This window comes from Bradyrhizobium sp. SZCCHNRI3043, assembly GCF_032377735.1.
Lineage (GTDB): Bacteria > Pseudomonadota > Alphaproteobacteria > Rhizobiales > Xanthobacteraceae > Bradyrhizobium.
Window position 1 is genome coordinate 1 of sequence record NZ_JAUHID010000027.1, and the last position, 55,636, is coordinate 55,636.

Consider the following 55,636-nt stretch of genomic DNA (forward strand, 5'->3'; position numbering starts at 1 on the left):
GGCGAGAAGCAGCGCGTCGCGATCGCGCGTGCTTTTGCGGCGCGACCGCGCCTGGTGATCTGCGACGAGATCACGGCGCCTCTCGATGTCTCCGTCCAGGCCCAGATCATCGAGCTGCTGCTGGCTTTGCGCGCCGAGACCGGCGCGGCCTATCTCTTCATCACCCACGATCTCAACCTCATCAGGCAGATCGCGCACCGCATCGTCGTGATGCGCCATGGCCGGCTTGTCGACAGCCGCGCGGTGGACGCGTTCGAGGCGGACGACGTTCACCCCTACACAAGCGAACTGATGGCGGCGTCACCTGCGCCTGTCGGATGACCGCAAGGACTGCAACTCATGAATCGCAACGAATTGCTCGCCCGTATCGACGTCCCGGAGTCGCTCGCGCTGCTGTCGCGCATGGTACAGCATAAGAGCTATTCGAAGACCGAAGGCGAGAGGCAGCTCGCGACGTTCATGGCCGAGCAGATGAGCGAGATCGGCCTGGATGCGGCCGTCGCGCCGTTCGGTGCCGAAGGCCGCGTCAACGCCGTCGGCCGCTGGAACGGCACCGGCGGCGGCAAGAGTCTGCTGTTCAACGGCCATGTCGATACCAATCCGGTGACGGAAGGCTGGACCGTCGACCCCTGGGCAGGGAAGGTGGACGACGACTTCGTCTACGGAATCGGCGTGTCAAACATGAAGGCCGGCGACGCCGCCTATTTCTGTGCGGTCAAGACGCTGATCGAGGCCGGCGTCAAGCTGAGGGGCGACGTCATCCTGACCTATGTGGTCGGCGAGCTGCAGGGTGGGGTCGGCACCTACTCGTTGCTGAAGCAGGGGCTGCGCGCGGACTATTTCATCAATTCTGAGCCAACCGACCTCAAGGCGATGACGATGCATGCCGCGGCATTCATGTTCATCATCGAGCTCGTCGGCAACACGCGGCATCTGTCGAAGCGGGAGGAGGCGGTTGACGCCATCACTGCCGCCTGCGATCTCATTCCGCGTCTCAATGCGATGCGATTCTCCGGCGCGCGTTCGCCGGCACATGAGGCTATCAACCGCGTTCATGTCGGCGTCGTGCACGGCGCGCTCGGTCGCGAGCTGCACGAGTGGCGGACGCCGCAGGTCGCGGATTTCGTCCGCATCAAGGGTTCCGGCCGTTATGCACCAGGGCAGACCGAGCAAGGCGCGCTGGCGGACATGCGGCGCGAGCTCGATGCGCTGGAGGCGCGTTTTCCCGGCCTGAAGGCTCATCTGATGTCGGAGGATCGCGCCGGCGTACCGACCATGCCGCCGTTCGAGGTCGCGCCCGAGAGCGCGATCGTCCGTGCCGTCAACAATGCGTATCGCGTCGTGCGCGGCGCCGCCCAGCCGACGGGCCCGGTGGCGCCCAGCTGCTTCTATGGCACCGATGCTGGCCATCTTTATACCTATGGCGGCATGGAGGGCATCGTCTGCGGGCCGGGCGGCCGCTACAACACGATGCCTGACGAGCGCGTCGACATTCCCGACTATCTCGACATGATCCGCATCTACATGCTGGCGATTCTCGACATCTGCGGCTGATGCCGCGTCAGGCGGCGGCTGTCGCTTGTTCCTGGAACTGTTCGAAGGCCGCGATCGCATCGGCGGCATACATGAGCGACGGTCCGCCGCCCATGTAGATGGCCATGCCGAGCGTTTCCTCGACCTCCTGGCGGGTCGCGCCGAGACGCACAAGCGCGTCGGCATGGAAGCCGATGCAGCCGTCGCAGCGGACGGCAACGCCGATCGCCAGCGCGATCAGCTCCTTGGTCTTCTTGTCGAGGGCGCCGTCGCGACTCGCGGCCTGAGCCAGTGCAGAGAAGCCCTGCATGACCTCAGGGATGTCCTTGCGCAGCGTTCGCAGATTGCCGGAAATGTCCTTGCAGAGCTCGGGGTAGTTCTTGTCCATCATCATCTCCTAGGACATCTTCGTGGTGGGTTTGCCGGGCTCGCGCAGCGCGATGTAGATCGCGGGGATCACGAGCACGGTGAGCAGGGTGGATGAGGCCAGGCCGAACAGCAGCGAGATCGCCAGCCCCTGGAAGATCGGGTCGAGCAGGATCGTCGCCGCACCGATCATCGCCGCGAGCGCCGTCAGCAGGATCGGCTTGAAGCGCACGGCGCCGGCCTCCAGCACGACGTCGCGCAACGTCTTGCCCTCGCCGCCGCTGTGGCGGATGAAGTCGACCAGCAGGATCGAGTTGCGGACGATGATGCCGGCCAGCGCGATGAAGCCGATCATCGACGTCGCCGTGAACGGCGCGCCCAGCAACCAGTGGCCGAGCAGGATGCCGATCAGGGTCAGCGGGATCGGCGTGAGGATCACGAGCGGCAGCCGGAAGCTCTTGAACTGCGCCACGACCAGAACGTAGATGCCGAGGATGGCGGCGCCGAATGCGGCGCCCATGTCGCGGAAGGTCACGTAGGTGATCTCCCATTCGCCATCCCACAGCAGCGTCGGACGGGACTCGTCCTTGGGCTGGCCGTGGAAGCCGATCACGGGCTTCGGCAGCTTGCCCCAGTCATGGGCGTCGATCCGGTCGGCGACCGCGAGCATGCCGTAGAGCGGAGCCTCGAAGCGGCCGGCGAGTTCGGCCATCACCATGTCGGCAAAGCGGCCGTCACGGCGGAAGATCGTCGGCGACCCCTCTTCCATGGTGGCCTTCACGACCTGGCCGAGTTCGACGACGGTCTTGCTGCCAGGCACCGTGTTGGCGGGCACCGGCGTCGATGCCAGGGCCTGGCTCCAGCTCTTGTCGTGCTTCGGCAGACGCACGGCGATCTCGATCGGATTGCGGTCTTCGCCGCGATGCGAGTAGCCGACCGAGGCGCCGCCGAACAGCGTCTGGATCGTGTCGTAGACGTCTCGCTGCTCGACACCGAAGAACTCGAGACTGTCCTGGTCGATCGACAGTCGCAGCCGCGGTCGTCGCTGACCGATGGAATCGTCGATGTCGACGATGAAGGGAACGTCGGCGAAGACCTTCTTGAGTTCGGTGGTGACGGCGCGCCGAGTCGCCGCGTCCGGACCGTAGATTTCCGCCAGCAGGGTGGCGAGCACCGGAGGCCCGGGCGGCACTTCGACCACCTTGATGCTGGTGCCGGCCGGCACAGGGATGCTCTTCAGCCGCTGGCGCAGCTCGAGCGCGATGTCGTGGCTCGCGCGCTTGCGGTCGCCGCGCGCGGCGAGATTGACCTGGAGCTCGCCGAGCTCGGGCCGCTCCCGCAGATAGTAGTGCCTCACGAGACCGTTGAAGTTGAACGGCGCCGCCGTGCCGGCATAGCTCTGCACGGTCGTGATCTCCGGCAGCCCATGCGCGATGTCGGCGGCCGCGAACAGCGTGCGCTCGGTATCCTCCAGGCTCGCGCCTTCGGGCAGATCGACCATCACGGCGATCTCCGACTTGTTGTCGAACGGCAGCAGCTTGACGGTGACGGACTTGGTGGCGAACAGCGTCATCGACAGCAAGGTGGCGATACCGACGCCGAGCAGGAAGATCCAGGCGGAGCGCTTGCTGGCGACGATCGGGCGCGCGACGCTTCGGTAGATGCGTCCGAGACGGCCTTCGCCATGCGCGTCATGAGAGCCTGCCGAGGCGCTGGTCGACTTCGGCGCCAGCCGCAGCATCAGCCACGGCGCCACCACCATGGCGACGAAGAACGAGAACAGCATCGCCGCCGAGGCGTTGGCCGGGATCGGCGCCATGTAGGGGCCCATCAGTCCCGACACGAACAGCATCGGCAACAGGGCGGCGACCACGGTCAAGGTCGCGACAACGGTGGGGTTGCCGACTTCGGCGACGGCCTCGATGGTGGCCTGCAGGCGCGGCCGGCCGTCATGCATGCCCCAGTGGCGGGCGATGTTCTCGACCACGACGATGGCGTCGTCGACCAGGATGCCGATCGAGAAGATCAGGGCAAACAGGCTGACACGGTTGATCGTGTAGCCCATCAGATTGGCGGCGAACATCGTCAGCAGGATCGTGGTCGGAATCACCACGAAGGTCACGAGGGCCTCGCGCCAGCCGATGGCGACCGCAATCAGCACGACGATCGAGATCGTGGCGAGGCCGAGATGGAACAGTAGCTCGTTGGCCTTCTCGTTGGCGGTCTCGCCGTAGTCGCGCGTCACCGTGACTGCGACGTCGCTCGGAATGAGACTGGCCTTCAGCCCTTCGAGGCGCTGCGCGATGTCGTGAGACACCACCACGGCATTGGCGCCGGCGCGCTTGGCGAGCGCGAGGCTCACCGCCGGCACCCGGTGCCAATCGCCCTTGTCGTTGCGGGCGTCATCCCAGACGCGATGCTCTGCGAGGTTGGGGCCGATGACGACGGTGGCGACGTCGCGCACATAGACGGGACGACCGTCGCGCGTCGAGATCAGCAGCAGGCCGATGTCCGGGATGCCCGTGAGCGTCTGGCCCGCGGCGACATTGCGCACGATGCCGCCGTCGCGAACGTCTCCGGCCAGGAACGATCGGTTCGCGTCCTTCACCTTGGCGACGAGCTGCTGCAGGGTCACGCCGAACAGCGACAGTTTTTCCGGATCGGGCTCGACCCGGATCTGCTGGGCACCGCCGCCGGAGATATAGGTCAGGCCGATATTGTCGACCTTGGTCAGCTCCGCCCGCAGCTTGTCGGCGAGCTCGTAGAGGTCCTTGTCGGACCAGCGCCCGGCGGCTTCAGGCTTCGGCGACAGTGTCAGCACAGTGACGGCGACGTCGTTGATGCCGCGGCCGACGATCAGCGGCTCGGGAATGCCGACGGGGATGCGGTCGAGGTTGGCGCGTAGCTTCTCGTGGACGCGCAGGATTGCGTCCTCGAACTTGGTCCCCACCAGGAACCGCGCGGTGACCATGACACGGTCGTCCTCGGTCTGGCTGTAGACGTGCTCGACGCCATCGATCGCTTTGACAATGGTCTCCAGCGGCTTGGTCACGAGCTCGACGCCGTCAGGCGCACGCAGGCCGTCGGCGTTGACACGGATGTCGACCATCGGCACGCTGATCTGCGGCTCTTCCTCGCGCGGGATCACGACGACGGCGATGAGGCCGACCACGAGCGCCGCGAGCAGAAACAGCGGCGTCAGCGGCGAGGCGATGGTCGCCTGGGTAAGCTTGCCTGAGAGTCCGAGTTTCACGGCTGCACCAACTGGTCGCCAGCGCGCAGGCCGGACAGGATTTCAAGTCCATCGGGGAGATCGGCGCTCGGCAGAGCGCGGCCGCGCTGCACCGGAACGCTCACCTTCTGCGTCCCTTGCTGCAACTGGACATAATCGATGCCGAACCGTGTTGTGACGTAGCGCTGCGGGATCACGTAGGCATCGCGTTGGCCGCCGGAGATCCAGACCCGGAGCCGGTCGCCGACGAAATACTGGCCGAGACCGGAGACGATCGCGTCGGCCACGACACGGCCTTCCTCGATCTGCGGATAGACCAGGTCGATCACACCCCATTTGTCGGCGCTGTCACCGAACTCGGCGCCGTCGACCCGCACCCTGTCGCCCGCCTTGAGAAAGAGAGCGTGCCGCTCGGGCACGCGCAGTCGCAGCTTGAAGTTCTGCTGCGCCACGGTCACCACGGGATCGCCCGGCAGAACGACCGATCCGACGGCAACGAGCTTTTTCAGCACGCGGCCGTCGTCGGGCGCCAGCACTTGGCCTTCGCTCATCTGCTGGTTGACCACGGCACGCTCGGCGGTCTTGGCCCGCAGCCCGTTCTCGGCGACGTTGAGCGCCGTGCGCGTCTCGTCGAGCTTGATGCGGGGCAGGGTGCCGCGCTCGACGAGGCCCTCGGTGCGTGTGAAGTCGATCTGCGCCTGGTTGGCTTGCGCCTGCAGCGCTTCGATCTGGGCGTCGAGCGATTTGATCTGCAGGGCCAGCTTTTCATCGCCGATCAAGGCGATGGGCTGGCCGCGCTTGACCGGGTCGCCTTCGCGCACCGAAAGCTGCACGATGGTGCCGCCGATGCGGCCGCGGGCAGGGACCACGCTGATGCTCTCCACCGTCGCGAACACCGCCTTCTCGTCGGCGACCTGCCGTGGCGCCACCGTCAGCGTCTCCGCAAGGGCCGGCACCGCCTGCCACGCCATCGCGGCGACCAAGCTCAGGACCGATAATCTGCGCATCAGCCTATTCCTGTCTCTTCTATTGACCTAAATTGGGTAAGGCGAAACATCCGTGGGTGGTACATAAATCCCACCGGGATGCGGGTTCCCACTTGATGCTAGTCAAGTCGGCGGGATCGCGCCGTCATAGTCTCGGCGCAGGTTTCGGCGGCCGCGTTGCGCAATAGACCTGATAGAGGGTCTTCAGGACCTCGCGAGCCGGCTCGCTGGTGATCGAATAGTAGATCGTCTGCCCCTCGCGCCGCGCGGTGACCAGGCCGTCCTTGCGCAGCAGTGCGAGGTGCTGCGAGACGGTCGAGTCACGCAGGCCGAGGAATGCAGCAAGCTCGCCGACAGACCGTTCGTTGTCGACCAGCTGGCAGATGATCAGGAGCCGGTGCCGGTTCGACAGCGCCTTCAAGAGGTCACTGGCCTGGTCGGCCGCCGCTTCCATGATGTCAGCATTAAATTTCATAGTTGCGTATATACAGATATTCGAATATATAGTCAAGGCCAGCTCGTGAGGTCGCGGCTGGGCGAAACAATAACGAAGCAAGGCGATGGAGGACCCAATGGCGGATGTTGTCGTGATCGGAGCGGGGCTGAGCGGCTCCCTGATGGCTTATGAATTGTTGCCCCAGCTGAGAAAGGAGGATCGCGTGACCGTCATCTCGCAGGGGTCCTCCTATCATTTCGTGCCGTCCAACCCATGGGTCGCCGTCGGTTGGCGTAAGCGCGACGAGATCGAGATCGATCTGGTCGACGTCATGCAGCGCAAGGGCATCCGGCTGTTGACGCAGGGCGCCAAGAGGGTGCACGCCGCCGAGAACCAGGTCGAGCTCACGGACGGCGCCATGGTGGCTTACGACTATCTCGTCGTCGCGACCGGTCCCGAGCTCGCCTTCGATGAGATTCCAGGGCTCGGACCGGATGGACATACGCAGTCCGTGTGCCATGTCGACCACGCCGCCCATGCCAAGGCGGCATTCGACAGGCTGGCCGAGAAGCCTGGCCCGGTGATCGTCGGCGCGGTGCAGGGCGCATCCTGCTTCGGACCGGCCTACGAATTCCTGTTCATCCTGGAGACAGAGCTGCGCCGCCGCAAGCTGCGCGACCAGGTGCCGATGACCTTCGTGACATCCGAACCCTATATCGGTCATCTCGGCCTCGACGGTGTTGGTGACACCAAAGGCTTGCTGGAGAGCGAGATGCGCGAGAAGCACATCAAGTGGATCACCAGCGCGCGCGTCACCAAGGTCGAGGACGGCCGCATGTTCGTGGAGGAGATCGCCGACGACGGCTCCGTCCGCAAGACGCATGAGCTGCCGTTCGCCTATTCGATGATGCTGCCGGCATTCCGCGGCGTCGGCGCCGTCAGAGGCATCGACAAGCTGACCAATCCGCGCGGCTTTGTCGTCGTCGACAAGCATCAGCGCAATCCGACCTTCCCCAACGTGTTTGCCATCGGCGTCTGCGTTGCGATCCCGCCGATCGGGCCGACGCCGGTGCCGGTCGGGGTGCCCAAGACGGGTTTCATGATCGAATCGATGGTGACGGCGACGGCCTTGAACATCGGGGCGCTGCTGCGCGGCGAGGAGCCAAAAGCCGAGCCGACCTGGAACGCGATCTGTCTTGCCGATTTCGGCGATTCCGGCGTCGCCTTCCTGGCTCAGCCGCAGATCCCGCCGCGCAACGTCAACTGGTCGTCGAAGGGGGAGTGGGTGCACTACGCCAAGGTCGCCTTCGAGAAGTACTTCCTGCGCAAGATGAGGCGCGGGACGCCCGAGCCGTTCTACGAGAAGTTCCTGCTCGACCGGCTCAACATCGCCAAGATCAAGGAAGTCAGGACCGGGACATGAGCAACGGCTTGCAGATCGTGTGCGGCCATTGCGGGCAGATCAACCGTCTGCCCGCGGACCGGGCGCCGGCGCAGGGGAAATGCGGCAAGTGTCATACGCCGCTGTTCAGCGGCCATCCGATCGAGGTCGACCAGCCCGCGTTCGAGCGACATGTCGCGCATAGCAGTTTGCCGCTGCTCGTCGACGTCTGGGCGCCGTGGTGCGGCCCATGCCGTGCGATGGCGCCAATGTTCGCGCGTGCGGCCCAGGAGCTGGAGCCGCGTGTGCAACTCCTTAAGCTGAACTCGGACGAGGCGCCGGAAGTTTCGGCACGGCTCGGCATCTCCGGAATTCCGACCATGCTGCTGCTGCAGCAGGGTCGGGAGCTGGCGCGGATTTCGGGTGCGATGGACTCGCAACGAATCGTCGCCTGGACACTGTCCGGCCTGCGGCAATAGCCATACGGCCGGACCGGCACTTGCTTGATTACGCTCAAATGCAACCATGAGGGAGTATGTCATGAACGTCGACAAAGCAGTTCTCACCTTCGCAGGGATCGTCGTCCTGCTCAGTCTGGCCCTGGGCTGGTACGTCAGTCCCTATTGGTTCTTGCTGGCGGCCTTTGCTGGCGTGAACATGATCCAGGCCTCGTTCACGGGCTTCTGTCCGGCAGCGATCGTCTTCAAGAAGCTGGGGCTCAAGAGCGGCAACGCGTTCTCCTGAATCGGTCGGAAGGACGGCAAGATGAAGCGAGGATATCATGGCTGACTCGGACGAAACCTACATCGTCGGGCCGCTCTACAAGGCGCGCGAAAAGGTCTATCCGGCGGCCGTGCACGGCCGCTTCCGGCGCATCAAGTGGACGATCCTGTGCATCACGCTCGGCATCTACTACCTGCTGCCCTTCGTCCGCTGGGATCGCGGTCCCGGCATGCCGAACCAGGCGGTGCTGGTCGACTTCCCGCATCGCCGGTTCTACTTCTTCTTCATCGAGTTGTGGCCGCAGGAGGTCTACTACTTCACGGGGCTGTTGATCATCGCGGCGGTCGCCCTGTTCCTGATGAATGCAGTGGCCGGCCGGCTGTGGTGCGGCTACCTCTGTCCGCAGACGGTATGGACCGACCTGTTCTACGCCGTCGAACGCTGGGTGGAGGGCGATCGCCGTGAGCGCATCCTCAGCGACAAGCGCGGCTGGACCTTCACCCATATTCGCCAGGCCGCGCTCAAGCACTTCCTCTGGATCATGATCGGCTGGTGGACCGGCGGCGCCTGGGTGCTGTATTTCGACGATGCGCCTACGCTGGTGAAGGATCTGGCCACCTTCCAGGCGCCGTTCATCGCCTATCTCTGGATCGGCATCCTGACGGCGACGACCTACGTGTTCGCCGGCCACGCCCGCGAGCAGGTCTGCATCTACATGTGCCCGTGGCCGCGCATCCAGGCCGCGCTGACCGACGAATGGGCGCTCAACGTCACCTACAAGGGCGACCGCGGCGAGCCGCGCATGTCGGTCAAGAAGGCGGAAGCCGCACGGCTGCAGGGCGCTCCCGCCGGCGACTGCATCGACTGCCACCAATGCGTCAACGTCTGCCCGACCGGCGTCGACATCCGCCACGGCATCCAGCTCGGCTGCATCCAGTGCAGCCTTTGCATCGACGCCTGCGACAGCGTGATGACCCAGATCGGCCGTCCGACCGGCCTGATCGGTTACGACACCGACATCAACGTGCAGCGCCGCAAGGAAGGTAAGCCCGAGATCTACCGGATCATCCGGCCGCGCACGGTCATCTATGCGAGCTTCATCGCGATCGTCGGCGGGATCATGCTGTACTCGCTGGCGACGCGCGGCACGATGGGCATCAACGTGCTGCATGAACGTAACCCGCTGTTCGTGCAGTTGTCGGATGGCGGCGTCCGTAACGACTACACAGTCCGTCTGCTCAACAAGCGCGGCGCGCGCGACTTCGTGCTGGACGTCGTGGGGCTTCCGAACGCCAAGGTGACGGTGGCCGGCGAGACGCGCGAGCAGGACGGTCGCATGGTGATCGATGTCGGCCAGGACCAGACCCGCGAGATCCGCATGTCGATCGAGGCCAAGGGAGCCGACCTTCCCTCCGCGCCGGTGGACATCGAGATCAAGATCACGGATCCGGCGACTGGTACTTCGGTCAGCAAGCGAGATCACTTCGTTCCAGCGACACGATAGAGCAGTGTCGTTCGATCGCCGATCATGAGGCGTCCGCGGCATTCCGTGGGCTTATCGGGACTGATCGAGGGAGGAGCAGTCGCTCCTCCCTCGATTGCTGAGTCCGGTTGTTCCAAATCAATGCCGGCTCGAAGTCGCAAGCAGAGCATTCTCGCGTCAAGGGATCGAAAGCTTTCCTACTGGCGGAGAAAGACAGATGTTCAAGGTCGCAATTCTCATCTGGGTCATGCTGGGCACCGTGCTTGCAGGCAGTGCGGTTACGGCATTGTTGACGGTGCAGGGGCTGGTTGCGAGCCCGATGAAGGACCTCCCGTTGGCGGCGTTGGTCGGATTCGTCGTCGCCATGCCGCTATCCTATCTCGTCGCTGCGAAGATCAGCCGCAATGGTGGGCGTAGCCGAACGGCGTGAGGGCCGCAGCCGGCAGGCATGTGCAGTATCCTCGGAGAGCCTGCTCAAGATCGCCGCCGACGACGGGCCGGATCATCGTGCTGTTCCGGCCTGATCGTCGTGCACGAGCCGCGGGAGCGCCAGTCTGGCGCCGTCCATGAAGAGGTCGATCGCATCACGCACGGTTTGCTCGAGGTCGGATGGAACGGGTGTCTCGTAGATGAACTTTCGGATCGCGAGATAGAAGATGCGTCCGTGCAGTCCCCAGAACATCTCCGTCTCGCGGCTGCCGAGAGGGCAGGTGGCGGCGTCTGGGAGCTGCAATTCATGCCGCAGCTCGATCGCGGCAGGCTCGATGATCTCGCGTCGGACGAGGTCGAGATAGCGACCGGTGATGCCGAACGACTTCATGCCCGAGAACACGAAGATCCGCACCCAATTATATTCGAACACGCGCGCCACATAGTCGAGATAGAAGCCGGTTAGCCGTGCCTTCAGCGGATGGCTGCGATCGCGGATCAGCGGGCCCCAATCCTGCGACCAGCGGCTCAGATAGACCTCCTGATAGACGCGCTCGATGAGGGCTTCCTTGCTGGGGAAGTGCCGGTAGATCACCGAATGCGCGATACCCATGCGCTTCGCGAGCTCCCGCGTCTGGCCTTCGAAGCCGCGCTCGGCGAAAAAGCGGATGGCTTCATCCACGATCACGCGCTCGCGGTCGGCGGCGCGCATATTGCGGCGCCTCGCGCGAGGACGGCCGTCGGTTCTCCGCTGGCCTCCACCAACGCGGCCGTTTGTCTCAGCGTTCGCTGTCTTCGAGGTCTTAGCCATGGTCTCATCGATTGCGGCGACAGCCTGCTTGATACCCGAAAGCTGATTTGTGACCAATCGTTCGTTTCTGGTTGACCGCGCTGCCGCCGCGTGCAACTCTTTTAAGACCAGATGGTCACAAATCTGGGACTCCGGGCTGGCGAGCCCTGGCGGCGAGGAACGGATGAAAGCGAGGGCTTTCAGCTATTTTCGTGCACACACGATCGGCGAGGCGCTCGAAGCTCATGCGGGCGCCGGCGACGATGCACGCTTCATTGCCGGTGGCCAGAGTCTGGTTCCGGCGCTGGCGTTGCGTCTTCAGGCGCCGCGTATTCTGATCGATATCAATCACATTGCAGAGCTGCGCGGCGTCACGCGGGACGGCGAGTGGTTGCGGATCGGCGCCTTGACCCGGCACTGCGAGATGCTGACCGATCCGCTGATCGCCGAGTTTGCGCCGCTGTTGCGCGCCGCAGCGCCGTTCGTTGCGCACCCTGCCATCCGCAATCGCGGGACCTTGGGCGGCAGTGTCGCGCTGGCGGACCCGGCCTCCGAATTTCCGGCGATGGTGCTGGCGCTCGACGCCGAGATCGAGATTGCCGGCACGTCCGGCCGGCGCCGCGTCGAAGCCGATGACTTCTTCACCGACCTTTTTGAGACGGCGATCGCGTCTGGCGAGATCCTCGTCGCAGTTCATGTTCCTCTCTTCAAAGCCGGCCAGCGCATTGCGTTCGATGAACTGGCCCGCCGGCGCGGCGACTATGCATTGGTCGGTTGCGGCCTGCTCGCGACCTGTCAGAGCGATCTGATCGAGCGCATCCGCATTGCGTTCTTCTCGGTCGGCAATGTCCCGACCCGTGCGAGACATGCGGAGGAAGCGCTGACGGGCGGCCGGATCGATGCCGGACGGATTGCGGCTGCCCAGGCTGCGCTTGATGACGATCTCGCGCCTGCTGACAGCGACGATGTTCCGGCGGCGATGCGCCTGCATCTCGCACGCGTTCTGCTCGGCCGGCTGCTGGGACGGATCGGAGATGCCGCATGAGCGCGCTGGTCGACATCGAGGACGACGAGCAGGTCCGCATTCGCCTCATCGTCAACGGCCGCAAGGTGGCTTGTGACGTCGCGCCTCGCGACACGCTGGTGGATTGTCTTCGCCAGCAGCTCGAATTGACCGGCACGCATGCCGGTTGCGAAATGGGCGCCTGCGGCGCCTGCCTGGTTCAGCTCGACGGCGCAGCTGTGCATGGCTGCCTGATGTTTGCCGTGCAGGCCGATGGCGCGCGGATCGATACGATCGAGGGGCTCTCGGAGAGCGGCGTGATCGCCGACCTGCAGGCCGAGTTTCATCGGCGCAATGCGCTGCAATGCGGGTTCTGCACGCCGGGCATGCTGATCACCGCTCATGAGCTGCTGACCCGTGCTGCACGGCCGAGTCGCGAGACCATCCGCGACGCGCTTTCGGGGAATTTCTGCCGCTGCACCGGATATGAAGCGATCGTCGACGCCATCGCCGCGGTGGCTGCGGCGCGGTCGGCAACGGCATCGCAGGACGCGGAGGGCTCGTCGCGATGAGCGCGCCGCTGACCTCGCTGGACCGTCCGAATTCCTATATCGGCCGCTCCGTGCCGCGACCGAATGCGAAGCGGCTGCTCGCCGGACGCGGGCGCTACGTGACCGACCTTCGCCTGCCGCGCATGCTGTACGCAGCCTTCCTGCGCAGCCCGTATGCTCATGCACGGATCACCCGCATCGAGGTCGATGCAGCGCGGGCGCTTTCGGGCGTGCATCTGGTCGCGACCGGCGCTGATCTTGCGAAGATCTGCACGCCGTGGACCGGGACGCTCGATCATTTCAAGGGCATGACGTCCGAGCCGCAGCTGCCGTTGCCGGTGGATCGCGTCGTCTGGGCCGGGCAGGCCGTGATTGCCGTCGTCGCCGAGAGCAGGGCGATTGCGGAGGATGCGCTGGAGCTGATCTCGGTCGACTACGAGGAGCTGCCGGCGGTGGTCGATCTCGACGCCGCGCGCCGGCCGGGGATGCCGCTGGTCAATCCGGTTGCGGCGTCCAACATCTGTTTCCGCACGCAGCTCGACAGCGGCAGCGTCGATGAGGCCTTCGCGTCGGCCGCGCATGTGATCGAGGAAGAATTCAGCTTCGGCCGTCATACCCCGGTCACGCTGGAGCCGCGGGCCATCGTCGCGGACTATGATCCCGAGAGCGGCGCGCTGACGGTGCACCACGCCACGCAGACGCCCTACCAGTTCCAGGATCTGTACGCTCGCCACTACGGCATCCCGGAAGCCGGCGTGCGCGTGATCGCGCCCGATATCGGCGGCTCGTTCGGCATGAAGCTGCATGTCTACCACGAGGACATGGCGGTTGTCGGGCTGTCGATCCTGCTCGGGCGCCCGGTCAAATACGTCGCCGACCGCATCGAGTCCTTCGTGTCGGATATTCATGCCCGCGATCACCATGTCCGCGCGCGCATGGCCGTCGACGCCGAGGGCAAGATCCTTGCCATGGACGTCCACGATGCCACGGCGATCGGCGCGTTCTCGACCTATCCGCGCACCAGCGTCGTCGAAGGCAATCAGGTCATCCGCCTGATCGGTGCGCCGTATGACTTCAAGTCCTATCGTGCCGCGCTCGAGGTCGTGTTCCAGAACAAGGTGCAGACCAGCCAGTATCGCGCGGTCGGACATCCCATCGCCTGCGCGGTCACCGAGCGCATGGTGGATCTCGCCGCAAGCCGCGTCGGGATCGACCCGTTTTGCATGCGCGCCAGGAACGTGATCGCCGACAATGCCTATCCGACGGCCTCGCCGAGCGGCTACAGGTTCGAGGCGCTGTCGCACGAGGTCTGCCTGCGGCGGCTGCGCGAGATCATGGACTACGACGCGCTGCGCGCCGAGCAGACCGAGCTGCATCGGCGCGGCATCTATCGCGGCATCGGCATTGCGACCTTCGTCGAGATCACCAACCCGAGCCCGGCGTTCTACGGCGTCGGCGGCGCGCGCATCTCCTCGCAGGATGGCGCGACCGTCAGCCTGACGCCGTCGGGCGAGGTGCGCTGTGCGATCTCCGTGACCGAGCAGGGACAGGGCACCGAGGCGATCATCAGCCAGATCGTCGCCGACCAGCTCGGCCTCGCCCAGGAGCACGTCAAGATCATCACCGGCGATACCGAGGTCACGCCGCATGGTGGTGCGACCTGGGCCTGCCGCGGCGCGGGCATCGGTGGCGAGACGGCACTGCAGGCCGCGCGAAAGCTCAAGGCGAACATTCTGGAGATTGCCGCGCTGGTGCTGCAGGAGCAGCCCGCCGCGCTCGACGTCGTCGACGGCCAGATCGTCAGTGTCGCGACGGGGCAGACGCGTCTGCCGGTCGCCGAGATCGCGCGCATCGCCTATTTCCGGTCCGACACCTTGCCACCGGGCACTCAGGCGCAACTGACCGTCAGTCATCATTTCGCGCCCCAGGGCTATCCCTTTGCCTTCACCAATGGCATTCAAGGCTGCTACCTCGAAGTCGACGTCGAGACCGGCTTCATCAGGCTGCTGAAGCACTACGTCGTCGAGGATTGCGGCCGGATCATCAACCCGATGCTGGTCGACGAGCAGTTGCGCGGTGGTGTCGTGCAGGGTCTTGGCGCTGCGCTGTTCGAGGAGTGCCGTTACGGTGAGACCGGCCAGTTGCTCAACGGGTCGATGGCCGACTATCTGGTGCCGATGGCGTTGGAGATGCCAGACATTACCATCGATCACGTCGAGACGCCGACGGCGGACACCATTCTCGGCGCAAAGGGCTGCGGCGAGGCCGGCACCGCGGCCGCGTCGGCCTGTGTGCTAAATGCGGTCAACGATGCGCTGATGCCCTTCGGCGCCTCCATCAACACCATTCCCATCACGCCTGCGCGCGTGCTCAAGGCGCTCAACCGGTTCTAAGAAATACGAATGAGGGAGGAGATCATGCCAAACTACGAGACGAGGCTGCGACGCACAGGAATATCCCGCCGTACGGCGCTGATGGGGATGTCGGCAGGTGTCGCCACGCTCGCGATGCCGCGCCTGGGACGCGCCGCCGATGACACCATCCGCATCGGCTTTCCGACGCCGCTGACCGGCCCGTTCGCAGCCGAGGCCCGCGACCAGGTCAAATGCGCCGAGCTTGCGGTCAAGCTGGTCAACGACAAGGGCGGGATCGCCGGCCGCAAGGTCGAGCTCCTGGTGCGTGACGACAAGCTCAATGCCGGCGAAGCGGCGACGCGGACGCTCGAGCTGATCGAGAAGGACAAGGTCCACGCCATCGTCGGGGCGCTCTCCAGCGCCGTCCAGCTCGCCGTCAACGAGGTGACGCGGGCGCGCGGCGTGATCTACGTCTCGATCAGCCAGTCCGACACCATCAACGAAGCCAAGGATTTCAGCAAATACACCTTCCACGAGGCGCTGAACCCGCACATGACCACAGCGGCCGTGGCCCGCCAGACCATCAAGAAGGGCATGAAGGTCGCCCATCTCGTGGCCGACTATGCCTATGGCCATGAGATGCTGCGCGGCTTCAAGCGGGCGCAGACCGCGATTGGTGCCGAGAGCGTCGGCGAGATCCTGCATCCGTTCGGTGCGGCCGACTATTCGACCTTCATGCCGCGCCTGATGTCGCTGCGGCCGGACGTGCTGTGCATCAGCAATTTCGGTCGCGACCAGGCCAATGCGATCAAGCAGGCGGTCGATTTCGGCATCAAGCAGCAGATGAAGATCGTGGTGCCGGTGATCCTGCACAATCAGCGCCTCGCCGTCGGTCCCGACGTGTTCGAGGGCGTCGTCGGCGGCGCCAACTATTATTGGGGTCTCGAGACACAGAACAAGACCGCGGCCGAGTTCAACAAGGCGTTCCGGGCCGCCAACGGCGGTGCGATCCCGACCGACTACGGCGCCTATGGCTACTCCGGCGTCGGCTCGCTGTTGCAGGCGATGCAGGCAGCCGGCGGCACCGAGACCGATAAGGTCGTCGCGGCGCTGGAGGGACTGCAATACGATCTGACCAAGGGCCCTCAGCATTACCGCAAATGCGACCACCAGTCGGTGCAGTCGGTGCTGGTGCTGGAATCCAAGAAGAAGTCGGCGATGGCGAACGAGAACGACCTGTTCGCGATCGTGGCCAGCGATCCAGGGGCGGACGAGATGCTGCGAAGCTGCAGCGAACTTGGCCACCCGACCTGATCCTGATCGCATGGACCTCTCGCTGATCATCATGCAGCTGTTTTCCGGCATCGCCCTTGGGGCGGTGCTGGTGATCACTGCGCTCGGCCTCACCATCGTGTTCGGCATGCTCGGCGTGGTCAATTTCGCCCATGGGGCGCTGTTCATGATCGGGGCCTATGCCGGTCTGTATCTGGCATCGCTGACCGGCAGCTTCTGGTGGGGCTTGCTACTCGCGCCAATTCTGGTCGGCGCGTTCGGCATGCTGATCGAATTCGTCCTGGTCCGACGTCTGTATGGCCGCTCGATCGATGATCCATTGCTGCTCACCTTCGGCCTCAGCTACATCCTGGTCGAGGGCGTGCGCATCGTGTTCGGCAGCGACGGCATTCCGTTTCCAACGCCGTCCCAATTGATTGGCGTCGTCGATCTCGGCGTCGGCTTCTTTCCCAAATATCGTCTGTTCGTGATCGCGCTGGTCGCCATCGTGCTGCTGGTGCTCTGGCTGATGCTGGAGAAGACCCGGGTCGGCCTGATTGTCCGTGCCGGTGCCCGTGATCCCCTGATCATGCGCGTGCTCGGGGTCGACATCGGCAAGGTATGGCTCGCGGTCTTCGGCCTCGGCGTCGGCCTTGCCGCGCTCGGCGGGGTGCTGGCGGGACCCATGCGCAGCGTCAATCCCGAGATGGGAACGCTGGTGCTGGCGGAAGCCTTCGTCGTCACCGTGATCGGCGGCCTCGGCTCGATCGTCGGTGCCGTGGTCGCGGGACTGATGGTGGGGATCTGCATCAGCATGGTCGCGCTGTTCGCGCCCGAGATGGCCACGATCGTGATGTTCGCGCTCATGGCCGCGGTCCTGCTGATCCGGCCGCAGGGCCTGTTCGGCCTCAGGGGGAGAGCGTGATGATGGTGCAGTCGACCGGCGAAGCACCGCCGCTCCCTCAGGCGCAGCGCCTCTTCGCTTTCCTCGCGGATCACCGCGTGCTGGTCTCGCTGGTCGCGCTGGCGCTGCTGCCCTGGCTGCTGCCGTCGAAGGCGCTCGCCGTGAACGTCCTGATCTACGGCGTCGTGGTGATGGGCTACAATCTCCTGTTCGGCTACACCGGTCTGCTGTCGTTCGGTCACGCCGCATTCTTCGGCACCGGCGCGTATCTGACCGGAATCGCTATCGGTCGCTGGGGCCTGCCGTGGTTTGCCGCGGTGCCGGTGGCGATCGCGGCGAGCACGGCGCTTGCCGCATTGATCGGAACCATCTCGACGCGAACCCGCGGCATCTATTTCTCCATGGTCACGCTCGCGCTGGCGCAACTCGTCTACTACGTGGCGCTGCAGGCCTCCTCCTTCACCGGCGGCGAGAACGGACTGCGCGGCTTCACGGTCGACCATATCGGTCTGTTCGGCGCGCAGATCAACTTCCTCGATCCCGTGAACAAATATTACGTGCTGATGGCGCTCGCGGCGATCGCGATCTGGGTTCAGTCGCGCATCCTCAACTCGCCGTTCGGCGCGGTCATCGAGGCGATCAGGGAGAATGAGCAGCGCGCGCGGGCGTGCGGCTACGACGTCGAGCGCTGCAAGCTGATCGTGTTCATGCTGTCGGGCGCCATCTCCGCCGTCGGCGGCTGCATGTCGGCCCTGCATTTGTCCATCGTTCCGCTCGACATCCTGCACTACCAGACCTCCGGCATGATCGTGATGATGGTGCTGCTTGGTGGCGCCCGCAGCTTCTTCGGGCCGTTCGTCGGGGCCGCGGTCTTCCTGATCCTGGAGGACGTCGTGTCGTTGTGGACGCCGCACTGGCAGATCGTGGTCGGCGCCATCTTTGTCGTGTTCGTGCTGTTCCTGCCCAAGGGCATCTGGGGCACGTTCCTGGACGCGCTGCCAATCGCGAGGGAGCGGCGATGAGCACCGAGCTGTTGCGCGCCGACGGGATCGGCCGTCGCTTCGGCGGCTTCGTTGCGCTGGAAGGGATCTCCGTCGCGTTCGCGGCCGGCGAGCTGACCTCGATCATCGGCCCGAACGGGGCCGGCAAGAGCACCTTCTTCAACATCCTCTCGGGCACGCTGTCGCCGAGCAGCGGCACCTTGCGCTTCAAGGGCCGCGAGCTGAACGGCCTGCCACAGCATCGCTTCGTACATCAGGGCATCTCGCGATCGTACCAGATCACCAACATCTTTCCCGACCTGTCGGTCCACGAGAATGTCCGGGTCGCCGCCCAGGCGATGCGGGTGAGCTACGACATCTGGCGCAAGCGCGCCGATCTTGCCGAGCTCGGCGAACGCGCCGATGCGGCGCTCTCCGCCGTCGGCCTGATCGGCAGGCGCGGCGAGCTTGCGAAGTATCTGGCCCATGGCCAGCAGCGCGCGCTGGAGATCGCGATCGCGCTGGTGTCCGAGCCGGAGCTGCTGCTGCTGGACGAGCCGACCGCGGGCATGGGGCCGGAAGAGACCAAGGAGATGGTCGCGCTGTTGGAGCGGCTGGCGGAGAAGCGCACGGTGCTGCTGGTCGAGCACAAGATGAAGATGGTGCTGGGCCTGAGCCAGCGAGTGCTGGTGCTGCATCACGGCCGGCTGCTCGCCGATGGCAAGCCTGAGGACATCCGATCCAACCCCGACGTGCGCCGGGTCTATCTGGGACAGAGTGAAGGCTATGGCTGAGACCGCGTTGCTCGAGCTCGACGGCGTTCAGGCCTGGTATGGCGCCAGCCACGTCCTGCACGGCATCTCGCTGCGCGTGAACGAGGGCGAGGTGGTCGCGCTGGTCGGCCGCAACGGCGCCGGCAAGACCACGACATTGCGCACCGTCATGGGGCTGATGCCGAAGGCCGCGGGCCGCGTGCGCTTCGCGGGGCAGGATCTGCTGCCGTTGCCAGCGCATCGCCGCTTCCATCTCGGCCTGGCCTATGTGCCGGAGGAGCGCCGCATCGTGCCGGGGCTTTCGGTGCGCGAGAACCTGCGGCTCGGGCTCGTCGCGGCCAAGGCCGACATCGAGGAGCGCGCGGCGTTCGCCGAGATCGCGGAGACCTTTCCACGATTGAACGAGCGGCTGGATCAGGAGGGCGTCACGCTGTCGGGCGGCGAGCAGCAGATGCTGGCGATCGCGCGGGCCTTGATCGCGCGGCCGCGGATGGTTCTGCTCGACGAGCCCTCCGAAGGCATCATGCCGGTGCTGGTCGAGGAGATGGGCGTGCTGTTCCGGCGGCTGCGCGACCAGGGCAAGACGCTGCTCCTGGTCGAGCAGAACGTCGAATGGGCGCTGCGGCTCGCCGATCGCGCCGTCATCATCGATCAGGGCGAGGTCGTGCACGAGAGCAGCGCCGCGGCGCTGCTGGCCGACAAGGATATCCAGGACCGCTATTGCGCGGTGTGATGCTTCGGACTGCGCCGGCATCATGACGCGCCATCTCCATCCGGCGCCGGCAACTGCGGCAGCCGGGCGAGGCTGACGCCGGCAGCCTGGTGACGGAACATGCGTTCGAGCAGCTCGGCGGCTTGTCTCGCCGCATCCGCCGGCGCGAGCCCGCTTTGGCGGACATTGGAGATGCAGTTGCGCTCGGAATCGACGCGGCCGCGGCGCGGCATCCAGGTCAGATAGAGGCCGAGCGAGTCGGCGGCGCTCAGGCCCGGGCGCTCGCCGATCAGGATGATCGAGGCCGACGCGCCGAACAGCTCGCCAACATGATCGGCGAGCGCGACGCGGCCCTGCGAAGCAACGATCACCGGCGACAGCCGTCGGCCGGTTGCAGCCAGGCGCGGCATCAGCGCATCGAGCACGGGCAGGGCGTTGACCTGCACCGCGCGGCTGCTCAGGCCATCGGCGACCACCAGCACGATGTCGGCCGGCGCGCGCGGCTCCGACAGCAGCGCTTCCGACGTGGGCGAGAGCAGGCGGCCTGCGTCGGGGCGCTGCAGATAGGTCGCGCGATCGGCGGCGCGGCTGTGCACGGCAAGCGCCGGCCAGCCACGCGCGGTGACCTCGGCCGCAAAGCGCTCGGCATCGAACGGCTTCAGCACGGCATCGCGCGCTTCGGCATGGGCAGCCTGGAAGCCGAGATGTGCCGACGTCGGCAGGCCAGGACCGCAGCGTCCCAACGCGATCCGTGCCTCGGTGTAGCGTGACAGCCAGCGCCAATCGTCCGATGACGAAGTTGCCGGCGAGTTGCTCTCGTCGGAGCCGCTCATCACTTGGCCTCCAGCAGCGGCAGCGCCGGCATCAGCCGCGCCGGCTCGAAGCGCAGCTCGCCTTTGGCATCGCTGAGGCCGGTGGCCGCGAGCCAGGCCTCGAACTCCGGCGCCGCGCGCTTGCCAAGCACCTTGCGCACATAGAGCGCGTCATGGAACGAGGTGCTTTGATAGTTCAGCATGATGTCGTCAGCGCCCGGCACACCCATGATGTAGGTGCAGCCGGCGACGCCCAGCAGGGTCAGCAGCGCATCCATGTCGTCCTGGTCGGCTTCTGCGTGGTTGGTGTAGCAGACGTCGCAGCCCATCGGCAGCCCCAGCAGCTTGCCGCAGAAATGGTCCTCCAGGCCCGCGCGCATGATCTGCTTCCCGTCGTAGAGATATTCCGGACCGATGAAGCCGACCACGGTGTTCACGAGCAGCGGCCGATAGCGCCGCGCGACCGCGTAGCAGCGAGCTTCCAAGGTCTGCTGGTCGACGCCGCAATGGCCGCCGGAGGAGAGCTCGCTGCCCTGTCCGGTCTCGAAATACATCACGTTGCCACCGACGGGACAGCGCTGCAGGCCTTCGGCCGCGGCGAGCGCCTCGTCGAGCAGCGACAGCGTGATGCCGAAGCCGCGATTGGCCTCCTCGCTGCCGGCCAGCGACTGGAACACGAGATCGACCGGCGCGCGGCGCTCGATCGCCTTCAGCGCCGTCGTGACATGCGCCAGCACGCAGGACTGGATCGGTGCATGCGAGGCAAGCCGCAAGGTCTCGATCAAGTCGAGCAGCCGTACCATCGTGTCGACGTCGTCGCTTGCCGGGTTGATGCCGATCGTTGCATCGCCGACCCCGTACATCAGCCCGTCGAGGATCGAGGCCGCGACACCCTTGAGATCGTCGAGCGGGTGGTTGGGCTGCAGCCGCGTCGACATCCGGCCCGGCAGGCCGATGGTGCAGCGGAAGCGCGTCACGACCTCACATTTCGCCGCGACCGTCACCAGGTCCTGCAGCCGCATGATCTTGCAGACCGCAGCAACCATCTCCGGCGTCAGCCCCGGCGATACGCCGCTGAGCGCATCTGCGTCGGCCGCATCCGACAGCAGCCATTCGCGGAAAGCGCCGACCGTGAGGCTTGCGATAGGGGAGAACGCCTTGCCATCATGCTGGTCGACGATCAGCCGCGTGACCTCGTCGCTCTCGTAGGGAATGACGGCTTCGTTGAGGAAATGGCGCAGCGGCAGCTCGGCGAGCGCCATCCGTGCCGCGACGCGTTCGGCGGCATCCTGCGCGGCGAGGCCTGCCAGGACGTCGCCCGAGCGCAACGGCGTTGCCTTCGCAAGCAAGGTTCTGAGGTCGTCGAACCGATAGCGCGTGCCGCCCAGCGTGTGTGAAAAACCCATTGGTGCTCTCCTCAGCGGCTGCCGCGATCAGTCTCGGCGGCCCGGTCGATCACGGGGTTCGTCGGGATGGGGAGAGCGGAAGAGGACGTCATATCGAGGACCTTTCTCGGCACCGCGCAGAGCGGCATCATGCACGATATATGCCCGCATCCGATGACCATTTTGCCGCGCGTCACCGTCGATTTCGTGCGGGTTGCGTCGGCGGCGGCGTCGGCTAAGGTCGCGCGCCAAGCGACAACGCAACCCGAGAGGAACCTGACATGACGCGGATTCGCTGCATCACCGAGATGGGCATGGGCGTCGACGTCCATGGCCGCGACGCCACCAAGGCCGCCAGGCGCGCGGTGTCGGACGCGATCCGCCATTCCAGCCTCGGCTTCTTCCGCATGGTCGGCAAGACGCCGCAGGACATGCTCGTCGACGTCACCATCGGCGTTCCCAATCCGGAGGCTGTCGACACCGCCGCGGTCGCCAAGGAGCTGCCCTATGGCACGGTGACCGTGACCGCGGTCAAAGGCGGGCTGGAGATTCCGGCCGAGGCCGGCAGCGACGCCATCATCATCGCCAACGCGGCGGTGCTGGTCCATCTCGACGACTGCAAGTGACGCTCACGCGCAGGGGTCATGCGCGTGGCGTTCTGATATGAATGTCAAACAGCATGTCATCGCGATCCCGCGGCGCGTTGCGCGCCCGGGTGATGATCGTACGGTGTCCCTCTTTGAACAGAGGGCGCAGGGAAGGCCGGGTATCCGCTGATACCCGCGGCCCCCGTGCGTGAAGAAGTGCACGGGGCAGGAACCACAGGCTCAGCCGGACGATCCCGGCCTTCCCTGCGCAACGGTTTTCCGGCTTATACGTGCTCTCCTCGGGGACCGGGCTTTGTTGCCCCCGTCGCCTGCTGATCATCTCAGCCGGCTTGACCTCAGCATCGGGAGGCCAGGACCACACGATTTCGCCGGCGCGTCCTGCCGTTCGTCCGCACGGCAACACCATGCTGCGGCAGAGCTGCGCCCATCGCATCCCGCCTCCACGTTCGTGACGATCGCGAAGCGCCCCTCATGGCGAGGCGGGACAGGCGCAGTGTTTCATAGATTCCGAAAAAGCGAAAGGGAAATCTGGCCTGCGTTTGACTGACACCGGCGAACGCATTGAGAGCGTTGCCGGAAAAAATCTCCGGCGTGAGTCCGCGAGAGGCTGATCCGATGTCGCGGCTGCGACTCGCCGCGCGAATCCACGCCCTTTGAGTCGCCCGACGGGCAAGTTCCGTTGCTCGGGAGATCGTTCCGGGCATGGCGACACGACAGTTGCGTCCGTCCTTCGAACGCCATTGAACGGCCCGTGCGCGCAGGGTCAGCTCGAAATGAGTTCGCCGGATCGCGCCGGTCCAGCTCGTCAGGGCAGGCGGATCTCGGTTTCGCCATCGGGCCCGATGAGCGTCAGAACACCGGAAGCGCCCTCGCCATTGGCGAGATATTGATAGCTGTCGAGGGCATTTGCGTGGGGAATGCCGAGGAGTCCGGCAAGCTCCGACAATCAGTCTTCGGCGAACATGAATGGCTTGGTGGCGGACGACGCAACGACGCCTGCAGCAGCCAGCCGAAGTTCGGCGACGACCGTTCTGATGCAGGCTCGCGATCGGCGTGCCGGATGCAAGAATGCGTGATCCCCGCGGGAGAGCTTTTGCACCCACGAGGGATGGACGCAATTCGGCTCGAATCGTCACGGAATTGGCGGGGTATGAGCAGATTCTGGAAATGCGCCGGCGTGACGGCATTGCTGTGCGTCGGCTTCATGTTCGTCAACAACACCAGCTTGCTGGTGTCGAAGACTGCTGGACAGGCGATTGTTCTGGCTCATCGCGGTTTGTCGCAGCAATTCGATCGCACCGGCCTGGCTTCTGACACCTGCACTGCGGCGCGCATGCTGCCGCCGACGCATGAGTATCTCGAGAACACCATCGCCTCGATGCGCGCCAGCTTTCTGGCCGGCGCCGATATCGTGGAATTCGACGTGCACCCAACCACCGATGGCCAGTTCGCGGTGTTCCATGACTGGACGCTCGACTGTCGCACCGATGGCAAGGGCGTCACGCGCGCGCATGCGATGACGGCGTTGCGGCAGCTCGACATCGGTTATGGCTACACCGCCGATGGCGGGCGCACCTTTCCATTCCGCGGCAAGGGCGTCGGCCTGATGCCGTCGCTGGACGAGGTGCTCGCGACCTTTCCGGACAAGTCGTTCCTGATCAACGTCAAGAGCAATGATCCGGCGGAAGGCCGGCTGCTTGCCGCGGCACTTGCACCGATCGACGCTGCGCAACGCGGGCGGCTGATGGTGTATGGTGGCGATGCGCCGATCGCGGCGCTCAGGGCGGCGCAGCCGGGGCTGAAGGTGATGTCGCGCGGCATGCTGAAGAGCTGCCTGCTGCGATATATCGGATATGGCTGGACGGGGCTGGTGCCGTCCGCATGCCGGAACATGATGGTGCTGGTCCCGGTCAATGTCGCGCCGTGGCTCTGGGGCTGGCCAGACCGTTTCCTCGAGCGCATGGCACAAGGAGGAAGCAGCGTCTTCGTGGTCGGTGCCTATCATGGCGAGACATTCTCCACCGGACTGGATTCGCCGGACGACATCGCCCGGTTGCCCAAGAACTTCGCTGGGGGCGTGATGACGGACGAGATCGAAACGGTGGCGCCGCTCCTGAAGCGCGCTCCGCAAGGAGATCAATCGAGCCGGCCGTAACCGCGCAGCATGGGAAGGAGACCCGGGCGCGTCTGTGACGCGTCCGGGTCCGTTGTCGTCAGTGCAGGGTGGCGCCTCGCAGCGTCTCCTCCTGCGCCGCGATCCAGGCGATCACGGCCTCGGAGAAGCCGTCGACCCGCGTCCAGGGTCCGTAACCGACCCCGTGCTGGTACGACGCCACGTTGACCATGGTCCCGCGCGCCTTGGGCGACGGCACCGCATCGTGGCTCTGCTCGTCGGTGAAGACGATCAGGCGGTCTCCCTTGCGGTCGATCTCGCCGACCGCACGGCCGAGATAGGTCCCGGAATGCGGCTGCGACCCGAGGATCGCATCGCGCAGCGCAAAGCCACGGCGCGGCGGCACCTTCACGACCTTGTCGCTGAATGTGAAGATTTCCACCTCGTCGCAGACCTCGCAGGCGAGGATCGCGAGCCCGCACGCAGCCTCCGCGCGCGTCATCTCTGACTGCGCGGACAGCTTCGCGAACATCGATCCCGAGACGTCGATCAGGAGCCGCGTGCGACCTGGCAGCCGCGCGTAGCCCTTGATCGCGCCCAGCATCGCCTGCTCGAGCTCGGGCTCGAAGTCCAGCACATGCCGCGCTGCCGTGATGAACCGATACGGCAGGATCCTGTCCGTCCGCATCGTCTCGATCGCGGCCGCGATGGTTGCCCGCGGCACCCCGACCTCTCGCATCAGGCGCAGGTTGCGCAACAGCGCCAGCGCTCCGAGCCGCTTCTCGGCGAGCAGCCGCTCGAAGCTCGCGCGCTTGTCCGCGCCCTTCGACAGCGCGACCTCCCAGGTGTCGGGCGAGGGCAGCTCGCTTGCGGCAAGCTGCTTCCACACCGCCTCCTGGGCGGCATCCCTGGGCTTGGCGTGCACCAGGAACAGGACGTCGCGGAGCCGCACCGGTCCTTCGCGGTCATACTTCGCGAGCTGATAGGCGTCGAACTTCGTGAACGCCTTCGCCAGCCCCTTCTTGACCTGCGCCGACACCGGCTGCCGCCTGCGCTGCTGCTGCGGACCCAGCGAGTCCGCCCAGTAGATCGCGAGCAGCTCGGTCATCTCGTCCGGCCGCTGGATGATGCGCGCCAGCGTCTCGGCGACCAGCGCACGGTGCTCCGGCAGCCGCGCCATCTCGCGGGCGACGAGCAGCGGCGCGTGCCGCAGCTTCATCTCCTCGCGCGCGCGGACCGCGAGCTGCGCCGCCTCGCGCGGCGCGACCTGCGGCACCAGCGCCTTGATGCGCTCGGCGACCGACACGCCGTCCTCGTAGAACTGGTCCTCCCACAGCAGGCAGCTCAGCAGCGTACGCTGCAGTGCCTGCTCGGGCGCGAGCTGCCGGGACGGCGCACCCTCATGGGTGAAGGCGCGCAGGAACTTGTTGAGCCTGACCATGATGGCCTCCTCTCTGGGTTGATCTTGGTTGATGACGGGTGGAAGGGACGTCACGCGTGATCTCGTGCGGAGACCACGCGTCACAGATGACCACGCGCCGGGAACGGGCGAATGCTGAGCTCCGCTCCACTCGCGTGGAGCGGATAGTGCTCTGCCACTGAGCTACCGGCGCATGGAACGCCGGATGGGACTCGAACCCACGACCTCTCGATTAGCAATCGAAGTATCAGCACTCTTCACCACGGCACGTGGAAGAAGGTGGCGCAGCAGACGTCTGCGCCGCAACGATCTGACCGCCTGTTCGAAGACGATCAGTTGAGATGGATCACGAGCCGGGAACAGGCGACGGCTGAGACCCGGTCGCCGATGGACCGGACAGCGCTCTGACCTCTGAGCTACCGGCATGGCGCCGGGCGGGAGTCGAACCCGCGACCTCTGGCGTGGAAGGCGAAGTAACAGCCGTCTTCACCACGGCTCGTGGATGCGTTCGGCGGGGAAGGGGCGATGCTGTTGCTGCCCGCTTGGGCGCTCGGTTTCAACGAAGTAACAGACATCTTCACCACCGCCTTGGCCGCCCGGCGGTCGCCGAGTGGCGTTGATGGCATGCTGGGGAACAGGCGATCTCGGCGATCAATGACGCCAACGCAGGTCATCCGAAAGAAGAACAACCGAAACCCGCGACTCGACGGCCCTCGCATGGCCGCCTCCACGGTACGTGACGCCATAGGCGGGATTCGAACCCGCATCACCAATGGTACGAAGGAGCCGACACCTTCACCACCAGCAGCTCCCGGCCGCGAACGACCGGGAATTCAAATAGCTTGTCTGCGGCGCGCGTTTGCGCCGCATGTTGCGAGCTCCAAGGAAGCTCGCTCTGCCATCGCTGTCCGGCGTTGCCGCCTCGTTCCCTCCGACAGGCCCCGCGCGCTCGGGCACGCGCATCACCTGCGCGAGCCCCGGGATCCGGGTCTCCCGTTCCGGCTGACAGCCGGGACTTCCGTTGGTTTCGCCGTGCAGGCCGCTCGCGTGAGGGCAACAAAAAACCCTCCGGAGCGGCTGGCTCGGGAGGGTCCGTGTGATGCGGACTGTTGATCTTGCCTCAAGCAAGACCGCTCCCCCGAGCATGGCGTGCGCCATCCACCGGCATGACGCCGTTGGACGTGCGGATGAAGTGTTCGTAGCCGAAGGACATCGTCTCGCTCATGTTTGTCGCGGGCGCAGTCGCTCGCGAGGCCGCGGGACATACGCCGCTTTGTTGGGGCTGTCAACAGCGTGTCTTCGAACTTTTTTGCCGACTGCGGCGGCCTTGATCTGCAACAACGCGCCGATGCGATGCCGGCGTATTGTCATCTTTGGCTCGATTGCAGCGGAACATGCAGGCGTGTTTGCTATGAACCGGCGAACGGTATTGTTAGGAACGGGGAGCGCGATTGCTGCCGCCATGCTCGGCGCTGCATCCTGGCGCGCGATCACGGGGACGATGCACGACTATGAGACGTATAGCGCCCGACTGCGCGCGCCGCTGTCGCCCGATATCACTTCGGTGATCCGCTACGCGACGCTTGCAGCCAACAGCCACAACACGCAGCCCTGGCGCTTTCGCGTAGCGCAGGATGCGATCGAGATCATGCCCGATCCGTCACGCCGCACGCCGGTGGTCGATCCGGACGACCATCATCTGTTCGTCAGCCTGGGCTGCGCGGCTGTCAATCTCGCGATCGCCGCGGATGCGAGCGGCCGTCCGGGCGAGCTCAGCAGCGACGGCCGGACGGTCCGGTACAGCTTCACGAACGGCACGGCGCATGACGACGCGCGGCTTGCGGCAATCGTCCGCAGACAGTCGACGCGCGCGGAGTATGACGGACGACCGGTGCCGCCAGGCGATCTCGCCGCACTGCAGGCCGCGTCAACCATGCCAGGCGTCGATCTCGCGATCATCACGGCTCCCACCGCGATCGCCGCCATCCGCGATCTCGTCGTCGCCGGCAATGATGCGCAGATGCGCGATGCGGCGTTCATGCGCGAACTGAAGAGCTGGCTGCGGTTCAATCCGCGCAGCGCGATCGAGACCGGCGACGGGCTGTTCGCGGCTGCTAGCGGCAACCCGTCATTGCCGACCGCGCTCGGTGGCCTCGCCTTCGATCGGCTCTTCAATGCAGCATCGGAGAACGACAAATACGCGCGGCAGATTCGCTCATCGGCCGGTGTCGCCGTATTCACCGCCGAGCAGGCCGATGCCTCGCATTGGATCAGGGCCGGGCAGGCGTGCCAGCGCTTCGCGCTCGAAGCAACGCGGCTGGGCCTGAAGCTCGCCTTTATCAACCAGCCGGTCGAAGTGGCCGCGTTGCGGCCAGAGCTGGCGCGCGTGGTCGGAACGACACGGCGGCCGGATCTCGTGCTGCGCTTCGGCTACGGGCCGGCGCTGCCCTTCTCGCCGCGGCGACGCGTTGCCGATGTGCTGAGTTCATGAGTCGTTCCTGTCAATCTTGACGGATTTGCGACTCGGTGCATTGCTTCGCTGCATGTTCGAGAACACCCGATTTGCACGCATGAGCGACGGGCATTATTGCCTGGTGCGCGATCTTGGCCTGGTCAAGGGCGGCAAGGGCATGCGCCATCATGAGGTGGTGGTCGATTTCAGCTATCGCGGCATGAAGGTGTTTGCCAAGCAGGGCGCGTCGTCGCTGATGCGCCGGGTCGCGGCGAAGCTCGCGCAGCATGACGCCACGTCGAAGCTTCCGGCGCTGCTGCGCGTGCGTCTGCGCGAGCCGCAATAGCGTCAGCGCTTCCGCCGAAGCTTACCTCTCTGCGGCGTCGCGATCGGTCGTTTCGGGTCGTAGGGGCTGTTCGGATTGACGTCGAGCTCGACGTCGGTGACGCAGTATTGCGGCTGGCGGTGGCTGCGCCCCGAATGCCGGCGCCCCTGGCGCAGCTCGACCTCGCTGATGTCAGCGACATCGAAGCACTTCCATTGGCCGCCCGGCGGCAGGCCGCTGCTCGCGCCGCCCGCGAACTGGAACGCGAGCACGCGCTCGCGGCCGGCGGTGTGGCCGAGGATGATCGGGCAGATCGCGCGGGCGAAGCCGCCATACATGCACAGCACCTGCTGGCGTGTGATCATCGCCTGCATGATCAACTGGTAGGTCGGGCTCGGCATGCTGGCTTTCTGCACGATGCAGCAACATAAGACCGTCGGCCGCATGCGGTTCCGCATCGAACCTTGCAGCGGCGGCTCACGGGCTTAGATTGAGGCCTCAGCGACAAAGCGAGCAAGAGCCACGATGTCCGATCTCTCCAGCTTCCCGATCACGACGCGCTGGCCGGCGCAGCATCCCGACCGCATCCAGCTCTATTCGCTGCCGACGCCGAACGGCGTGAAGGTCTCGATCATGCTGGAGGAGACCGGCCTGGCCTACGAGCCGCACACGATCGATTTCGGCAAGGACGACCAGAAGACCGCGGAATTCCTCTCGCTCAATCCGAACGGCAAGATTCCCGCGATCATCGATCCCGACGGTCCCGGCGGCAAGCCGCTCGGGCTGTTCGAATCCGGCGCAATCCTGCAGTACCTTGCCGAGAAGACCGGACAATTCCTGCCGAACGATCCGGCGCGGCGCTGGCAGACGATCCAGTGGGTGCATTTCCAGATGGGCGGCATCGGTCCGATGTTCGGGCAGCTCGGCTTCTTCCACAAATTCGCCGGCCGCGAGTACGAGGACAAGCGGCCTTTGCAGCGCTATGTCGCGGAGAGCAGGCGGCTGCTCGGCGTGCTCGAGGCGCGGCTCGATGGCCGGCAGTGGATCATGGACGCCGACTACACCATCGCCGACATCGCGACGCTCGGCTGGGTGCGCAACCTGATCGGCTTCTACGGCGCGCGCGAGCTCACAGCCTTCGATGAGCTCGCGCATGTTCCGGCCTGGCTCGAGCGCGGGCTGGCGCGGCCGGCGGTACAGCGCGGGCTGGAGATCCCGCAGCGGCCGTGATCGTCGGCGAGGCCGATTTCGAACGTTGCATGGCCGAGCTGCTGTCCGCGCCGGCCACGCCGGGCGACGCCGTGCTGCCGTCCGACAGCGTGATGTGGCGCGTGCATCGCGAGGCCGCGCTGTTTCTCGGCGCAGGCCGCGCGCTGCTGTTGCAGCTCGCCCATCCCTGGGTGGCGGCGGGCGTTGCCGAGCAGTCGAAGGTGTTCGCCGATCCGCTCGGCCGTTTCCACCGCACCTTCGGCATCGTCTACACCATGGTGTTCGGCACGCGCGCGCAGGCGGTTGCCGTGGCGCGGCGGTTGTATCGGCGTCACGCCGCGGTCGACGGCGTCATGCCTGAGACGGTCGGACCCTTCGCCGCCGGCTCGCACTACCGCGCCAACGACGTCGACGCGCTGCGCTGGGTCCATGCCACCCTGGTCGAGACTGCGATGATGTCCTACGGCCTGTTGTGTCCGCCGCTCGGCGATGACGAGCGCGAGCAATATTGGCGTGAGGCGATGCGCTTCGCCGGTCTGTTCGGGATTCCGCATGAGGTGCTGCCGCCGGACTGGGGGGCTTTCAAGGCCTATGCGGCCGACATGATGGAATCGGAGACGCTGACGGTCAGCACGGCTGCGCGCGACATCGCGCAGCGCATCTTCTCGGGCGAGGCGACCCGGATCGCACCGCCGCGCTGGTTCACGGCGCTGACGGCCGAGATGTTGCCGGAGCGGCTGCGGCTCGCGTTCGCGCTGCCCTATGGCGAGCGCGAACGCCGCAGCGCCGCGCGAGCTCGAGTCTGGTTGCCGCGCGCCTATGCGGTGCTGCCGGAGAGATTGCGCACCGTCGGCCCTTATCAGGAGGCGATGGCGCGCATCGAGGGGACGACGTGTCCGCCGTTCACGCGGCTGCTCAACCGCGTCTGGATCGGACAGCCCAGCATGAGCAGCCCGTTCGAACAGCGTGCAGAACGTGCGCGGAGCGGGACGATCTGAGCCCAGCGCGCTTGCGGCCGCGACGACGGATCACGGCCGTGGAACGAGCTTGAGCGTGACGCCGCGAACCTCCTGCGGCGTCGGCGCGCGGCTGCCGCCGGGTTGGCTGATGCTGAGACGGATCGACAGCCGTCCACTCTTGATCGCCTCCTTCGGCACCGGAAGCGCGTAGGTGCCGGCCTCCGCACCAGTGCGAAGGCCGAATGGCGAGATGGTCCCGAGCGGCATCCCGGACGCCGTCGTCACCGTCACCTCCTGGCCTCGCCCCAGTGCGCCCAGGCTGATCTCGACGACTGGAGCGTCGCTCGCATCCAATGGCCGCGGCAGGACCAGATCGATGGCTCTGAACGGCTCCGCCGCCAAGGACGAGGCCGGCCGCAGCACGGCACATAGCAGCATGGCGCAGGCCCGCAGCGCGGCGCGCCTCCCGTTCATGGGCGCAGCGGTCCGACCGAGAGCGCTTTCAGCGTCGGCGCAGTGCCGACGCCGCCCGAGCGCACGACGCGGATGCTCAGGGGCTGGTTGGGCGCGGCCCGCAGGGCGGAGAAGGCCTCCCGCTTGGTCGGCAGCGGCACCGCGAAGGTCGCATCCACGGTCATGGCCATGCCCGGCATCATCGATCCGAAGAAGGCGATGGTGCCTGCATAATATGGGCTGTCAGCCGTGACCTTGGTGACGTTGGCGGGCGCGTTCACCAGGACGTCGAACTCGCGCACAGTCGAATAGCCGCTCGGGCGGGGCAGCGTGATCTGCGCCATCAGCGGCTGCGGCCGCGCTGCCGCCAGATGCGCGTCGAGCGCATCGCCGGGGATCCTCACCGTGCCCACATTGGCCTTGACCGAGCCCTGCTGCGGCTTGGCCTGCGGCGCCGAGGCGACCGCGGGCGGATTGACGATGTCCTCACCGAAGCCCGGCGCATAGTCGTAGTCGAAGCGATCGGTCGATATGTAGTCGCCCGCTTTGCTCGGTCCGACATAGCCGCCTTTGCCATCGGCGTAGAACAGGAACGGTTCGTCGGAGAACGTCTTCAGGTCGGCGCCCTGCGGCAGGTAGGGAAGCTTGAGCCGCTGCTGCTTGCGCGTCCAGGCATCCCAGAGCCGGTCCAATGCTCATCTGAAATGAATCCTGGTTGGAAAGATCTCATGATGCGGTCCCACGATTGCAATCTCAAGTGGCAATTCCGTTTGGCGGCCGTATGATGCCACCTGAGAGGTTGCCGATGAACGCGCTGACGCTGCTGATCATCCGTCATGCCGAGAAGCCTGACGGCGACGCGACAGGTCCGGGCCTGACCCACGAGGGCAAGCCGGATTCGAAGTCGCTGGTCATCTTCGGCTGGGAGCGGGCAGGGGCCTGGACGGCGCTGTTCGGCAGCGGCTTGGGCGGCGCGTCCTATCCGACGCCGCAGGCGATCTACGCCGCCGATCCCGACAGCAGCAAGGACGGCTCCGACCCGAGCCGCCGGCCCTATGAGACGGTACTCGAATTGGCTGCGCGCGTCGGTCTCGCCAAGCCGGATACGTCGTTCGCGAAGGGAGAGGAGGCTGGGCTGGTCGAAGCCTTGCTGGCGCTGTCCGGCACCGCGCTGGTGGCGTGGGAGCACAAGGCAATCATCTCCGATATCCTGCCGCGTCTGCCGGTGAGCAACGCCGGGCAATTGCCGCCCCATTGGTCGGGCAAGCGGTTCGACGTCGTGCTGCGCTTCGATCGCGCCGCCGGCGAGGCAGATTTCAAGTTCACGGAATTGTACCCCTGCCTGATGCTAGGCGATTCCAACAAGCCGCTGCAGAGCGACCCGAAGGACGAGTGAGCCACTGAGCGCCTCGCCGGAGATATCCCCAGGCTAGAAGGGGCGGCGCGATGCTGCCGCCCGGATCATGGTACATCGATCCGTGGGACGCGCGATCGCGTGCGTCAGGTCTCCATGCAATGCCGCTTCCTTTCAAAAAGCCCCAGGCCATCCGCTCCTTCTTCAGCCATGCTGCCTTTCAGAAGGCGGAGCACCTGCAGCTTCGCGGAGGCGTTCTCGATCTCGAGATCAGCGAGGACGGCCGGGAGCTGGCGGCCTCGGTGCAGGGATCGCAATCCTGGCCGTACGAGGTCGAGATCGAGCTGGCCCGGGATAAGCACGGTCGTTTGGATGTCTCCGGGAGATGTACCTGCCCGATGCAGCACAACTGCAAGCACGTCGCGGCGGTGCTGCTGGAAGCGATCGAGCCGTCCCTCGAGGACGACGTGGACCTGAGGACACCGGCAAAGACGGCGAGGAAGGCGAGCCCGCTGGTGCTGCCGCCGGAGATCGCCGCCTGGCTGGACAAGATCGGCACGGTCAGCCGTGGCGACACCTATCCTCCCGAGGTGAGGCAGAGGTTGATCTATGGCGTGCAGCCCCATTCCGAGTCCGGAGGCGCTGCCTATCCGGTCGTCCGGCTGTGGTCGGTCCGGCTGCGCAAGGACGACAGCTTCGCCGACGTGTTCTCGAAAGTCGATCAAGTGCGGGGAGGCGCCGGGCGGGCGCCGGCATTCTACCGCGACAGCGATATCGACATCACAGCGCGGCTCGGACATCAAGTCTATCTCGACGGACAATGGGCGTTCCGGATCGGCTCTGCCGCGCTGCTGAAGCGAATCGTCGAGACCGGCCGGGCGTATTGGCGCGATCATGCCGGGCCGCTGCTGCGCTGGGGCGACAAGCGCGATGGCCGCATCGAATGGCAGCCGGTCGGCCTGAAAGGCATCGGCGCAAGGCTCGTGGTCGACGGCGTGCTTGCTCTGCATGCCGAGCCGCCTGTCTATGCCGAGGAGACACGCGGCATCGTCGGGGAGGTCGATCCGGGGATCGAGCCGCGAACGGCGTACCAATTGCTGAGTGCGCCAACGCTGCCGAAGGCGCTGATCGGCGAGGTCTCCCGACATCTCAGCCAGCGGCTGCCCTCGCTGGATAGCGCCCTTCTGCCGTCGCGGCCGACCGAGGTCGTCGAGATCGAGGCCAAGCCGACGCCCATCCTGCATCTGCGCCGCGGACCCTATCCGGGCTATGGCTTTCGCGGCGTCCACACCAGCGGGCTTCCACTCGGCGTGGTCCGCGCGGGCTTCCGTTACGGTCCGATCGAGATCGAGCCCGACAGCGGTGGCAATGAGGTGGAGGCGTTCCAAGACGGCCGGGTGCATCTCGTCACCCGCGCCAAGGCGGACGAACGAAAGTCGTCCAAACGGCTGAGCGAGCTCGGCCTGGTTCCACTCAGAAAGGTCCAGACCTACAGCTTCGGCGGTCACGCGGACGATCTGACCTTCGAGGACGAAGGCCGCTGGCTGCAATTCGTGCATCTCGAGCTCGATGCGTTGCGCGAGCAGGGGTTCGAGATCCGCATCGATGACGACTTTCCGTACCGGCTGGCGGAGTCCTCCGGTCTCGTCGACATGGAGATCGAGGGCTCCGGAATCGACTGGTTCGAGTTTGGCTTCAAGATCGACATCGATGGCCGGCCGCATGACTTGGCCGAGCTGCTGGCGCGGCTGCTCGCGCAGCCCGGCATTCTCGATGCGCTGTCCGAAGCCGATGCCGAAGCCAAGCACATGTATGTGCCGCTGCCCGACGGACGGCACCTGGCGCTGGCGGCCGGCCGCTTCCTGCCGGTTCTGCTGGCGCTGCAGACGATGCGGCTGAGCGGCGGCGGCTTGGATGCGTCGGGCAAGCTCAAGCTGTCTCGTGCGCAGCTCGTGCCGCTGCTGGCGCACGATCCGGGCGCATTCAAGGGCCCCGATGATCTGCGCCGGCTCGCGGATCTGGTGCGGCAGCATCGGCCGGATGAATTGAAGCTGCCGGCCGGCTTCACCGCCACGTTGCGCCCCTATCAGCGGCAGGGCGTCGCCTGGCTCGATCTCCTGCGGCAGGCCAACCTCGGCGGCGTGCTGGCCGATGACATGGGCCTCGGCAAGACCGTCCAGGTGCTGGCCCTGCTCGCGCTCGAGAAGGCGCGCGGCGCGCTGGCGAGGCCCGTGCTCATCGTCGCGCCGACCAGCCTGATGACGAACTGGTTCAACGAGGCAAGCAAGTTCGTTCCTGACCTGAAGGTCCTGGTGTTCCACGGCGCCGCTCGCAAGGAGCTGATCGCGCAGATTTCGGAGCACGACGTCGTGCTCACCACCTATCCGCTGATCGCGCGCGACCATGAGCTCATCCTGGGACGGGACTGGCACATGGCCATTCTCGACGAGGCGCAGACCATCAAGAATCCCAATGCCGCCACGACGCGCTGGCTCAATGCGATCAAGGCCAGCCACCGCTTCTGCCTGACGGGCACTCCGATGGAGAACCATCTCGGCGAGCTCTGGTCGATCATGAGCTTCGTCAACCCCGGCTATCTCGGCGACAAGACCGCGTTCACGCGCAACTGGCGCACGCCCATCGAGAAAGAAGGCAATGCGATGCGGGCGGCGGCGCTGACCCGCCGCGTCAAGCCGTTCCTGCTGCGGCGGACCAAGGAGGAGGTTGCGTCCGAGCTGCCGGCCAAGGTCGACATCGTGGAGACCGTCGCGATCGACGGCAAGCAGCGCGATCTCTATGATTCGATCCGCGCGGCCATGGCGAAGAAGGTGCGCAAAGCCCTTGACGAACGTGGTCTCGCGCGCAGCCACATCGTCGTGCTCGAAGCGCTGCTGCGGCTGCGCCAGGTCTGCTGCGACCCGCGGCTGGTGAAGCTCGACGACAAGGTCGAGCGCCCCTCGGCCAAGTTGGACCGGCTGATTGAGATGGTCGAGGAACTGCTCAGCGAGGGGCGCAAGATCATCATCTTCTCGCAGTTCACCTCGATGCTCTCCCTGATCGAGGAGCGTTTCGAGGCGGCTGACATCGCCTACGAGCTGCTCACGGGCGACACCCGCGATCGCAAGCGGCCGATCGAGGCGTTTCAGAGGGGAGACAGCCCGGTGTTCCTGATCAGCCTGAAGGCCGGCGGAGTCGGCCTCAACCTGACGGCAGCCGATACCGTCATCATCTACGATCCCTGGTGGAATCCTGCCGTCGAGGCGCAGGCGATCGACCGGGCGCATCGCATCGGCCAGGACAAGAAGGTCTTCGTCTATCGCCTGGTGACGGCCGGGACGATCGAGGAGAAGATCGGTGAGCTCAAGCTGCGCAAGCAGGCGCTGGCTGATTCACTGTTCGATCGCGAGGGCAATATCGGCAAGGCGCTGACGGAGGAGGATATCGCTGCTCTGCTGTCTTGATGTCGGGTGGAGATGCGTGGCGGCCAGCATCCGTCAACTTGAGTGCGGTCAAGCCAGCGCGATACGCTCACGCGACTCCTCGACCCAGGCATGGGCGGCGAACCATTCATGGTAGATGCGGCAGTGCGGGCAGTAGGCACGCGAGAAGAACACGGGCATGCGCTGAAAGCGCGCGGCGTCCATTTCCATCCCTGTCTCGATGCTACGGCCGGTCTGCGGACAACGTACCATGATCTTGCCCATTCGCGGTCTCCTGTTCGTGGGCCAGATACGCCGGGGATGCGAAGAAAATGTAATGCTCAGCCGACAGTTTCGTGGCAAAGGTCGGAGTGAATTCCGACCGCGGAACGAGTGGCGTCCGCCGCATCAAAAGCGGGTGAATCGCACGGCAAAATGCACGGCCGATTGTCGCAACGTGGGACATCCGCCGCGGTCGGACACGATTGTTTGAGGACGCGTGGCATGAGCATCACGATCTACGGAATCAAGAACTGCGACACGATGAAGAAGGCGCGCGCCTGGCTCGACGATCACGGCGTCGCTTACCAATTCCACGACTACAAGACCGCCGGAATCGACAAGGCTAAACTCAAGGCATGGAGCGACGAGCTCGGCTGGGAGGTGCTGCTCAATCGCGCCGGCACGACGTTCAAGAAATTGCCCGACGCGGACAAGGACGGACTCACCGAGAGCAAGGCGATCGCGCTCATGCTGGCGCAGCCTTCGATGATCAAACGCCCGGTGCTCGATCTCGGCGGCCGCCGCGTGGTGGGCTTCAAGCCGGATCTCTATGCAAAGGACCTGAAGGCCGCGAAGTAGTTGGAGACGATCATCGCTGCGCCGTCTCGCGGGCCGCGCCGCCGCTTTGGCAGCGCGCGCGTGTGGGAAAATGCCGGTGGTATGATTTTCTATGTCAGCGGGAAATTGCAGGCGATTTCAACGCAAGGTGCGTCGGTCGCCTTGCGACGTCGTTGCCCAGCTTTCCGCCTTGCCTAACTCCCTCGATTGACGGCATATTCCGGCGCGAAGCGGTCGCGGGTGGCGGCGAGGAATCGTCCAGTCGTCCGGCAGAGCCGCCGTACAGGAAGAAGCGAGGGCCAGGCGCTGAAGGCGCCGGCTTGGGGGGAATCTTTGGCTGACGAGTTCATTCTCGAGACCCACGGATTGACGAAGGAATTCGCGGGATTTTTTGCCGTTCGCGATGTTTCGCTCAAGATCCGCCGGGGCACCATTCATGCGCTGATTGGCCCGAACGGGGCCGGCAAGACGACGTGCTTCAACCTTCTGACCAAGTTCCTGCGGCCGTCGGCCGGCAAGATTCTCTATAAGGGTCAGGATATTACGGCGACGGCGCCCGCCGACGTGGCGCGTCTTGGCCTGGTCCGCTCGTTCCAGATCTCGGCGGTGTTTCCGCATATGACGGCGCTGGAGAACGTCCGCGTCGCCCTGCAGCGCCAGCATGGCTCGTCGTTCGATTTCTGGCGCTCCAAGAGCGTTCTGAACCGCTTCAACAACCGGGCGCTGGAGCTTCTCAACGACGTGGGCCTCAGCGAGTTCGCCAACATTCCGGCGGTCGAGATGCCGTATGGGCGCAAGCGTGCGTTGGAGATCGCGACCACGCTGGCGCTCGATCCGGAGATGATGCTGCTGGACGAGCCGATGGCCGGCATGGGCCACGAGGACATCGACAAGATCGCCGCGCTGATCAAGCGCATCTCCGCCAAATACACGATCCTGATGGTCGAGCATAATCTCAGCGTCGTCGCCAACCTCTCCGACACCATCACCGTGCTCACGCGCGGCCAGGTACTGACGGAAGGGCCGTATTCGGAACTCGCCAAGGACGAGCGCGTCAAGGAAGCCTATCTGGGGGCCGGACATGCCTGAGGTGATGACGGCCAAGACGCCCACCGCTGGCGCTGTGACCAGCACCATTCTCGATGTCAAGAATCTCGAGAGCTGGTACGGCGAATCCCACATTCTCCACGGCATGAACTTCAACGTGAATGCCGGCGAGGTCGTCACCCTGCTCGGGCGCAACGGTGCCGGCAAGACCACGACCCTGAAGTCGATCATGGGAATCATCGGCAAGCGCACCGGCTCGGTCCAGTTCAACGGGCGCGAGCTGATCCGCATGACCTCCGACAAGATCGCGCGGCTCGGCATCGCGCTGTGTCCGGAGGAGCGCGGCATCTTCGCCAGCCTCGACGTGCGCGAGAACTTGCTGCTGCCGCCGGTGGTGCGGCCGGGCGGGCTCACGCTCGACCAGATCTTCGAGCTGTTCCCGAACCTGAGGGAGCGGCTGAAGAGCCAGGGCACCAAGCTGTCGGGCGGCGAGCAGCAGATGCTGGCGATCGCGCGCATTCTGCGCACCGGCGCCAGTTTCCTGATGCTGGACGAGCCGACCGAGGGTCTCGCGCCAGTCATCATCCAGCAGATCGGCCACACCATCGCGCGGCTGAAGAAGGAAGGCTTCACGATCCTCCTGGTCGAGCAGAACTTCCGCTTCGCCTCGACGGTCGCCGACCGCTACTACGTGGTCGAGCACGGCAAGGTCATCGACGGTTTCGCCAATGCCGATCTGTCGGCCAACATGGATAAGCTGCATACTTATCTCGGCGTCTGACCGGCGCCGGCGACGTTGACTTGGCGGTTTCCTCCCGCGGTCTTCTCTACGGTCTTCTTGGCAGTTTTGTTGGAAAGTTCTGGAAGTTGGAAATGAAGAGCAAATTCATCGCGTCATTGCTGCTGGGAACGGCGCTCACTCTCGCCGCTGGCAGCGTCGCTTCGGCCGGCGACAAGACCGTCAAGATCGGCGCGCTGTCCGATCAGTCGGGCCTATATGCCGATCTCGGCGGTCCCGGCTCGACGCTCGCGGCGCAGATGGCGATCGAGGATTCCGGCCTCACCGCGAAGGGCTGGAAGATCGATGTCATCTCCGGCGATCACCAGAACAAGCCGGATATCGGCACCGCGATCGCGCGGCAGTGGTTCGACGTCGACAAGGTCGACGTCATCGTCGACGTGCCGAACTCGGGCGTGGCGCTCGCCGTCAACAACGTCGTCAAGGAAAAGAACGGTGTCTACATCAATTCGGGCGCCGCGACCTCGGATCTCACCAACGCGCAGTGCTCGCCCAACACGGTGCACTGGACCTACGACACCTACATGCTGGCGCACACCACCGGCCAGGCGCTGGTCAAGGCGGGCGGCTCGACCTGGTTCTTCCTGACGGCAGACTACGCCTTCGGCGCCGCGCTGGAGCGCGATACCACGGCGGTCGTCACCGCCAATGGCGGCAAGGTGATCGGCGGCGTCAAGCATCCGCTCAACACCTCCGACTTCTCGTCCTTCCTGCTGCAGGCCCAGTCGTCGAACGCCAAGGTCATCGGCCTCGCCAATGCCGGCGGCGATACCACCAATACGATCAAGCAGGCGGCCGAGTTCGGCATCAATAAGGGCGGCCAGAAGCTTGCCGCGCTGTTGCTGTTCCTGACCGACGTCAAGTCGATCGGGCTCGACATCGCGCAGGGCCTCAACTTCACCGAGACTTTCTACTGGGACATGAACGACCAGACCCGCGCCTTCTCCGAGCGGTTCGCCAAGCGGATGAAGAACGGTGCGCCGCCGACCATGGTCCAGGCCGGCGTCTATGCCGGTCTCGCGCATTACTTCAAGGCGCTGGACGCGCTGGGCGAGAACCCGCACGACGGCACCAAGATCGTCGACAAGATGAAGTCGATCCCGACCGAGGATACGCTGTTCGGCAAGGGCGAGATCCAGCCCAACGGCCGCACCATCCACACCGCCTATCTGTTCGAGGTCAAGAAGCCCTCGGAGTCCAAGGGCCCGTGGGATCTCTACAAGCTGGTCGGCTCGGTGCCGGGCGACCAGGCCTTCACGCCGCTCGACAAGAGCGCGTGCGCCTTGTTGAAGAAATGAACCGCTGTGGCTCCGGCGGCTGACGTCGCCGGGGCCGCCATCTTCTGGGAAACGCCGAGAGAAAACAGAACAAGACGATGCAGGCCCTCTACGCACAGCTCCTGGTCGGACTGATCAACGGCTCGTTCTACGCGCTGCTCAGTCTCGGGCTTGCCGTCATCTTCGGCATGCTCAACATCATCAATTTCGCCCATGGCGCGCTCTACATGATGGGCGCGTTCTGCGCCTATTTCCTGCTCAACCTCGGCGGCATCAATTACTGGTGGGCGCTGCTGCTGGCGCCGATCATCGTCGGCGTCTTCGGCATGATCCTCGAGCGCACCATGCTGCAATGGATCGCCGGGCTCGACCATCTCTACGGACTGCTTCTGACGTTCGGACTGGCGCTGATCATCCAGGGCGTGTTCCAGAACTTCTTCGGCTCGTCCGGCCTGCCTTATGCGATCCCGGATCAGCTCCGTGGCGGCATGAATCTCGGCTTCATGTATCTGCCCGTCTATCGCGGCTGGGTCGTCATCTTCTCCCTGGTCGTCTGTCTGGCGACCTGGTTCCTGATCGAGCGGACCCGGCTCGGCGCCTACCTGCGCGCCGCCACCGAGAATCCGACATTGGTGCGGGCGTTCGGCATCAACGTGCCGCGCATGATCACGCTGACCTACGGCCTCGGCGTCGGGCTCGCGGCCCTCGCCGGCGTGCTGTCGGCGCCGATCAACCAGGTGCGGCCCCTGATGGGCGAGCACATCATCATCGTGGTGTTCGCGGTGGTCGTGATCGGCGGCATGGGCTCGATCATGGGCTCGATCATCACCGGCTTCCTGCTCGGCGTGATCGAGGGACTGACCAAATATTTCTATCCCGAGGCTTCCAACACCGTGGTCTTCGTTCTGATGGTCCTGGTGCTGCTGGTGAAGCCGACGGGTCTGACCGGACGGGCGGCCTGACATGACATCCATCACCGACACGACCCTGCCGATCACCCCGCGCGCGATGCGCGACGAGATGATCGTGTTCGTCATCATGGCGGCGCTGCTGGCGATCGTACCGTGGACCGGGCTGTACCCGTTCTTCGTCATGCAGGCGCTGTGCTTCGCGCTGCTCGCCTGCGCCTTCAACCTCCTGATCGGCTATGGCGGCCTGCTGTCGTTCGGCCACGCGATGTTCCTGGGAACGGCCGGCTACTGCAGTGCCCACGCGCTGAAGGTGTGGGGGCTGCCGCCCGAGCTCGGCATCTTCACAGGCGTCGCCGGATCGTTCGTCCTGTCGGTGATCACCGGCTACATCTCGATCCGCCGCCAGGGCATCTATTTCGCGATGATCACGCTGGCGCTGTCGCAGCTGCTGTATTTCATCTATCTGCAGGCGCCGTTCACCCATGGCGAGGACGGCATCCAGGGCATTCCCCAGGGGCGGATGTTCGGCATCCTCGACCTGTCCAGGCCGACGGTGCTCTATTACGTCGTGCTGGTCGGCTTCCTCGCCGGTTTCCTGCTGATCTTCCGCACCATCAACTCGCCGTTCGGCGAAGTGCTGAAATCGATCCGTGAGAACGAGCAGCGGGCGATCTCGCTGGGTTACAAGACCGACCATTACAAGCTGCTCGCCTTCATTCTGTCCGGGACGCTGGCCGGCTTGGCTGGCGCGTTGAAGGTGTTCGTGGCCCAGAACGCCTCGCTGACCGACGTCGAGGTGGCGATGTCCGGGCAGATCGTGCTCATGACCCTGGTCGGAGGGCTCGGCACCGTGTTCGGCCCCGTGGTCGGCGCGTTCGTGATCGTCGGCATGCAGCAATATCTGTCCGGCTTCGGCCAGTGGGTGACGGTGATCCAGGGCGTGATCTTCGTCGCCTGCGTGCTCACCTTCCGCCGCGGCGTGGTCGGCGAAATCGCCCATCTGTTCAAACGATCCCTTTAAGCCGTTGATCTGAAAAGAGATCGTCGAAAGGGCAGAAAGCGGTGGATGAACCGGCCACCGCTTCTGCTGGTGCGCGATCCGGAGTATGACAGTTCTGTGACGGGCCGGCCCTGGCCTGTTTCGGAATGGATGGATCTCGTCCCATGCTGCACTGGTTTCGCGCCGTCCTCCCGCGGGAGGAGCGGTTTTTCGATTTGTTCGCCCGCCACAACAAGGTGGTGATTCAGGGCGCCCATGCGCTGCAGGACATGCTGCAGGGCGGTGACGACATCCTCGCCCACTGCCAGCGCGTCAGCCAGTTCGAGAACGAGGCCGACAACATCACCCGCGAAGTGCTGACCGCGGTCCGCCGCACCTTCATCACCCCGTTCGACCGCGGCGACATCAAGAACCTGATCACCTCGATGGACGATGCCATCGACCAGATGCAGCAGACCGCCAAGGCCGTGGTGCTGTTCGAGGTCAAAGAGTTCGAGCCGACCATGCGCGAGATGGGCACCTTGCTGGTCGATTGCGCCAATCTGATCGGCCGCGCGCTGCCGTTGCTGCAGGCGATCGGCCAGAACGTGCCGATGATCACCGCGATCACCGAGGAGATGACCAAGCTCGAGGGCCGGGTCGACGACCTCCACGACATCGGGCTGAAGGAGCTGTTCCTCAAGCACCGCAAGGCCAATACCATGGACTTCATCGTCGGCGCCGAGATCTACGACCATCTGGAGAAGGTCGCCGACCGCTTCGACGACGTCGCCAACGAGATCAATTCGATCATGATCGAACAGGTCTAGGGTAGGGCCGCGCCGTGGACGCTCAACTCGGCCTTCCGATCCTGGTCGGCCTCATCGCCGTTGCGCTCGCCTTCGATTTCCTGAACGGCCTGCACGACGCCGCCAACTCGATCGCGACCATCGTTTCGACCCGCGTGCTCCGGCCGCAATATGCGGTGTTCTGGGCCGCATTCTTTAATTTCGTCGCGTTCGCGGTGTTCGGCCTCCACGTCGCGCAGACCATCGGTACAGGGATCATCGATCCCGCCATCGTCGACGCCCAGGTGATCTTCGCGGCCCTGGTCGGCGCCATCGTCTGGAACCTCGTCACCTGGGCGGCCGGCATTCCCTCGTCGAGCTCACACGCGCTGATCGGCGGCCTGGTCGGGGCAGGGGTCGCCAAGGCCGGCATCTCGGCCGCCGTCTGGAGCGGCCTGTCGAAGACCGTGCTCGCGATCGTGCTGTCGCCGCTGGTCGGGCTGGTGCTGGCGATGGTCCTGGTCGCGATCGTGTCCTGGGCCTCGGTGCGCTCGACGCCGTTCGCGGTCGACCGCGCCTTCCGCATCCTGCAATTCGCCTCGGCCTCGCTGTATTCGCTCGGCCATGGCGGCAACGACGCGCAGAAGACGATGGGCATCATCGCCGTGCTGCTGTATTCGCAGGGCCATCTCGGCAACGAGTTCACGGTGCCGTTCTGGGTCGTGCTGTCGTGCCAGGCGGCGATGGCGCTGGGCACCCTGATGGGCGGCTGGCGCATCGTCCGCACCATGGGCCTGCGCATCACCAAGCTGAACCCGATGCAGGGTTTCTGCGCCGAGACCGGCGGCGCGATCACGCTGTTCCTGGCGACCTTCCTCGGCGTGCCCGTCTCGACCACCCACACCATCACCGGGGCCATCGTCGGCGTCGGCGCCGCCCGCCGTGCCTCCGCGGTGCGCTGGAACGTGGCCGGATCGATCGTCTATGCCTGGGTCTTCACGATTCCGGCCTCGGCGATCGTCGCGGCGCTGACGTTCTGGCTGGTGTCGGTGCTCCGGCACTGATCCGGATCGGCCCGGCCGGGCTCAACTCGCCGGTTGGAGTTGCGGTGCAAAACGCCTATATGGAGGGCGCGCGGCGGCCGAGATCCCGCGCCTTTCCCGTAAATCGCCCGCTCTCTGGCCTGAAACGACGCCTGCCGCCTCATGTCCGATACTGCCGTCACGACCGAACAGCCCGCCCGCACCGCCTTGTCCGACGAGGTGGCGCGCCGGCGCACCTTTGCCATCATCTCGCATCCGGACGCCGGCAAGACGACGCTGACGGAAAAGTTGCTGCTGTTCGGTGGCGCCATCAATCTCGCCGGCCAAGTCAAGGCCAAGGGCGAGCGCCGCAACACCCGCTCGGACTGGATGAAGATCGAGCGCGAGCGCGGCATCTCCGTCGTCACCTCGGTGATGACCTTCGAGTTCGAAGGGCTCGTCTTCAACCTGCTGGACACGCCGGGCCACGAGGACTTTTCCGAAGACACCTATCGCACGCTGACCGCGGTCGACTCGGCCGTCATGGTGATCGACGCCGCCAAGGGCATCGAGGCGCGCACGCGAAAACTGTTCGAGGTCTGCCGCCTGCGCGACATCCCGATCATCACCTTCATCAACAAGATGGACCGCGAGAGCCGCGACACCTTCGATCTGCTGGACGAGATCGAGAAGACGCTGGCGCTCGACACCACGCCGATGACCTGGCCCGTGGGCCGCGGCCGCGACTTCATCGGCACCTATGACATCCGCGACGGCGGCGTGCGCCTGCTCGAAGGCGGCGGTGCCAAGACCGGCGCGGCGCAGCAGATCGACATCGCCGAGCTCGGCAAGATCAACGCCAATCTCGACATGAGTCAGATCACCGACGAGCTGGAGCTGGTCAAGGAAGCCTGCAAGCCGTTCGACCTCGAGGCATTTCGCGAGGGCCACCTGACGCCGGTCTATTTCGGCAGCGCGCTGCGCAATTTCGGCGTCGGCGATCTGCTCGAAGGCCTTGGCCGCTACGCGCCGTCGCCGCGCGCGCAGGAGTCGAACCTGCGCAAGGTCGACGCCGCCGAGCCGCGCATGAGCGCCTTCGTGTTCAAGATCCAGGCGAACATGGACCCCAACCACCGCGACCGCATCGCGTTTGCGCGGCTGTGCTCGGGCAAGCTCAACCGCGGCATGAAGGCGAAGCTGGTGCGCACCGGCAAGACCATGCCGCTGTCGAGCCCGCAATTCTTCTTCGCCCAGGACCGCTCGGTCGCGGACGAGGCCTTTGCGGGCGACGTCGTCGGCATTCCCAACCACGGCTCGCTTCGCATCGGCGACACGCTGACCGAGGGCGAGGACCTCACCTTCGTCGGCGTGCCGAGCTTCGCGCCGGAAATCGTCCGCCGCGTCCGGCTGACGGATGCGATGAAGGCCAAGAAGCTGAAGGAAGCCTTGCAGCAGATGTCGGAGGAGGGCGTCGTGCAGGTGTTCCGGCCGCGCGATGGCGCCCCGGCGCTGGTCGGCGTCGTCGGCCCGCTGCAGCTCGACGTGCTCAAGGCGCGGCTCGATGCCGAATACTCGCTGCCGGTGGAGTTCGAGATCTCCGAGTTCTCGCTGGCACGCTGGATCTCCTGCGACGACAAGAAGAAGCTGGAGGCGTTCATCGCGTCCAACAATTCCGGCGTCGCCGACGACGTCGATGGCGATCCGGTGTTCCTGGCCAAGAACGAGTTCTATCTCGGCTACACCAAGGAGCGCGCCGAAGGCATCGTGTTCTCCAACGTCAAGGACGTGAAGAAGAAGGCGTAGCCGCCCGGCACTCTCTCGTCATTCCGGGCCATCGCGCAGCGATGAGCCCAGAAATCCATTTTCCCTCTCGTTCTAAAGCCCGATGGCTTCCGGGCTTGCCCTGCGGGCGCCCCGGAATGACGAGCGGAAAGACATGCTCTGCCTCATCGTGAGCCTCGCTCCCGCTGTGGGATGATATCCGTGGCGCCGCGTACTTTGCGTCGGGTGATCGGCGCGCTAGTCTTCCTCTCATCAACAGGCGAGGGAGATGGACATGCCGGCGGGATCGATTGGCCGTCTTGTGCGGCGACAGATGATGGCACTGTTGGCTGTGTGTGGACTTACGTTCGCGACGATCGCAACGGCTGACGCGGCCGAGGTCGTCGCGCTCGGCGCCAGCAACACCTACGGCAAGGGCGTCAATCGCGGCGAGGACTTTCCGGCCCAGCTCGAGGCCATGCTCCACGGCAAGGGCGTTCGGGTCAGCGTCGCCAACGCCGGCATCAACGGTGATACGACCGTCGGGATGCTGTCCCGCTTCGACAGCGCGGTCGATGGATCAACCCGCGTGCTGGTGCTGCAGCCCGGCGGCAACGACGCCCGCAAAGGTGCCGGCGACCAGCGCGCCGGCAGCATCAGCGCCATCATGGCCAAGGCCGCGCAGCGCCGCATCAAGGTCGTGATGGTCGAGAACGGCATGTTCCGTGGCCTGCCGCATCAGGTCGACGGTGTGCATCTGACCCCGGAGGGCTATCGCATGCTGGCCGCATCGCTGCTGCCGCGCGTGATGAGCGGCTTGCGGAAGTAGCTCGCCGCGAGATCGCGAAGCGCGCCGCGCCGGCCTGCGGTCTCACAGCTCGATGATCCCCCGCCTTGCCGCATGCGCGACCGCATCGGTGCGGCCGGTGGCGTCGAGCTTGTCGAGCAGCGAGCCGACGTGGAATTTGGCGGTGTGCACGGAGATGCCGAGGCTGCGCGCGATCTCCTTGTTGGAGCAGCCCTCGGCCATCAGCACCAGCACGTCGCGCTCGCGCGCGGTGAGCTGAAAATCATCGATCGCCTGGCCGTCGATCCTGTCGTCGCCGCTGCGCGCCTCATCACTGCCATGCAACGGCGCGACGGCGACGTCGGCGCTCTCGCCGGGCGCGACCAGCGTCAGGCCCGTGACATCGCCGAGCAGCGCCGCCAGCCGGTCGGCCAGTTCGGCATCGTCGACCGCGATCGCGATCCTGATCGGCGCGCGCGCCTCCTCGCTCACGCCGGCCTCTCGCCGATGGTCAGGGCGAACTGCACCGGCTCGCCGGCACGCAGCGCTGCGACCTCGACAACGGCGCCGACGCTGTCCGGACCGAGTTCGCGCATCATCGCGCGCATGCCCCTGAACGGCTCCTTGTTGAGAGCGGTGATGACGTCACCCTGGCGCAGGCCGGCGGCCGTGGCCGGGCCGCTCTTGTCGAGGCTCATGATCATCGCACCGAGTCCATCGTCGAGCCGGACCGGCTGCAGGCCGGCGCCGAGATAGCCGCGAGCGATGCGACCATGCGTCTCGAGCTTGCTGGCGACCCGTTCGATCGTGGCCGCGGGAATGACGAGCGTGCGGCGCGGGCCGCGCACCGCCATGCCGATCGCATGACCGTCGGCGTTGAGCACCAGGCCGCCTTCGGCGCTGTGCCGCAGCCTGGTGTCGAGCTCGATGCGCGCATCGATGTCGCCGCCGCGCAGGCTGCGCCAGGGACCGGCGGATTTCGACACCATCGCGAGCGCGGCCGTTGGCGTGCCATGCTCGGCAGCGGCGATGACCGCGAGCGAGCCGAGCGCGGGCATCTCGCCGGAGAGTTGGGCCGGTCCCGCAGTGCCGCCATCGAAGCGGAGCAGGGCGATGTCGGTGGTGTGGTCGCGGCCCGCCACCGTGGCCGGCCTTTGCGTGCCATCGGCAAAGACGAGCACGATTTCGCCTTCGTCCGCCAGCGCCTCGTCGGCGGTGACGACAAGGCCCGGCTTCCAGACGAAGCCCGTGGCGCGGCTGCGGTGCGAGGAGACGGTGAGGACCACAGGCGCGGCTTGCGCGACGGCGGTCGTCAATGCCGACGATAGCGAGGCGAGGGCGGACGGATCGGACATGGGACGCTCCAGAATGGGTCTGGTCCCAATTTGGCGTCTCCGAAGCGGTTTCGAAACTACCCGATCAGGTAGTCGACCGGCTTCAGAGCGTCGTCCGCGCTTTCGGCAGTGGGAAGGCGAGATCGCCGTGCTTCGAGGTCTTCAGCCCCAGCCCGACCAGCGCCTCGGCAAAGCGCACCGCGGCGGCGACGCCGTCGATCACGGGAATGCCGAGCTCGGTGGAGAGGTCGTGCGCGAGATCGGCCATGCCGGCGCAGCCGAGCACGATGGCGCCGATACCGTCCTCGCGCAGCGCCGCCCGGCATTCGCCGAGCAGCGTGCCGCGGACATTGGCCTCGGGCTTGTCGAGGTCGAGCACGGCAACGTCGACCGCGCGCACCCTGCGGCAATGCTGCTCCATGCCGTAATTGCGCACGAGGTGCTCGGCGATCACCTTGGTGCGCGACAGCGTGGTCACGATGCTGAAATGGGTGGCGACGAAGCTCGCCGCATGCATCGCCGCTTCAGCGATGCCGAGCACCGGCACAGCCGATAATTCGCGCGCGGCAAGCAGGCCGGGATCACCGAAGCAGGCGATTACATGGGCGTGGCAACCTTCTGCGTCTCCGGCCTCGACCTCCTTGAGCATGCCGACCGCGGCAATCGCCTCGTCGTAATGGCCTTCGATCGAGGCGGCGCCGAACCGCGCGGTGCGGCCGACGATCCGCGTCGACGGGCTTGCGCTGGCCTGGGCCGCTTTGGCGATCAATTCGGTCATCGTCACCGTCATGTTCGGGTTGATGACGTTGATCACGGTCTCGCTGTGGCTCATCGTCGCGTCCGTTTGTTGTCGCATCCTGCCGTGTTCTAGCCGAGTTCCGCTGTTACGGTCGAGGGCCGTTCGCGATGCGGGAACGCGCAGACGTGAACGGGATTGAGCTTGCGAATTCTGCGATCGGATCCAGCTTGGAGTCCATCCCAGCCCGAGAGTCCCATGCTCCGTGTCGTCGTGCTCCTCCTGCTGATGGTGGCCGCTCCGGCCGCCGCCGACGCGCGCCGCCAGCAGATCAATCCGGTGCCGTTCGCGCACACGCCGTGCAGCGTGCTCGACGAGCAGCCGTGCACGCCGTCGTTCTGCAGCGTCTTCGGGCCGTGGCCCTGTATTCCCGAGATGAACTATCCCTATGGCCAGAACCTGCAACTCACGATCGAGAGCTGGCCCGCCAAGGATCAGGAAGCCAAATATCAGAAGCCGGATCACGATCTCGACACGATCGGCGATCTGTTCGCAGCGCTGCGCGCGTGCTGGACGCCGCCGCCGGAGGACAGCGCCCGCGCCGGGATGCAGATGACGGTGCGCTTCAGCTTCAAGCGGACCGGCGAGATGATCTCACCGCCGCGCGTGACCTTCGTGACCTCAGGCGCGCCGGCCGACACGCGCGCGACCTATCTGAAGGCGATCAATGCCTCGCTCGACGGCTGCCTGCCGCTGAAGTTCACAAAAGGCCTCGGCGGCGCGCTGGCGGGGCGGCCGATCGCGATCCGCTATGTCGACAACCGGGATTTGAAGAACACGTCGGAGCGGCAATAGCGCCCCGCCGCGCCGTCTCGCACGGCGCGCCCCCCCACCCACCGATCATTCGGGACGGACGCAACGCGTGCGAACCTCAGCTGGGCGATTGCGCAGCGGGGAATCTCGATATGGTTGCGAAGAACGCAAACCAATCTCGGGATTCCGGGTTCGATGCTGACGCGTCGCCCCGGAATGACGATGTGTGATGGCGAATCGGCAGCGTGCGGCTTGCAGACGGTCTCCGCGCCACGTTGCGAGGCCGCCCCCGGAAATGATACCGATGCCCACGTACAGGTCGTGTGCATGCGAAGGGGGACGCCGTGGGACTTCTGGTGATGGTGGTGGGGCTGGTGCTGTTTCTCGGCGCCCATGTGTTCACGACCCGGCGCGGGGCGCGCGCGCAGGTCATCGCACGGCTGGGCGAGAGCACCTACAAGCTCGTCTACACCGTGGTGGCGCTCGCCGGCCTCGCCCTGATTGTCTGGGGCTTTGCCGAGTACCGCCATGGCGGCGGCTGGATCCAGGTGTGGACGCCGCCGAAGGCGCTCAAGCACATCAATCTCGCCCTGATGCTGCCGGCGGTGATCATGATCGTCGCCGCCTATATCCGCGGCCGCATCTACACCGTCCTCAAGCATCCGATGCTGGCGGGTGTGAAGCTGTGGGCGTTCGGCCACCTGCTCAGCAACGGCGACCTCGGCGGCATCATCCTGTTCGGATCGATCCTGGCCTGGGCGGTGTTCGACCGCATCTCGCTCAAGCGTCGCGCCGATGCCGGCGGGCCGCCGATTCCGGTCGGCGGCGTCGGCAACGACGTGATCGCGGTGGTGGTCGGCATCATCGTCTATGCCGCGCTGGCCTTCGCGTTCCATCCTGTCGTGCTCGGCATTCCTGTCATCGGAGGTTAGCAATGTCGGTGCAGTCGACCGTCCGGCGCAAGACGGCTCCCGAGATCCGCGCCCGCAAGGGCGGCGAGCCGATCGTGATGCTGACGTCCTACCACGCCCATACCGCGGCGCTGGTGGATCGCCATTGCGATGTGATCCTGGTCGGCGATTCCCTCGGGAACGTGATGCACGGTTTCGAGACCACCGTGCCGGTGACGCTGGAAATGATGATCCTGCAGGGCTGCGCCGTGATGCGCGGCTCGCGCCAGGCGCTGGTGGTGGTCGACATGCCGTTCGGCTCCTACGAGGCCACGAAGGAGCAGGCATTTCATGCAGCGGTGCGGATCCTGAAGGAGACGCAATGCGGCGCGGTCAAGCTCGAGGGCGGCGCGCGGATGGCCGAGACGGTGGCCTTCCTCAGCGAGCGCGGCATTCCGGTGATGGGCCATATCGGCCTGACGCCGCAATCGATCAATACGCTCGGCTCGTTCCGTGCCCAGGGCCGCGATGAGGCGGATTGGGCTGCGATCGAGAACGACGCTGCGGCGATCGCACAAGCCGGCGCGTTCTCGGTGGTGATCGAGGCCGTGGCCGAGCCGCTGGCGCGCAAGATCACGCAGCAGATCGCGATCCCCACCATCGGCATCGGCGCCAGCGTCGCCTGCGACGGCCAGGTGCTGGTTTTGGAGGACATGCTCGGCCTGTCGCCGCGGGCGCCGAAATTCGTCCGCCGCTACGGCAATCTCGGTCCGGCGATCGACGAGGCGATCGAACGCTACGCGGCGGACGTGCGTACCCGTGCGTTTCCGGCGGCGGAACATGTTTACGGAATGAAGTCAAAGACCTGATGGGCGCCTCTCGCTTGGTCGTCCCGTTGGCGCGGTGGTGCGCGCGGCGTCACGGGATGAATCTCCGGCGCTGGCGGAGATAGCCAAGCGCGTCATCCCTTGGTTATGTTTCAGGCTGGTCCGCATCGCGGCGAACAACGACAAGAAGCCAAGCTCGGGGAAACTCCATGGACTGGTCGACCTATGTAACGCCGCCGATGCGGCGCGAAGCCCGTTTCGGCGATCGCGTGGTTCCGTTGTTCACGGAGCGGCCCGCGAACATCTGGGCCATGGTCGAAGAAGCGGTGGAGCGCAACGGCGACGGCGAGGCGCTGGTCTGCGGGGCCGTGCGGCTGTCGTGGCGCGAGGTCGCCGAGACCGCCGCGCGGATCGCCGGCGGGCTGCAGGCGAGGGGATTGCAGAAGGGCGACCGGCTCGCGGTGCTGCTCGGCAATCGCATGGAATTCGTGCTCACGCTTTTTGCCGCGGCCAAGCTCGGGCTGATCACGGTGCTGCTGTCGACCCGGCAGCAGACGCCGGAAATCGCCTATGTGCTGAACGATTGCGGCGCCCGGCTGCTGCTGCACGAGGCGGCGTTGGCCGACCGGTTGCCGGCCGCCACCGAGACGCCAGAGTTGGCGGCTCGCATTGCCGTCGACGATCGTCCGGCGCGGTCGGATTTTGCAGCGCTGGCCGATCATGCCGCGCACGAAAATCACGTCGAGGTGACTGAAGAGGACACTGCGATGATCCTCTACACCTCCGGCACCACTGGCCGGCCGAAAGGCGCGATGCTCGCCCATTGCAACATCGTGCACTCCTCGATGATCTACGAGGCGTGCCTGGGGCTGACGCCCGCCGACCGCTCGATCGCCGCCGTGCCGCTCGGCCATGTCACCGGTGTCGTCGCCAACATCACCAGCATGGCGCGCTGCGCCGGCACCTTGATCATCATGCCGGAGTTCAAGGCCGGCGAGTATCTGAAGCTCGCGGCGCGCGAGCGCGTGACCTACACGGTCATGGTCCCGGCGATGTACAATCTCTGCCTGCTGCAGCGCGACTTCGACAGTCATGATCTGTCGTCGTGGCGGATCGGCGGCTTCGGCGGCGCGCCGATGCCGGTCGCGACCATCGAGAAGCTCGCAGCCAAGATCCCCGGCCTGCGGCTGGTCAACGCCTATGGCTCGACCGAGACTACCTCGCCGGCGACCCTGATGCCGTCTGATCTCACCGCCCGTCAGATTGACAGCGTCGGGCTACCGTGTCCGGGCGCCAGCATCCTGGTGATGGACGGGCAGGGGCGGGAGCTGCCGCGCGGCGAGATCGGCGAGATCTGGATCGGCGGCGGCCAGGTCATCAAGGGCTATTGGAACCGGCCCGAGGCCACTGCCGAGAGCTTTACCGCCGGCTATTGGCACTCCGGCGACCTCGGCTCGATCGATGCCGACAATTTCGTCCGGGTGTTCGACCGGCAGAAGGACATGATCAACCGCGGCGGGTTGAAGATCTACTCGGCCGAGGTCGAATCGGTGCTGGCGAGCCACCCGGCGGTGGTCGAGAGCGCGATCATCGCCCGGCCATGTCCGGTGCTCGGCGAGCGGGTGCACGCGGTGGTCGTGACCCGCGAGCCGATGAGCGCCGAAGCCCTGCGCAGCTGGTGCGCCGAGCGGGTCTCGGATTACAAGGTCCCGGAAACCCTGACCGTGACCGTGGACCCTTTGCCGCGCAACGCCAACGGCAAGGTGATGAAACGGCAGTTGCGCGAGGCCTTGACGGCGTGATAGCCGCGTTCGGACCTTGTGGCAGAACCGGGGAGTAACGCCTTGATTCGGCTGGACTCGCCTTGCCACCGCCATGCCGATGCGGTATCGGCGCCGGCGCGCGGGCAACGGGCCGCTCGCGCGGCACTTCAAACCCATGCGCGCGCGCTCGCAGCGAACCTGACGGGATGTCCTTAGGTGTCTGAATTCATTGATGAAGTAGACGAGGAGGTCCGTCGGGAACAGCTCAAGAAGCTGTGGGACCGCTACTCGATCTTGATCATCGCCATTGCCGTGCTGATCATCGCCGGCGTCGGCGGCTGGCGCGGCTACCAGTATCTCGAGGGTCAGAAGGCGGCCGAAGCCGGCTCGGCCTTCAACAAGGCCCTCGAACTCTCCGAGCAGAACAAGCATGCCGAGGCGGAGAAGGCCTTTGCGGATGTCGCGGCCACGGCCCCATCGGGATACCGCATGCTGGCCCGCTTCCACCAGGCCGCCGAGGCCGCGATGCGCGACAAGGCGGCTGCCGTGAAGCTCTATGACGAACTCGCCGCCGACCGCAGCATCGGGGCCGAGCAGCAGTCGATGGCGCGGCTGCGCGCGGCCGGCCTGCTGGCCGATACGGCGCCTTACGCCGACCTCAAGCAGCGCCTCGAAGGCGAAACTGCGCCCGGCGCGCCGTTCCGCCACGCCGCCCGCGAATTGCTGGCGCTGTCGGCGTGGAAGGCCAATGATGCCGCGGCGGCCCGCCAATGGCTCGACATGATTGCGCTGGATGGTGAGACCCCGCCGGGCCTGCGCTCGCGCGCTGAAGCGCTGCAGGCGCTGTTGCCTGCAGTCGCCAAGAGCTGATCGCGGACCTCGCGACGGCGAAACCGAGTTGATTGGAACGACGATCATGCGCCGCGCCCAACGTGCCATTGCCCTGACGGTCCTCATTGCGCTTTCCGGCGTGCTGGGCGGCTGCGCGAGTGGGGGAAGTTTCGACCCCTCGGACATGCTCGACTTCCTGGACACCAAGAAGAAGCTGCCGGGCGACCGCAAGCCGGTGTTCCCGGAGGGCGTGCCGGGTCTCGAGCAGGGCGTGCCGAAGGAACTCTACAAGGGTGCCCAGCAGCAGCCGATGACCGACCCGGGCGCTCAGGCGGCTACGCCGCCGGCGCCTCCGGTGGAGGAGCCCAAGGGTAGAAAGGGCCGGCGGCAGGCGGCCGTGAACAACCCGACGACGGCCGATCCGCAGGATGGCGAGGCTGCCGCGGTCGAGGAGGGCGCTGCCGCCGTTCCGCCGGCACCGAAGCCCAAGAAGATCGTGCGCCGCCGCACCACGGCACCACCGCCGGATGATGCTGCCCCGGCGCAGCAGCCGGCGGCCCAGCGATCCGGCGGCGGCTTCCCGGCGCCGATGCCGAGCGGCTCCTTCAGCCGTTAATCTCACCTGCGAATCGGCGGATCGCCCGTTCGGTTTTGCGGCCGAATGCGCTAAAGCTGCGCGCTCACGCGCACGGATCATCATGCCCTTCACCATCGCCATCATCGGCCGGCCCAACGTCGGCAAGTCGACCCTGTTCAACCGTCTGGTCGGGCAGAAGCTGGCGCTCGTCGACGACATGCCGGGCGTCACGCGCGACCGCCGCGAGGGCGAAGCTAAGCTGTTCGATCTCAACTTCACGATCATCGACACCGCCGGCCTCGACGAGGGGCCGAAGGGCTCGCTGACCGCGCGCATGCAGGAGCAGACGGAGACCGCGATCGCGCTCGCCGACGCGCTGTTCTTCGTGATCGATGCCCGCATCGGCCTGACGCCCGCCGACCGCGCCTTCGCCGATTTCGCCCGCCGCGCCGACAAGCCGGTGCTGTTGCTCGCCAACAAGAGCGAGGGCAAGCATGGCGAGCTCGGCGCCATGGAATCTTACGCGCTCGGCCTCGGTGATCCCATCCAGATCTCGGCCGAGCACGGCGAGGGCATGGGCGAGCTCTATGACGCCGTCAGCAAGCTCGTGCCGCCCACGGACGATGAGGAGGACGAGCACGAGGAGACCGACGAGGAGCGCGCCAACAGGCCGATCCGGGTCGCGATCGTCGGCCGTCCCAACGCCGGCAAGTCGACCCTGATCAACCATCTGCTCGGCGAGGAGCGGCTGCTCACGAGTCCCGAGGCCGGTACGACGCGCGATTCGATCGCGGTCGAAATCGAGTGGAAGGGCCGCGGCTTCCGCATCTTCGACACCGCAGGTCTGCGCCGGCGCTCGCGCATCGAGGAGAAGCTGGAGAAGCTGTCGGTGGCCGATGCGCTGCGCGCGGTGCGCTTCGCCGAGGTGGTCGTGCTGATGATGGATGCGCAGAACCGCTTCGAGGAGCAGGATCTGCGCATCGCCGATCTGATCGAGCGCGAGGGGCGTGCGCTGGTCATCGCCGTCAACAAATGGGACCTGATGGACGGCAACCCCGGCCAGATCTCGATGCTGCGCCGCGATGCCGACCACTGGCTGCCGCAGGTCGCGGGCGCGCCGATCGTGGCGGTGTCGGGCCTGATGGGCGAGGGCATCGACCGGCTGATGCAGGCGATCGTCGAAGCCTACGCGATCTGGAACCGGCGCGTGCCGACCGCGGCGCTGAACCGCTGGTTC

Annotated in this window: 54 protein-coding genes, 2 tRNA genes and 1 pseudogene (1 of these 57 cut by a window edge); 40 read left to right on the forward strand and 17 right to left on the reverse strand. The window is 65.8% G+C overall.

Annotated elements, in window-relative coordinates; genetic code table 11:
• Both QX124_RS29875 and QX124_RS29880 read left to right on the forward strand, forming a co-directional pair.
• A pseudogene (locus QX124_RS29875) lies at positions 1 to 321 on the forward strand (ABC transporter ATP-binding protein); the annotation flags it as partial.
• A gap of 18 nt (positions 322 to 339) precedes the next feature.
• On the forward strand, positions 340 to 1,554 hold the full coding sequence (locus tag QX124_RS29880; protein ID WP_315799096.1) for a M20 family metallopeptidase: 1,215 nt from the start codon (positions 340 to 342) through the stop codon (positions 1,552 to 1,554).
• Between the two features lie 7 nt (positions 1,555 to 1,561).
• Here the strand turns inward: QX124_RS29880 and QX124_RS29885 are convergent, their stop codons facing one another.
• The 4 genes from QX124_RS29885 to QX124_RS29900 all read right to left on the reverse strand — a co-directional run bounded on the left by QX124_RS29885 (position 1,562) and on the right by QX124_RS29900 (position 6,592).
• The gene (locus QX124_RS29885; RefSeq protein ID WP_315739298.1) at positions 1,562 to 1,921 is read right to left on the reverse strand and encodes a carboxymuconolactone decarboxylase family protein; all 360 of its coding nucleotides are present in this window, start codon (positions 1,919 to 1,921) and stop codon (positions 1,562 to 1,564) included.
• Between the two features lie 9 nt (positions 1,922 to 1,930).
• Positions 1,931 to 5,152: an efflux RND transporter permease subunit gene (locus QX124_RS29890; RefSeq protein WP_315799097.1), complete on the reverse strand. Its 3,222-nt coding sequence runs from the start codon at positions 5,150 to 5,152 to the stop codon at positions 1,931 to 1,933.
• Positions 5,149 to 6,138 carry an efflux RND transporter periplasmic adaptor subunit gene (locus tag QX124_RS29895; RefSeq protein WP_315799098.1) on the reverse strand — a complete coding sequence of 330 codons (990 nt, stop codon included), beginning with the start codon at positions 6,136 to 6,138 and terminating at the stop codon, positions 5,149 to 5,151. Before QX124_RS29895 ends, QX124_RS29890 begins: the two co-directional genes overlap by 4 nt.
• Before the next feature lie 124 nt (positions 6,139 to 6,262).
• Positions 6,263 to 6,592 carry a metalloregulator ArsR/SmtB family transcription factor gene (locus QX124_RS29900; protein ID WP_315739301.1) on the reverse strand — a complete coding sequence of 110 codons (330 nt, stop codon included), beginning with the start codon at positions 6,590 to 6,592 and terminating at the stop codon, positions 6,263 to 6,265.
• A 97-nt stretch (positions 6,593 to 6,689) separates the two neighbouring features.
• Here QX124_RS29900 and QX124_RS29905 point away from each other — a divergent pair, with 97 nt between their 5' ends.
• The 5 genes from QX124_RS29905 (at position 6,690) to QX124_RS29925 (ending at position 10,570) form a co-directional block, all read left to right on the forward strand.
• A complete protein-coding gene (locus QX124_RS29905; protein ID WP_315770992.1) occupies positions 6,690 to 7,976 on the forward strand; it encodes an FAD/NAD(P)-binding oxidoreductase in 1,287 nt (428 codons plus the stop codon).
• Entirely contained in the window at positions 7,973 to 8,413 is a 441-nt protein-coding gene (gene trxC / locus QX124_RS29910; protein ID WP_315739304.1) for a thioredoxin TrxC, read from the forward strand. The genes QX124_RS29905 and trxC overlap by 4 nt, the downstream gene beginning before the upstream one ends.
• Before the next feature lie 61 nt (positions 8,414 to 8,474).
• On the forward strand, positions 8,475 to 8,678 hold the full coding sequence (locus QX124_RS29915) for a DUF2892 domain-containing protein (protein ID WP_315739305.1): 204 nt from the start codon (positions 8,475 to 8,477) through the stop codon (positions 8,676 to 8,678).
• Between the two features lie 37 nt (positions 8,679 to 8,715).
• Positions 8,716 to 10,161 (forward strand): cytochrome c oxidase accessory protein CcoG, encoded by a 1,446-nt coding sequence (ccoG, locus tag QX124_RS29920; RefSeq protein WP_315770994.1) that lies wholly within the window; start codon positions 8,716 to 8,718, stop codon positions 10,159 to 10,161.
• A gap of 196 nt (positions 10,162 to 10,357) precedes the next feature.
• Positions 10,358 to 10,570, forward strand: a complete 213-nt coding sequence (locus tag QX124_RS29925; RefSeq protein ID WP_315739307.1) for a hypothetical protein — start codon at positions 10,358 to 10,360, stop codon at positions 10,568 to 10,570.
• Positions 10,571 to 10,642: 72 nt separating this feature from the next.
• Here the strand turns inward: QX124_RS29925 and QX124_RS29930 are convergent, their stop codons facing one another.
• Positions 10,643 to 11,281 carry a TetR/AcrR family transcriptional regulator gene (locus QX124_RS29930; RefSeq protein WP_315739308.1) on the reverse strand — a complete coding sequence of 213 codons (639 nt, stop codon included), beginning with the start codon at positions 11,279 to 11,281 and terminating at the stop codon, positions 10,643 to 10,645.
• A 262-nt stretch (positions 11,282 to 11,543) separates the two neighbouring features.
• Here QX124_RS29930 and QX124_RS29935 point away from each other — a divergent pair, with 262 nt between their 5' ends.
• From QX124_RS29935 to QX124_RS29970, 8 genes are read left to right on the forward strand one after another with little or no spacing between them, the layout of a single operon-like run.
• Positions 11,544 to 12,404 carry a xanthine dehydrogenase family protein subunit M gene (locus QX124_RS29935; RefSeq protein ID WP_315799135.1) on the forward strand — a complete coding sequence of 287 codons (861 nt, stop codon included), beginning with the start codon at positions 11,544 to 11,546 and terminating at the stop codon, positions 12,402 to 12,404.
• Entirely contained in the window at positions 12,401 to 12,934 is a 534-nt protein-coding gene (locus tag QX124_RS29940) for a (2Fe-2S)-binding protein (protein ID WP_315799099.1), read from the forward strand. Before QX124_RS29935 ends, QX124_RS29940 begins: the two co-directional genes overlap by 4 nt.
• The gene (locus QX124_RS29945) at positions 12,931 to 15,306 is read left to right on the forward strand and encodes a xanthine dehydrogenase family protein molybdopterin-binding subunit (protein ID WP_315799100.1); all 2,376 of its coding nucleotides are present in this window, start codon (positions 12,931 to 12,933) and stop codon (positions 15,304 to 15,306) included. The genes QX124_RS29940 and QX124_RS29945 overlap by 4 nt, the downstream gene beginning before the upstream one ends.
• A 24-nt stretch (positions 15,307 to 15,330) precedes the next feature.
• Positions 15,331 to 16,581, forward strand: coding sequence for an ABC transporter substrate-binding protein (locus QX124_RS29950; RefSeq protein ID WP_315780372.1), 1,251 nt, complete (start codon positions 15,331 to 15,333; stop codon positions 16,579 to 16,581).
• Between the two features lie 10 nt (positions 16,582 to 16,591).
• A complete protein-coding gene (locus QX124_RS29955) occupies positions 16,592 to 17,464 on the forward strand; it encodes a branched-chain amino acid ABC transporter permease (protein WP_315799101.1) in 873 nt (290 codons plus the stop codon).
• On the forward strand, positions 17,464 to 18,465 hold the full coding sequence (locus QX124_RS29960) for a branched-chain amino acid ABC transporter permease (protein ID WP_315799102.1): 1,002 nt from the start codon (positions 17,464 to 17,466) through the stop codon (positions 18,463 to 18,465). Before QX124_RS29955 ends, QX124_RS29960 begins: the two co-directional genes overlap by 1 nt.
• A complete protein-coding gene (locus QX124_RS29965; protein WP_315739316.1) occupies positions 18,462 to 19,217 on the forward strand; it encodes an ABC transporter ATP-binding protein in 756 nt (251 codons plus the stop codon). Before QX124_RS29960 ends, QX124_RS29965 begins: the two co-directional genes overlap by 4 nt.
• Positions 19,210 to 19,929, forward strand: a complete 720-nt coding sequence (locus tag QX124_RS29970; protein ID WP_315799103.1) for an ABC transporter ATP-binding protein — start codon at positions 19,210 to 19,212, stop codon at positions 19,927 to 19,929. The genes QX124_RS29965 and QX124_RS29970 overlap by 8 nt, the downstream gene beginning before the upstream one ends.
• A gap of 20 nt (positions 19,930 to 19,949) precedes the next feature.
• On the opposite strand, the gene eutC is transcribed toward QX124_RS29970, so the two are convergent.
• The gene (gene eutC, locus QX124_RS29975) at positions 19,950 to 20,741 is read right to left on the reverse strand and encodes an ethanolamine ammonia-lyase subunit EutC (RefSeq protein WP_315799104.1); all 792 of its coding nucleotides are present in this window, start codon (positions 20,739 to 20,741) and stop codon (positions 19,950 to 19,952) included.
• On the reverse strand, positions 20,741 to 22,126 hold the full coding sequence (locus QX124_RS29980) for an ethanolamine ammonia-lyase subunit EutB (protein WP_315799105.1): 1,386 nt from the start codon (positions 22,124 to 22,126) through the stop codon (positions 20,741 to 20,743). The genes eutC and QX124_RS29980 overlap by 1 nt, the downstream gene beginning before the upstream one ends.
• A gap of 260 nt (positions 22,127 to 22,386) precedes the next feature.
• Between QX124_RS29980 and QX124_RS29985 the strand changes: the two genes are divergently transcribed.
• A complete protein-coding gene (locus tag QX124_RS29985; RefSeq protein WP_315799106.1) occupies positions 22,387 to 22,731 on the forward strand; it encodes a Lin0512 family protein in 345 nt (114 codons plus the stop codon).
• 1,132 nt (positions 22,732 to 23,863) lie between these two features.
• The gene (locus QX124_RS29990) at positions 23,864 to 24,868 is read left to right on the forward strand and encodes a glycerophosphodiester phosphodiesterase family protein (protein WP_315799136.1); all 1,005 of its coding nucleotides are present in this window, start codon (positions 23,864 to 23,866) and stop codon (positions 24,866 to 24,868) included.
• A gap of 58 nt (positions 24,869 to 24,926) precedes the next feature.
• On the opposite strand, the gene QX124_RS29995 is transcribed toward QX124_RS29990, so the two are convergent.
• The 3 genes from QX124_RS29995 to QX124_RS30005 all read right to left on the reverse strand — a co-directional run bounded on the left by QX124_RS29995 (position 24,927) and on the right by QX124_RS30005 (position 26,517).
• A complete protein-coding gene (locus tag QX124_RS29995) occupies positions 24,927 to 26,267 on the reverse strand; it encodes a TROVE domain-containing protein (RefSeq protein ID WP_315799107.1) in 1,341 nt (446 codons plus the stop codon).
• A 93-nt stretch (positions 26,268 to 26,360) separates the two neighbouring features.
• Positions 26,361 to 26,439 (reverse strand) — tRNA-Trp (locus QX124_RS30000).
• 1 nt (position 26,440) lies between these two features.
• Positions 26,441 to 26,517: transfer RNA gene (locus tag QX124_RS30005), tRNA-Ser, on the reverse strand.
• 1,140 nt (positions 26,518 to 27,657) lie between these two features.
• On the opposite strand from QX124_RS30005, the gene QX124_RS30010 reads away from it, so the two are divergent.
• Together QX124_RS30010 and QX124_RS30015 are read left to right on the forward strand one after the other, a co-directional pair.
• Complete coding sequence (locus tag QX124_RS30010; RefSeq protein WP_315799137.1) at positions 27,658 to 28,737, forward strand: Acg family FMN-binding oxidoreductase; 1,080 nt, start codon at positions 27,658 to 27,660, stop codon at positions 28,735 to 28,737.
• A gap of 79 nt (positions 28,738 to 28,816) precedes the next feature.
• Positions 28,817 to 29,044, forward strand: a complete 228-nt coding sequence (locus QX124_RS30015; RefSeq protein WP_315739326.1) for a hypothetical protein — start codon at positions 28,817 to 28,819, stop codon at positions 29,042 to 29,044.
• 2 nt (positions 29,045 to 29,046) lie between these two features.
• Here the strand turns inward: QX124_RS30015 and QX124_RS30020 are convergent, their stop codons facing one another.
• Complete coding sequence (locus QX124_RS30020) at positions 29,047 to 29,424, reverse strand: hypothetical protein (RefSeq protein ID WP_315799108.1); 378 nt, start codon at positions 29,422 to 29,424, stop codon at positions 29,047 to 29,049.
• A gap of 124 nt (positions 29,425 to 29,548) precedes the next feature.
• Here QX124_RS30020 and QX124_RS30025 point away from each other — a divergent pair, with 124 nt between their 5' ends.
• Together QX124_RS30025 and QX124_RS30030 are read left to right on the forward strand one after the other, a co-directional pair.
• Positions 29,549 to 30,253, forward strand: coding sequence for a glutathione S-transferase N-terminal domain-containing protein (locus QX124_RS30025; protein ID WP_315799109.1), 705 nt, complete (start codon positions 29,549 to 29,551; stop codon positions 30,251 to 30,253).
• Complete coding sequence (locus QX124_RS30030; protein ID WP_315799110.1) at positions 30,250 to 31,230, forward strand: oxygenase MpaB family protein; 981 nt, start codon at positions 30,250 to 30,252, stop codon at positions 31,228 to 31,230. The genes QX124_RS30025 and QX124_RS30030 overlap by 4 nt, the downstream gene beginning before the upstream one ends.
• A gap of 30 nt (positions 31,231 to 31,260) precedes the next feature.
• On the opposite strand, the gene QX124_RS30035 is transcribed toward QX124_RS30030, so the two are convergent.
• Both QX124_RS30035 and QX124_RS30040 read right to left on the reverse strand, forming a co-directional pair.
• Positions 31,261 to 31,665, reverse strand: a complete 405-nt coding sequence (locus tag QX124_RS30035; protein ID WP_315799111.1) for a hypothetical protein — start codon at positions 31,663 to 31,665, stop codon at positions 31,261 to 31,263.
• Positions 31,662 to 32,336, reverse strand: coding sequence for a hypothetical protein (locus tag QX124_RS30040; protein WP_315799112.1), 675 nt, complete (start codon positions 32,334 to 32,336; stop codon positions 31,662 to 31,664). The genes QX124_RS30035 and QX124_RS30040 overlap by 4 nt, the downstream gene beginning before the upstream one ends.
• A gap of 113 nt (positions 32,337 to 32,449) precedes the next feature.
• Between QX124_RS30040 and QX124_RS30045 the strand changes: the two genes are divergently transcribed.
• A complete protein-coding gene (locus tag QX124_RS30045) occupies positions 32,450 to 33,040 on the forward strand; it encodes a histidine phosphatase family protein (protein ID WP_315777445.1) in 591 nt (196 codons plus the stop codon).
• A 119-nt stretch (positions 33,041 to 33,159) separates the two neighbouring features.
• Positions 33,160 to 36,459, forward strand: coding sequence for a DEAD/DEAH box helicase (locus QX124_RS30050; RefSeq protein ID WP_315799113.1), 3,300 nt, complete (start codon positions 33,160 to 33,162; stop codon positions 36,457 to 36,459).
• A gap of 48 nt (positions 36,460 to 36,507) precedes the next feature.
• Here QX124_RS30050 and QX124_RS30055 read toward each other — a convergent pair whose 3' ends face one another.
• A complete protein-coding gene (locus QX124_RS30055; RefSeq protein ID WP_315780396.1) occupies positions 36,508 to 36,702 on the reverse strand; it encodes a hypothetical protein in 195 nt (64 codons plus the stop codon).
• 219 nt (positions 36,703 to 36,921) lie between these two features.
• Between QX124_RS30055 and QX124_RS30060 the strand changes: the two genes are divergently transcribed.
• The 10 genes from QX124_RS30060 (at position 36,922) to QX124_RS30105 (ending at position 46,670) form a co-directional block, all read left to right on the forward strand.
• Entirely contained in the window at positions 36,922 to 37,278 is a 357-nt protein-coding gene (locus QX124_RS30060) for an ArsC family reductase (RefSeq protein ID WP_315739334.1), read from the forward strand.
• 312 nt (positions 37,279 to 37,590) lie between these two features.
• Complete coding sequence (locus QX124_RS30065) at positions 37,591 to 38,346, forward strand: ABC transporter ATP-binding protein (protein WP_315739336.1); 756 nt, start codon at positions 37,591 to 37,593, stop codon at positions 38,344 to 38,346.
• Entirely contained in the window at positions 38,339 to 39,085 is a 747-nt protein-coding gene (locus QX124_RS30070; RefSeq protein WP_315799114.1) for an ABC transporter ATP-binding protein, read from the forward strand. Before QX124_RS30065 ends, QX124_RS30070 begins: the two co-directional genes overlap by 8 nt.
• A gap of 92 nt (positions 39,086 to 39,177) precedes the next feature.
• Entirely contained in the window at positions 39,178 to 40,401 is a 1,224-nt protein-coding gene (locus QX124_RS30075) for an ABC transporter substrate-binding protein (protein WP_315799115.1), read from the forward strand.
• A gap of 77 nt (positions 40,402 to 40,478) precedes the next feature.
• Positions 40,479 to 41,342: a branched-chain amino acid ABC transporter permease gene (locus QX124_RS30080; RefSeq protein WP_315739340.1), complete on the forward strand. Its 864-nt coding sequence runs from the start codon at positions 40,479 to 40,481 to the stop codon at positions 41,340 to 41,342.
• A 1-nt stretch (position 41,343) separates the two neighbouring features.
• Positions 41,344 to 42,312, forward strand: a complete 969-nt coding sequence (locus QX124_RS30085) for a branched-chain amino acid ABC transporter permease (protein ID WP_315799116.1) — start codon at positions 41,344 to 41,346, stop codon at positions 42,310 to 42,312.
• Positions 42,313 to 42,455: 143 nt separating this feature from the next.
• Positions 42,456 to 43,100, forward strand: a complete 645-nt coding sequence (locus tag QX124_RS30090) for a DUF47 domain-containing protein (protein WP_315739342.1) — start codon at positions 42,456 to 42,458, stop codon at positions 43,098 to 43,100.
• A gap of 14 nt (positions 43,101 to 43,114) precedes the next feature.
• Positions 43,115 to 44,122 carry an anion permease gene (locus tag QX124_RS30095; RefSeq protein WP_315739343.1) on the forward strand — a complete coding sequence of 336 codons (1,008 nt, stop codon included), beginning with the start codon at positions 43,115 to 43,117 and terminating at the stop codon, positions 44,120 to 44,122.
• 141 nt (positions 44,123 to 44,263) lie between these two features.
• A complete protein-coding gene (locus QX124_RS30100) occupies positions 44,264 to 45,883 on the forward strand; it encodes a peptide chain release factor 3 (RefSeq protein WP_315799117.1) in 1,620 nt (539 codons plus the stop codon).
• A gap of 295 nt (positions 45,884 to 46,178) precedes the next feature.
• Positions 46,179 to 46,670: a GDSL-type esterase/lipase family protein gene (locus QX124_RS30105; protein WP_315799118.1), complete on the forward strand. Its 492-nt coding sequence runs from the start codon at positions 46,179 to 46,181 to the stop codon at positions 46,668 to 46,670.
• Between the two features lie 42 nt (positions 46,671 to 46,712).
• On the opposite strand, the gene QX124_RS30110 is transcribed toward QX124_RS30105, so the two are convergent.
• The 3 genes from QX124_RS30110 to QX124_RS30120 form a co-directional block, all read right to left on the reverse strand.
• Positions 46,713 to 47,120, reverse strand: a complete 408-nt coding sequence (locus tag QX124_RS30110; protein WP_315799119.1) for a helix-turn-helix transcriptional regulator — start codon at positions 47,118 to 47,120, stop codon at positions 46,713 to 46,715.
• Positions 47,117 to 47,983 (reverse strand): S1C family serine protease, encoded by an 867-nt coding sequence (locus tag QX124_RS30115; protein WP_315799120.1) that lies wholly within the window; start codon positions 47,981 to 47,983, stop codon positions 47,117 to 47,119. Before QX124_RS30115 ends, QX124_RS30110 begins: the two co-directional genes overlap by 4 nt.
• Before the next feature lie 82 nt (positions 47,984 to 48,065).
• The gene (locus QX124_RS30120) at positions 48,066 to 48,794 is read right to left on the reverse strand and encodes an aspartate/glutamate racemase family protein (RefSeq protein ID WP_315777452.1); all 729 of its coding nucleotides are present in this window, start codon (positions 48,792 to 48,794) and stop codon (positions 48,066 to 48,068) included.
• A 162-nt stretch (positions 48,795 to 48,956) separates the two neighbouring features.
• On the opposite strand from QX124_RS30120, the gene QX124_RS30125 reads away from it, so the two are divergent.
• The 7 genes from QX124_RS30125 to der all read left to right on the forward strand — a co-directional run.
• The gene (locus tag QX124_RS30125; RefSeq protein WP_315799121.1) at positions 48,957 to 49,553 is read left to right on the forward strand and encodes a hypothetical protein; all 597 of its coding nucleotides are present in this window, start codon (positions 48,957 to 48,959) and stop codon (positions 49,551 to 49,553) included.
• 302 nt (positions 49,554 to 49,855) lie between these two features.
• Positions 49,856 to 50,443 (forward strand): NnrU family protein, encoded by a 588-nt coding sequence (locus QX124_RS30130; RefSeq protein WP_315799122.1) that lies wholly within the window; start codon positions 49,856 to 49,858, stop codon positions 50,441 to 50,443.
• A 2-nt stretch (positions 50,444 to 50,445) separates the two neighbouring features.
• On the forward strand, positions 50,446 to 51,270 hold the full coding sequence (gene panB, locus QX124_RS30135) for a 3-methyl-2-oxobutanoate hydroxymethyltransferase (protein WP_315799123.1): 825 nt from the start codon (positions 50,446 to 50,448) through the stop codon (positions 51,268 to 51,270).
• A gap of 167 nt (positions 51,271 to 51,437) precedes the next feature.
• Positions 51,438 to 53,030, forward strand: coding sequence for a class I adenylate-forming enzyme family protein (locus QX124_RS30140; RefSeq protein ID WP_315799124.1), 1,593 nt, complete (start codon positions 51,438 to 51,440; stop codon positions 53,028 to 53,030).
• Between the two features lie 177 nt (positions 53,031 to 53,207).
• A complete protein-coding gene (locus tag QX124_RS30145; RefSeq protein ID WP_315739356.1) occupies positions 53,208 to 53,861 on the forward strand; it encodes a tetratricopeptide repeat protein in 654 nt (217 codons plus the stop codon).
• Positions 53,862 to 53,907: 46 nt separating this feature from the next.
• Positions 53,908 to 54,438: a hypothetical protein gene (locus QX124_RS30150; protein WP_315739357.1), complete on the forward strand. Its 531-nt coding sequence runs from the start codon at positions 53,908 to 53,910 to the stop codon at positions 54,436 to 54,438.
• Between the two features lie 82 nt (positions 54,439 to 54,520).
• On the forward strand, positions 54,521 to 55,636 hold the 5' portion of the coding sequence (der, locus tag QX124_RS30155) for a ribosome biogenesis GTPase Der (RefSeq protein ID WP_315739359.1). The gene runs 255 nt beyond the window's last position; the window shows 1,116 of its 1,371 coding nt (coding positions 1-1,116); it begins with the start codon at positions 54,521 to 54,523; its stop codon lies off the right edge, out of view.

What these genes read in the sequence shown, in the direction of transcription:
- eutC (WP_315799104.1), bottom strand. Translation starts at nt 20,741, where the DNA reads ATGAGCGGCTCCGACGAGAGCAACTCGCCGGCAACTTCGTCATCGGAC.
- QX124_RS29885 (WP_315739298.1), bottom strand. Translation starts at nt 1,921, where the DNA reads ATGGACAAGAACTACCCCGAGCTCTGCAAGGACATTTCCGGCAATCTG.
- QX124_RS29900 (WP_315739301.1), bottom strand. Translation starts at nt 6,592, where the DNA reads ATGAAATTTAATGCTGACATCATGGAAGCGGCGGCCGACCAGGCCAGT.
- QX124_RS30140 (WP_315799124.1), top strand. Translation starts at nt 51,438, where the DNA reads ATGGACTGGTCGACCTATGTAACGCCGCCGATGCGGCGCGAAGCCCGT.
- QX124_RS29915 (WP_315739305.1), top strand. Translation starts at nt 8,475, where the DNA reads ATGAACGTCGACAAAGCAGTTCTCACCTTCGCAGGGATCGTCGTCCTG.
- QX124_RS29895 (WP_315799098.1), bottom strand. Translation starts at nt 6,138, where the DNA reads ATGCGCAGATTATCGGTCCTGAGCTTGGTCGCCGCGATGGCGTGGCAG.
- QX124_RS29960 (WP_315799102.1), top strand. Translation starts at nt 17,464, where the DNA reads ATGATGGTGCAGTCGACCGGCGAAGCACCGCCGCTCCCTCAGGCGCAG.
- QX124_RS30015 (WP_315739326.1), top strand. Translation starts at nt 28,817, where the DNA reads ATGAGCGACGGGCATTATTGCCTGGTGCGCGATCTTGGCCTGGTCAAG.
- QX124_RS30075 (WP_315799115.1), top strand. Translation starts at nt 39,178, where the DNA reads ATGAAGAGCAAATTCATCGCGTCATTGCTGCTGGGAACGGCGCTCACT.
- ccoG (WP_315770994.1), top strand. Translation starts at nt 8,716, where the DNA reads ATGGCTGACTCGGACGAAACCTACATCGTCGGGCCGCTCTACAAGGCG.
- QX124_RS30020 (WP_315799108.1), bottom strand. Translation starts at nt 29,424, where the DNA reads ATGCCGAGCCCGACCTACCAGTTGATCATGCAGGCGATGATCACACGC.
- QX124_RS30045 (WP_315777445.1), top strand. Translation starts at nt 32,450, where the DNA reads ATGAACGCGCTGACGCTGCTGATCATCCGTCATGCCGAGAAGCCTGAC.
- QX124_RS30100 (WP_315799117.1), top strand. Translation starts at nt 44,264, where the DNA reads ATGTCCGATACTGCCGTCACGACCGAACAGCCCGCCCGCACCGCCTTG.
- QX124_RS30105 (WP_315799118.1), top strand. Translation starts at nt 46,179, where the DNA reads ATGGCACTGTTGGCTGTGTGTGGACTTACGTTCGCGACGATCGCAACG.
- QX124_RS29925 (WP_315739307.1), top strand. Translation starts at nt 10,358, where the DNA reads ATGTTCAAGGTCGCAATTCTCATCTGGGTCATGCTGGGCACCGTGCTT.
- QX124_RS29980 (WP_315799105.1), bottom strand. Translation starts at nt 22,126, where the DNA reads ATGGGTTTTTCACACACGCTGGGCGGCACGCGCTATCGGTTCGACGAC.
- QX124_RS30035 (WP_315799111.1), bottom strand. Translation starts at nt 31,665, where the DNA reads ATGAACGGGAGGCGCGCCGCGCTGCGGGCCTGCGCCATGCTGCTATGT.
- QX124_RS29880 (WP_315799096.1), top strand. Translation starts at nt 340, where the DNA reads ATGAATCGCAACGAATTGCTCGCCCGTATCGACGTCCCGGAGTCGCTC.
- QX124_RS29945 (WP_315799100.1), top strand. Translation starts at nt 12,931, where the DNA reads ATGAGCGCGCCGCTGACCTCGCTGGACCGTCCGAATTCCTATATCGGC.
- QX124_RS29995 (WP_315799107.1), bottom strand. Translation starts at nt 26,267, where the DNA reads ATGGTCAGGCTCAACAAGTTCCTGCGCGCCTTCACCCATGAGGGTGCG.
- QX124_RS29990 (WP_315799136.1), top strand. Translation starts at nt 23,864, where the DNA reads ATGAGCAGATTCTGGAAATGCGCCGGCGTGACGGCATTGCTGTGCGTC.
- QX124_RS30010 (WP_315799137.1), top strand. Translation starts at nt 27,658, where the DNA reads ATGAACCGGCGAACGGTATTGTTAGGAACGGGGAGCGCGATTGCTGCC.
- QX124_RS30060 (WP_315739334.1), top strand. Translation starts at nt 36,922, where the DNA reads ATGAGCATCACGATCTACGGAATCAAGAACTGCGACACGATGAAGAAG.
- QX124_RS30080 (WP_315739340.1), top strand. Translation starts at nt 40,479, where the DNA reads ATGCAGGCCCTCTACGCACAGCTCCTGGTCGGACTGATCAACGGCTCG.
- QX124_RS29970 (WP_315799103.1), top strand. Translation starts at nt 19,210, where the DNA reads ATGGCTGAGACCGCGTTGCTCGAGCTCGACGGCGTTCAGGCCTGGTAT.
- QX124_RS30150 (WP_315739357.1), top strand. Translation starts at nt 53,908, where the DNA reads ATGCGCCGCGCCCAACGTGCCATTGCCCTGACGGTCCTCATTGCGCTT.
- QX124_RS29965 (WP_315739316.1), top strand. Translation starts at nt 18,462, where the DNA reads ATGAGCACCGAGCTGTTGCGCGCCGACGGGATCGGCCGTCGCTTCGGC.
- QX124_RS29950 (WP_315780372.1), top strand. Translation starts at nt 15,331, where the DNA reads ATGCCAAACTACGAGACGAGGCTGCGACGCACAGGAATATCCCGCCGT.
- QX124_RS30050 (WP_315799113.1), top strand. Translation starts at nt 33,160, where the DNA reads ATGCCGCTTCCTTTCAAAAAGCCCCAGGCCATCCGCTCCTTCTTCAGC.
- QX124_RS29955 (WP_315799101.1), top strand. Translation starts at nt 16,592, where the DNA reads ATGGACCTCTCGCTGATCATCATGCAGCTGTTTTCCGGCATCGCCCTT.
- QX124_RS30120 (WP_315777452.1), bottom strand. Translation starts at nt 48,794, where the DNA reads ATGAGCCACAGCGAGACCGTGATCAACGTCATCAACCCGAACATGACG.
- QX124_RS30055 (WP_315780396.1), bottom strand. Translation starts at nt 36,702, where the DNA reads ATGGGCAAGATCATGGTACGTTGTCCGCAGACCGGCCGTAGCATCGAG.
- QX124_RS30090 (WP_315739342.1), top strand. Translation starts at nt 42,456, where the DNA reads ATGCTGCACTGGTTTCGCGCCGTCCTCCCGCGGGAGGAGCGGTTTTTC.
- QX124_RS29985 (WP_315799106.1), top strand. Translation starts at nt 22,387, where the DNA reads ATGACGCGGATTCGCTGCATCACCGAGATGGGCATGGGCGTCGACGTC.
- QX124_RS29905 (WP_315770992.1), top strand. Translation starts at nt 6,690, where the DNA reads ATGGCGGATGTTGTCGTGATCGGAGCGGGGCTGAGCGGCTCCCTGATG.
- QX124_RS30025 (WP_315799109.1), top strand. Translation starts at nt 29,549, where the DNA reads ATGTCCGATCTCTCCAGCTTCCCGATCACGACGCGCTGGCCGGCGCAG.
- QX124_RS30125 (WP_315799121.1), top strand. Translation starts at nt 48,957, where the DNA reads ATGCTCCGTGTCGTCGTGCTCCTCCTGCTGATGGTGGCCGCTCCGGCC.
- trxC (WP_315739304.1), top strand. Translation starts at nt 7,973, where the DNA reads ATGAGCAACGGCTTGCAGATCGTGTGCGGCCATTGCGGGCAGATCAAC.
- QX124_RS30085 (WP_315799116.1), top strand. Translation starts at nt 41,344, where the DNA reads ATGACATCCATCACCGACACGACCCTGCCGATCACCCCGCGCGCGATG.
- panB (WP_315799123.1), top strand. Translation starts at nt 50,446, where the DNA reads ATGTCGGTGCAGTCGACCGTCCGGCGCAAGACGGCTCCCGAGATCCGC.
- QX124_RS30070 (WP_315799114.1), top strand. Translation starts at nt 38,339, where the DNA reads ATGCCTGAGGTGATGACGGCCAAGACGCCCACCGCTGGCGCTGTGACC.
- QX124_RS29940 (WP_315799099.1), top strand. Translation starts at nt 12,401, where the DNA reads ATGAGCGCGCTGGTCGACATCGAGGACGACGAGCAGGTCCGCATTCGC.
- QX124_RS29935 (WP_315799135.1), top strand. Translation starts at nt 11,544, where the DNA reads ATGAAAGCGAGGGCTTTCAGCTATTTTCGTGCACACACGATCGGCGAG.
- QX124_RS30115 (WP_315799120.1), bottom strand. Translation starts at nt 47,983, where the DNA reads ATGTCCGATCCGTCCGCCCTCGCCTCGCTATCGTCGGCATTGACGACC.
- QX124_RS29930 (WP_315739308.1), bottom strand. Translation starts at nt 11,281, where the DNA reads ATGCGCGCCGCCGACCGCGAGCGCGTGATCGTGGATGAAGCCATCCGC.